Origin of the sequence: Desemzia sp. FAM 23990 (genome assembly GCF_045528485.1) — a bacterium.
GTDB lineage: Bacteria > Bacillota > Bacilli > Lactobacillales > Carnobacteriaceae > Desemzia.
In genome coordinates this window covers 1-57671 of sequence record NZ_JBGQQW010000020.1, presented here as the reverse complement: position 1 = coordinate 57671, position 57671 = coordinate 1, and the positions used below count along the sequence as shown (strand labels likewise).

The following is a 57671-nucleotide window of genomic DNA, read 5'->3' as shown; positions in this document are numbered from 1 at the left end:
TATGAATATTCTCGTTATACTGCCTTTTAAGAGACGCGCAGAAAATTCAACCATTACCTCGATCCATGAATTAGAGGGGAAAGAAGCGAAAGTATCCGTTCCGATTACACTAAATGGAACAGGGGAAGTCATCGTCTCTACTGGTTTTACGAGAGTCAATAAAATGGCTAAAATCTATGATAATGCTGACGGCATAACCGACATTCCAAAAAATAAAAACGTATTGATTATGGACGTCAAAGACAACATTCTTTATGTAATACCCTATACAAACAGCATTAAAACCATTGGTAAACCAACACCAACATGGAATGAGAAACAAAAAAAATAACCGCTCCATCAAAAACTGATACGAGAAAGTAGGAATTTACACATGGATTCAACCTTATTCGGAACCATTGGCGCAGTTGTCATTGCAGTCATTTTATTAGTAGCATTAGTCAGTCGTTACCGTACAGCTTCTCCAGCAGAAGCCTTAATTATCAGTGGTACAGCATTAGGCAGTAAGAACGTGTATGTTGACCCAAATACGGGCAATAAAATGAAAATCGTTAGCGGAGGCGGAACTTTCGTTTGGCCAATCATTCAATCCGTTCATAAATTATCATTGCTGTCGTCTAAATTAGACGTTCGTACACCGGAAGTGTATACCGAAGAAGGTGTTCCAGTCGCAGTTGACGGAACCGTTATTATTAAAATCGGATCCACATCAGAAGATATCGCAACCGCTGCGGAACAATATCTGGGTAAATCAACCGAGCAATTGGAAAGCGAAGCAAGAGAAGTCCTAGAAGGACATTTACGCTCGATTTTAGGACGTATGACTGTGGAAGATATTTATCAAAACCGGGATAAATTCAACCAAAATGTCCAAGATGAAGCCTCTGGCGATTTAGCTAAAATGGGATTGGTTATCTTATCGTTTACGGTAAAAGAAGTAACGGACAAAAACGGTTACCTAGACTCATTAGGTCAAGGACGTATTGCCGAAGTTAAACGAGATGCAGATATCAAAACAGCAAATGCGGATAAAGAAACACGTATTCAACGCGCATTAGCTGAACAATTGTCTCAAGAAGCTGAATTGCAACGCCAAACAGAGATTGCACAAGCTGAAAAAGTGAAAAGTCTGCGCATATCTGAGTATGGAAGAGAACAAAATATCGCTAAAGCCGAAGCTGAAAGTGCATATGACTTAAAGAAAGCTGAATTAAGAAAACAAGTTATCATTGAAGAGGGTAACGCTCAAATTATTGAACGTGAAAAGCAAATCGAATTGCAAGAAAAAGAGACCATTAAACAAGAACGCGAATACGATGCAACTGTCCGTAAAAAAGCCGATGCTGAACGTTACTCTGTTGAGCAACGTGCGGAAGCTGACAAAAACAGAGCCATCGCTGAATCTGAAGCGAGAGCCAAAGAAATCGAATTAAACGGTATGGCTCAAGCGGAAAGTATTCGTTTAATCGGTAAAGCTGAAGCCGATAGCAAGACAGCATGGGCCGAAGCCTTGAAACAATATGGTGATGAAGCCATTGCAACCTTGCTAATTGAAGCTTATCCTGCAATTGTTCGGGCTGCAGCTGAACCATTAAGCAACATTGACAAGATCACAGTGGTAGACAGCGGAAACGGAAATGGAGCATCAGCTATTACCAAAACAGCCTTAAACACATTAACCGCTTCTCAAGAAGCTTTTAAAGATGCAACAGGCTTAGACATCAACAATCTAATAAACTCATTTGCTGGAACAAAGAATGTGGGTCGTCAAATCAACAATCTAAACGACACATTAAGTCAAACAAGTCCCGCGGCTGAAGAACCGATCATCACAGATAGTGTAGAATAAAAACCTAACGTTCGGAGCTCAATATGTTTATTGGCTGGTTTTTACTGAGACATTGACTTGATAAAATTTTCCTGCAGTCTCCAACCAAACTTTGAATCATTTTTTTAAAGTTTGGTTGGTTATTTTTGTTCGATAAAAAATTACGCGTATGATAACGTAAACTAAAAGGAGTTGATTATTTGTCGAAGATAACTAGAAGTATTGTGACTGGAATTGCAGTTTTTATTGTTGTATTTATTCAGGACGTATTTTTCAATCCAATAAGTTCCAATGCTATGTTAAATTTTCTTATTAGCTTTGTGGTTATATTCATAACTATTTTACTTGTTGATATTATAGGCGGAAATATAAGCAATAAAAAAGCTAATGAACAGCATAATAAAAAACTATAGAAATCCAGTTCAAACATTCGTTTGTTCATTGTGTGAAAAATCACTTCATTTTAAAAAATTGGCGCCTCATTTACAAAGGAGCAAAAATTTTTTGAAGAAATTACTAACTATATATATCTTAAAAAATTCATATTTAGAGGGATTACCCATTTCTAGATATGACAAGGAGAATCCACATGCAGTTTCCATTGAATATTGTCGTTGCAGTCGTAATCTCTGCAATATACGTTTTAATCTCTTTTGCCATTAAATTATCGAGTAAATACAAAAAGCAGTTTCGTATTTACTCTGTTGTAGTCAATTTAATCTTTATCGCATTCCTATTGGGCTTTTCTATATTTTTCAAAACATCTTTGCCTAATCAAGGAATAAACATTTACTATAACGGTTTAGCTACATTATATTTTTTGTTATTTATCCCATTGGGAGTAGTTTTGATACTGCTGTTTAGAAAATTAATAATGAACGCAGATATCTATTTAGTTTTTTTAAAATATGTGATAATCATTGGAGCTATCGTTATATTGACAGGAATAATTGCTCTAGGATATCCCCTTTTTATCTTAACTTTTTACGGTTTCTCTCCTTAATCTGCATTTGTCTTCAAGTTGCATGTAGTTATTTGACGCTTTTTATAATTTAGCTTTAGTATTTCATTTGTCAATCTATGAAATGTTAACTATAGTTGTGGAAAATTTAGAGTAGAAACAAATCGCTTAATATTAGATATGAGAGTGCTCCCGGATTTTATGGTGCTAGGAATAGTGAATGATATCTAAGTTGATGAACCAGTTATAAATATGATGAAGATGGTTCAGTTGCAGTATGCAGTAGCTTATAAAAAAATATTAAAATAGCAAGAGTAGCACGCCTAATTTTTTATAGATGGTGAGTTTCGGAGTATACTTATAGTTGTTGCTACATGTGTTCTAACTGGTGCCATTAACATTGGTCTTTACAAAGCGAATGCTTATATAACTGGGACGATTGGACTCAGTGTAGAAATGAATGGGTAGGAGTTTATGTAAGACCAGGATACGATGCAACAAGAAAAGTGGTTATACCTAAACACAAAATTAATTAATTGTATAGATTAGGAGGAATTTATGCTTAATCATTATAAAGAATTTTCCAATAAACACCCTTATGCTCATGTCATACTAGTAATGGTATTTTCTAGCTGTATTGGTATATCAATAGAATATCTCGTAAATAAAAGCTTTATCGGTGGAGGATTATATACCGCTATAGCACTAACTTTAATTGAACTTTTTAGAGTCAGAGGAAGAAATAAAGAAAAAAATTAGTTTTTTAATTGTGATTTAACGTATTAGTCAGCATAGTCTCAAACAATGCAAATAGCTCCTCCACAATAAAAGTGGCGGAGCTATTTGGATTACTTATTTAGAAGAATGCTACTAAAAGGTCATTTTCATGATTCTTGTACCGATTTATTTTTAAAAAAATCATATATAATTAGACCTACTCCAATGATTAGACTTAAGAAAAACCAAGAACTCACTAAAGTAATGATGAAAAGCGGTATCCCAACTGTTTTATCTTGACTCATTTCCTGGAAAAGACTAACTACATTATTGTGGTCAAAAATCATGTTTTTTATAGCATTAAATCCCATGAATAATAGTGCATATAAAGATCCTTCTTTTATACGTTTAAGTTTTAAATGTTCCATTATAGGTAACTCCTTAGTTTGAATAAAGGACTAAATTGTTTAGTCCTTTGTAGCGCTGAGAATGCTATCTTCAATATAACATAATTAAGTGAAATTTGGTCGGGAAGTATGTATTTATCCAACTAAATATAAAGGAGGATAAAAAAATAGTTACTATGTATCTCGATATTTTTGTATGTTATAATTAACTTAATGTAAAATATAGTTGTCATAAAAGGAGCAATCATATGGCTAAAAATATTCGGTTAAAGGTGGCGCGTACACAAATGGATTTGTCCCAGGAGCAGTTAGCAGATGCTGTTGATGTAACCAGGCAAACTATCAGTGCTATTGAAAGAGGAGACTATAACCCCACAATCAACTTATGTATTAATATTTGTAAAGTACTTGGGGTAACGTTAAATGATTTATTTTGGGAGGAATAGAGATGAAAAAGTATGATGAATATCAAAAGTTGATGAGATATAAATATGGGTATTATTCGTTTATTTTATTAGTTAGTTTGCTGGTGCTAAATAACATACTGGATATATTTTTTAATCTTCAATGGGGCGAAACAAAAGAAGTTGAAACACTGTTTATAATGTTTTCAGTAATGTTATTTTTTATTATTTTGAGTGTGTATCATAACGCTTATTTTAAAAAAAATGATGACGTGAAAGCATATATATGGATATTTTTGATAACTGGAATCATTAATTTATATTCTTCTTTTGACTTAGAGAACTTTGAGCCAGGTAATACATTTAATGGTAAAATAAGTACTGACGCTGTTTATACATTTGGAGGACTAATCTGGTTAGCTATTCCCATTACATACTTTATACGAAATGAAATTGATAAAAGAAGAGAAGACAAAAATTTATACTAAAATAGAACAATAAAAAAGATCTCCTAATGTAGAATATACTTTAGGAGATCTTTTTTAGAAAGTAGGTAAGAATGGTGAAATAAACGTAAGCAACATAAGAAATATATTTATTCCTAGATAAACAATTCCTAACCAAATCAATATTCTAAGAGCTCTCTGTGTTTTTTCATTCATTTAAGTCATCAATCTCCTTATTTATAGTTCAGCTATTGAATTTGTATCACAAAGGCAATTTTCAAGCTATTCTACTTTCATCAACTCACTCTTTTAAACTAGGATTTATTTTTGACCAGATCCAAGACTCGCTAAGCAGACCTATAATCTCCAAAAGCAGTACCAGTACTAACATAGCCCATCCCCCTGTAAGCGTTATTTATTCTATTTCTATTTTAACACATTTTATAAAAAAAGTTATTTTATTTCTTAATGGGCCTAGGTTATAATAAATATGTAAACGCTGTAATCGAATTGGAAGTTTTCTACAACAAAAATTTAAAAAGCCAATGGATTGGAGTCCCGCAATGAAAAAATTATTAAATCGTTTCTGGAATCATATGACCAAACTCAGCACAGTCATCTGGAGTTTTCTTTATTCTGTTTTAACTTATTTTACTAGTCCGCCTAATATTAAATATTTGAGTTTCATTTTCCTAATTCTATCAGTAATCTTTCTTATTGGTTTGATGCATAAACAAAATACGAAAGAACAAGCTTAATTAAAATATCTAACTCTGACTTGATTGTTGATGAAGTTATACCAATTTCTGAAGTTACTGAAAAAAGGGGGAATTATAATTGGAGTGTTTAGGTTGTAATCTAGCAAATAAGAAAGAAGCAGTGTATGTGGTATTTGAAGACGAATTTGTTTGCTGCATCTTGGATCACGCTCCTTATAATGAAGGACATGTGTTGATTTTACCTAAGAAACATGTGCGATATTTTGATGAACTGGATGAGAATACAGCAAAGTCCTTAACTGAAGCAGCGGCAACTATATCTAAAGCAATAAAAATATTATTTGCTCCTGATGGTATTTCTATCATTCAAAACGGAGGAGATTTTGACGAGTTGACTCATTTCCATTTGCATCTCGTTCCAAGATACAAAGGTCAGAACTTCGCAGATTTTTATTTAGAAGATAATAAAAATTATACTGAAGATAAGTCTAATTTAGAAAAAACAAAAAGAAGATTTCGTAATAGTATAAAAGATTTAAATTACGGAGGATAAAATATTGCCTGAAAAAAAGTGGAGCAAAGTAAAAAAGAAGATAGAAAGTTTTATCTGCGATTCTTTAAAAGACAAAGTCCAGTTTAGGGTAACCAATTACCGTAAAGCTCATGATCAAACAGGAAGAGTTTTTATTACAGTGGATAAAAAAGAAGTCTTCAGTATGAGTACTTTAGCTGCTGACAATGCAATGTATGAAGTTGAACAAGAGATAATGACTCAGCAAAATATTGATTATGATGTCTACAATGGACCACAAAATGTTGATATTCAATCACAAGCTCATGAAATGATTATGGCTGAAGGTGTTTTTTCTCAATCTGATTTTTTTGACGCTGTTGAAGAATATCTTAGTTCTTCTATTGAAGTGTCCTTAAAGTCCAATCATATAATCATTAAAATTCTTTCTTTGATTGATCGAAGAGTTGGGAAGAGAAGTTTAAAAAAGATGGCTAAGTCTATTGAACAAGAAAAAGAAATCGTCCAATATTTTTATCATTTACGTTGTGAAGCAGAAGGGTTAGAGAATATGTGCAAAAAAATCTAAATAGAAATATAAAAGGAAACAAATATAAGCAATTAAAAGACCATATTAGTAAGTCTTCGACCATCTTTTCTTTTGCGACAATAGAAGATGTCGGTATCAGCGACAATTTCATTAGATTAATAGAACGATCAGTAGAGTTTCTCGTGGACTCTTATCCAACAAATTACTTAAAAGAATAATAAGTGCAAGTCATCGTATTCAATGATTTTTATCAAGAATTTTCGCTGCTATGGGTAATAATTTTTCGACTTTATACGAAGTCAGTAATCTCTTAATGATACTTTCATGGAATTCTCTATCTATTGCCTTTTTATATCATTGGCTATTTTGTCTAATAATGGAATTTCATTGTTCAAACTATAGCCAACAAGTATTCTATTGATTATCCTTAATAAATCAAATAGGGGGGAAGTTATGAAGAAAAACTACACTAAGAAAAAGTATAAAAAAGTGTTTGGTTTTATTTTTTGTATATTAGTGAGTTTTGTACTTGGAAGCATCATTACATATTTTTTAATGTCATTGGATACAACCGAAAGTCCCGAACAGCATGAGATAACAGTAGAAGATAAAGTTTCAGTAAGTGAATCTAATAGCGCGGACACAGACATTGTTGCCAATACTGCATCTCAAGAAAAAGTTACTTTAATTACTGAACCGGGTTTTGATGCCTGGGTTCGCCAAATTTCAAAAATTCAAATACCAGACTATCAATTAGATCCAGATTTGAGTAATTTAGGAGACTCGGTTACAGTTATAGATAAAGAATTATCATTTAATAAAAGAGAATTCTTGACTTCTGATGGTGAACTCTCAGATAAATCAACTCAAAAAACTATTACTTATGTAAATGGCACTAAATATTTCACTATTTCTTTTATGCGTAATGAAGAAAATATCACCAATGATTTTCAAGGATCAGATTGGTTATATTTCAGTCAAGATGACGTTTATTGTGTTCCACTTATTATGACTTACAAAAATATAATTATATTAACAACTCTTCAAGATACAGCTGTACCCGTTGATTACAGGGAAGCTATTGATCTAAGTATATTGATAGTAGAAAAACTTGAAAATATAGAACAGTTTTAAATCGACGATTAGTAACATATAACTAAGGGAGGTAGTGAAATGTTTTATTATATCTTGCTGGTTATTTTCATAATAGATTTTTCGTGTAGAATCATGAGTTTGATACGCGTACTTCAGGGGAACTTTTCTTCTTGGTTTGTGAAAGGGTGGACGCCCTTAAGTGAAAACTATAATTTAGTTAACATTCCTGATCAGAAAATGATAAAAATAAAAGTTGTGCTGAGCGCAGGTATAGTTCTAAGTACAATTGCTGTTTCACTGTTGATGATCTCTTTGCCCACTTCTGCATTAGGTTATACCATTGTCCTTACTTTAATCCATTTAGTACCTGGAAGGTTAATTAAAAACATCCTAAATAAATTGCACGCTCAATAATGTTTAGGCTTTGACAAATTGGTGGAATACAATCCAATTAAAAAGGAGAGACAATGATGGAAGAAGAACTGATTGAGGTTTCCATAGTATACAAAGACAATTTTAGGGAGACGTACAAAATAAATCGTGAAGAATTTAGAATTGCTAATAAAGAAGTTAGAGATGAGAAGCTTCTTGAGTTTCACATAGGGGAAAGAATTTTTGTCAAAAATGAGGTTGCTCTGGTCGGAACTGATAACTGCACGATTCAATTTTTTTGATGCAACAGACCTAATTATTAGTAATGGAGTCATCAACTTTCAACGTCAAATACATGTATTCAAGAGGCTGAGCTTAAATATATAGCAAGAAAGGTCGTTATATGAATGAACAACGGTGAGAAGTATCATCAACATTTTGGAGTCTACGGAGTGAATTTAAAAGAAGATAAACTCTTATGTATTCAAAAAAATGCAGGACCATATCAGAATCGATACGACTTGCCAGGAGGAAGTCAAGAGGATGGTGAAGGATTAACGGAGACCTTGATCAGAGAAGTCCTAGAAGAAACTGGCCATCGAGTGTCTGAATATAAAAACTGCAGAGTCTATGATAGTTTTGTAAAAAGTGAAGCTGACCATACAGTCCATCATATTTTTATTCTTTATGATGTTGAATTGTTTGAGGATGAAGAAGCTATTCCTGAAACAGTAGCAGATGGAAAAAATGATTCTGATGGTATCGACTGGGTCGCGGTGAAAGAATTGAACATCAATAATCCGTCACCTCTAATATTAAAAATATTAGAAGAGATGAATAAAAGCAAAAATGTGTTAGAAAAAACGTCCTTTTTATCATGGGAAGTAAAAGAAGCTTTGTATACAAAAGGAGAAAAATAATATAAAAACGTTTTCTAAATCATTTATGTTACGATAAAAAGGAGCCTAAAGAGTAAGGAGGTATTGGATGAGTAGAAGAGTATTTTGGATGATAGCTATCGGATATTCCGCAGTTGTTTTTGTCCTCCATAATGTACTAGAAACAACCATTGGCGCATTTTTGATGCAAATCAGTTCCTTTGCTTTATTTTTTGGAATCTTTTGGTTTTTGTACCGTATCATAAAGTTTTCAATCCAACAATTTATGTACAATCGTAAATAAAAAAGGTTGTTTTTAAAATCATCGGAGGCTGTTTATGGCAAATTACATAGTAACTATAGTTCTTAGCGTTGTTATTGCAACTAAAATAATGGCACTTATTCAATTTTTAATGAAAAAAAGATCTTCAAAGATTCTGCATTTTTGGATTCCTACAGATAAACTTGAAGTTTTACGGGATGTTTCAAAAGAAAACCAGCAAAAAATGACAATAATAATCTGTCTAAGTCTTATGCTAGATATCGGAATTGTAACAGTAATGATAATCACCTTACCCAAAGATGAATCTACCCTAACTTTACTTTTATCTATAGGTTTCTATTTAAATAGCGTATTTCTTGAAAAATATACTCAATCTATTGCAGAAAGCGGTAGAGTTTAAACTTATGGATTTTAAAACTGTTCTGCAAATACACTAGCAATAAAGAGCACTCAAACACAAAAAGTCAAGCTTGCCATATGCCTGTACAAGTAAACAAAAGGAAATCAACAACGGACGATTAGGATTTAAATATAATTACGCCAGGTTTTAAACTAAAATATAGGAATGAGGATGTATATGAAAAAAACGACTTTTTATGGTTTATTTATGTTTGTTCCAGCAATTTTTATGATCGGTTACCGATACTTTTTAACTGTGGCAGAGCAAGCTTTTTTACGAGGTGAGCTTATTTCAGAAATATGGGCTCAGGTGCTTTATATATTGTTGCCGACATTCCTAATCATGCTGTTGGTGTCTATGGCTTTATATTCAACAAAGTTTATGAAAGAAATGAATTTTCGTTTGATTGCTTTAATTTGCTTTGCAATCTATTTGGCATTGTCTGTTTCTCATCTATTTACAACTGTCCTTATAAGCAATGTTCCTAGAATAACTTATCTGTTACAAGATTTCCCTAAATATGCAGGGTTTTATGGTGGAATTCTCGTATATTCTATATTTCACAAAAAATAAGGTTGACTAGAGATACTTAATTTATTTTCAACAATTTACTATTTAAATGGAGGGATTAATTTGACAAAAGAAGTAACGTATTTTGAAGTATGGAACGAGGAAGATTTACTGGAAGGATTTCAACGTAAAGAGGAATACATATTGATTCAGGGTGAATACAATCATGAAGTGAAAAAACTAACGGAGACCAAGTTATCTGATGAGGAATTATTGGGAATTGAACTAGGTTCTTCTGGGCTGGTTTATGTATTTTCAGAACTGGTTTATAAACTGTTGAATACGTTCAGTGATGAACCAAAATCAAAGAAAAAATTAGAAGACGCTATAAGACAGTACAATGTAAAATTAGATAAAGAGAAAAGAATCGTTCTGTACTTGAGACAGCTTGACTACTAAAAATCCGCTTTCTAATGGGGTTGGAACTTTCTCACTGACCAAATCTTTCATTTACTCAGCCCTATATGGTAAGTGAGAATGGTTTATGAACTATATCTGTTCTCTTTGTCGGTAAATATGGTAGTTGAGAGTCATTTTACTACCATATCTACTTGGCGCGGAATGGGATATGTCAGGTGACACCTTTGTTAAGTTTGTCTAAAGCTAATATCGTCAGGTATTTTTTTTATTCATCATGAGAATGCAGAAACTATCCGTTGAAACAAAAATTATAAAAAAACGTATTGACTTTAGGCCACATCTACTTTATATTCAATTAAAGACAAAATGAATCTGTAATTAAAAGGAAGAGCAGTATGAAATATTCAAAAGCGACAAATTATGCTTTACATTCTATGGTTCATTTGGCAATGGAATCTACCAACGAAGCAGTCAGGGTAGAAGACTTAGCTAAACGCCAAAAATTATCGCCTACTTATTTGTCAAAAATACTGACAAAATTATCAAAAGCTGGTTTGATTACATCAACTCCCGGAGTAAAAGGCGGCTATCGTCTATTGCGTTCGCCAGAAGAATGTACGTTTCTTGATATCATTCAAGCGATAGAAGGATATGAATCATTACTGAACTGTACGATGTCTCATGATGGTAAGTGGAATAGAGAATGTTTGATCGAGTGTGCAGTAGCCGATGCAGAAGATAAGCTGAAAGATGAACTTGCACGTAAGACAATCGCGGATATTTTGAATCAAAGGCAATAAAAAAATTAGTGATTAGCTAATTTTTATTTTAATTATAGATATTAAAGGTCTGTAATAGAATTTATAGGAGGAGAAAAGATGATGGATGTTGTTGTAATCGGTGGAGGACCAGCAGGCATGAGTGCTGCTTTAGTAGCCGGAAGAGGGAAAAAACAAGTGCTTCTGATTGATGAAGAAAAACCAAGAAATGCTGTAACGCATGAAACCCATGCTTTTTTAACGAGAGATAATATTAAGCCAGAAGATTTCAGAGCAAAAGGAAGAAGAGATTTACTGCAATATCCAACCATTTCGATCAAAAAAGGCAAAATTCTATCCATTAAAAAAACGCTGAAAGACTCTTTTGAATTGACTACCGAGTCAGGAGAAACCTTCCACACTAAAAATATCGTTTTAGCTACAGGCGTAAAAGAGACGCTTCCAAATGTGAAAGGAATTGAAAACTATTATGGAAGCAGTATTTTCTCTTGCCCTTTCTGTGATGGTTGGGAAATGAAAGACAAACCTCTGGTACTCATAGCAGAATCCATTCAGGCTCTCCATGTTACTAAATTATTGAAAAATTGGACAGATGATTTGATTGTGGCGACTAACGGAAAGACCGTTTTTGATGCTGAGCAGAAGAAAGTTCTGGAAATAAATCATATTCGTCTGATAGAAGAAAGAATTGTTGAACTAATAGGTACAAGTGGGGAACTTCAGGGCGTTGTTTTCGAAAGCGGAGAAGAAATCAATAGATCAGGTGGCTTCTGTACTACAGTATTGGATAATAAACTTCCATTCATTGAACAATTAGGCATCGAGGTCAATGAAGCAGGGTTTATTATGACGGATATCATGGGTCATACGAACATAAAAGGCATCTATGCCGCAGGAGAAATAACCGGTCCTTCTCAATTGATTGTTTCTGCCAGTCAAGGTCATATGGCAGGTGCAGGGATCATAGCCGACTCTAGTGAGGCCGCATTTCAAGGAATATAAAAGGATTCAAAAAAAGAACGGAGTGAAAGTAATCGGACATATAAATCAATTCAATCAGTTAGCAGCAAAATACGACACAACAAAAAATAAGGATATGGCAAAACGTTCTACTGAAGCTATACGCAATTTGTTAGACAAAAACCACACAAAGACAGCGATAGATTTTGGTTGCGGTACAGGAAATGTGGGTCTAGACTTGTTAGAAGATTTTGAATCTATGTTGTTTGTAGATGCATCTCCAGCAATGATCGAACAGGTCGAGAAGAAATTAGCAGATATAGACACTAAAAAAGCATCTGTACTTTGTCTGGATATTGAAAAAGATGATCAACTTCTCTATAAGGCGGATACCATCATACTTTCTCTAGTATTGCATCATATTTCAGACAGCCATAAACTACTCTCTAAACTTTATGAGGCCTTAAACAAAGATGGACAATTGCTGATTATTGAAATGGAAAAACCAAAAAAAGTTTCAAGCGGCCATGGACATGGAATGGACAGCTCAGCATTAACAGCTGCTTTATCAGAAATAGGCTACCAGCATATCCAGTCAAACATTTTCTATGATGCAAAAAAAGAGAACGCTGGACAAGAAGCATCCAGATTTATTCTAAGTGCTAGAAAAAAATAATATAGAATCCATTATTAAATAGAATAGTCTAAAACATGTTTCCTAAAAGAATTGATTCTTTAGAAAACATGTTTTTTTGTTAATATAATTTTTAAAAGTAATCGGGCTAAACTAGAAGTATTAAGCTATAGATGTAATCAGAAAGGAACTCACTATTTAAGTGTTAAAATTTAACTGCATTCAGATTGAACTTGCCAATATACTTACAGGCTCCAATAATTTCGTTTCCTGTTTTTTACTTTGAACTGTCTTTGTTCTTTATTGTTTAGCGAACTAAAAAAATGCTTTCTAATTGGACAGTAACTCTCTCAATTCACCTCTCACTGACCAAAACTTTCAATTACTCTGCCCTATATGGTAGTTGAGAATGGTTTATGAACTATATCTGTTCTCTTTGTCGGTAGATATGGTGGTTGAGAGTCATTTTACTACCATATCTACTTGGTTTGGAATGGGATATGTCAGGTGACACCTCTGTTAAGTTTGTATAAAGCTAATATTGTTAGGTATTACTTTTTATTCACTATGAGAATGCAGAAACTATCCGTTGAAACAAAAAAATAATAAAAAAAGAGTCGGTTTTTCTACTGTTGTTAGTGGAAAACTCGACTCTTTATTGTTTAATGCTCGTTTTCTTTAAAATGCATCACTATAACATAAACTCCTAATAAGAATAAAATGATAGCATACAAGTAAAATGAAGCTTTAAATCCTAAAGAAAAAGTTGCTTCCAAACCATAAAGATAAATGTGCATCCAAAAAGCACTACAAATAACGTTTTCACCACTTAAAAATTTCATCTGCTGCCTCCTTAGTGAAATGTTATTACATTTGTTTTTTTATACCTTGTGTTATTATTGAAAAATAGAGTTTTAGAAAAATAATCTATACTGAGACAAGTCTTTTTATGTACAAATCTAATAATAGAATGCGTATCAATAGTTTTTTCATGATTATCTTGTTATCCTTAATATTGTAATCAATAAACCTAATAGGAGATGACTTTTGATGGAAAACTCACATTTAACAGATCCACGTAAGAAGTATTATGCAGAGAAGTTTCCGGAACAAGAACAAAATACTCCGGCATTACAAAGCAAAATGGAACCTAGACCCGATTGCGGTGAAGAATCGTATAAAGGTTATAACCGTCTGGAAGGGCGTAACGCTTTAATTACAGGTGGCGACTCAGGTATGGGACGAGCAGCTGCGATAGCCTATGCGCGAGAAGGTGCTAATGTAGCTATTCATTTTTTCCCAGGTGAAGAAGAGGACGCTAACGAAGTAAAAGAATTGATTGAAAAAGAAGGAAAAAAAGCATTGTTATTACCTTATGATTTGCGTGAAGATGGTGCAGCAACTGAAATTGTTGAAAAAGCCATTGAAGCTTTTGGTGCATTAGATATTCTAGTATTAAATGCTGCGCAGCAAATTGCTCGGCCTTCTTTAAGTGATTTGTCTATGAAACAAGTGCACGATACTTTCAAAGTAAACATCATCAGTATGTTCGAAACAGTTAAAGCTGCAGAAAAACATTTGAAACCAGGCAGTGCGATTATAACCACAACATCTGTTCAGTCTTTTAATCCAAGCGAACCGTTAATGGATTATGCAGCTACAAAAGGAGCAATAAGCAACTTTACAGTTTCTTTATCTTCATATTTTGCTTCTAAAGGCGTTCGCGTCAATGGTGTAGCGCCAGGTCCTATTTGGACACCACTTCAATTAGACAATGGTAAATTGGAAGGGCAAGTTCCTGAATTTGGACAAAATAGTCCATTGGGACGTGCTGGACAACCTGTTGAATTAGCTCCAGTTTATGTTTTGCTAGCATCAGATGAAGGAAGTTATATCACCGGGCAGATTTATGGTGTCACAGGCGGACAACCAATCGATTTATAAATTAGAATAGTATTATTAGAAGTCCGAAATTTAAATGTTTCGGGTTTTTTTTTGTGTGCGAAAAAATAGATAATGTGGCGTTAAGCGTTAGCTGAAAACTTAAATTCATTTTATAGATAAGTATAGAAAATGGTCTTCAATAAGAGTAAAATAAAGGTAGATATTTTTTAGAACAAAACGGATGATAGTTGATAAATGGAAACTTCAAAAATGACTATAAAACAACCATTCAAACAGTGCTAAATTTCTTTGCACTCAATATTCTTTTTAATCCTAATGCAAATACGGTTACGCTTTTATTGAGTAAATGAACTTGTTCATTTCTACATGAAATCATATTTATTTGCTTTAAGAACACTCCTTTTACATAACTTTTTTGTGCAAAAACTACTGAAGAGAGAAGAGGATTTTAGTGGAAAACAAGGTAACCAGTTTCGTATTACGTGTATTGTTAATGGCAGTTTTTTATTTTTTAGCGTATGAATATTGGCTGGATAAATCTTTGGAAGACACTACTCACATTATTATAACTTCTACAATAGCGGTGCTGCTTATAAGAGCGTGGGAGTTTTTCAAAAAAAGACGTTCTGTTTCTAACTCAACCCAAAAAAGGAGGTCTAAGTCTAGATGAAATCTACTAAACGATATGTTAGTCTACGAATTGCAATAGTTGTTGCAGTTTTATTCTTAATTGCTCTTTATTTTATGAACATGATAACTTTTGCCACTTGCCAAGTTTCAGTCTATGTATTGTTAGCAGGAAACTTTGCTTTGATTGCTTTGCGATACCGGAATAGTTCGGTTCAAGGAGCTAAAATAGCTGTTTGGCTCAATAGTGTAATGTCCGTTGTTCTATTGGGAACTGCTTTCTACTGGGCTTTTTTTGTTTTCTAAAATAATACTTAGAATACTATACTTACTTTAAGTAGGTTTTTAGTGATATACTCGAACAGAAAATAAAGCATAGGAGGCTATAAACAGTATGAATAAAAAGTACGAAAAATTATTTGAACCATTTACATTTTCTTCAGGAGCAACGATTGATAATCGTATCATCTTGCCGCCGATGACAACAAATTCAGCATTTGAGAATGGGATGGTCACTACTGATGAACACCTCTATTACAAGCGCCGATCAGCTGGTCTGGGAGCTGTTATTACATCTTGCGCACAGGTAAGAGAAGACGGTAAGTTTGCTGGATCATTAAGCGCGGCGTCAGATAATCGCATTGAAAGTTTGTCCAAATTAGCCAAAACGATTCAAAGTACCGGTACAAAAGCAATCTTGCAAATTTTCCACGTCGGCAGAATGGGATCTGCAGATACTCTTAGGGGAATTCAACCGGTAAGCGCCAGTGCTGTTCCAGCTCTTCGAGATAACGCAGAAATACCAAGAGAATTACCTGATTACGAAGTGCGTGAGCTTATTGAAGCTTTTGGTGAAGCAACAAGAAGAGCCATTCAAGCCGGATTTGACGGAGTAGAGATTCATGGCGCCAATACGTACTTGATTCAACAATTTTTCTCTCCTCATTCCAATAGAAGAGACGATCATTGGGGCAGCACGCTTGAGAAACGAATGAACTTTCCGTTGGCTGTTGTCAAAGCTGCTAAAGATGCGATTGACAAATACGCAGACAAACCATTCATTTTTGGTTACCGCATTTCTCCGGAAGAAATGGAAGAACCAGGGATCACTTTGGATGACACGTTAGCTTTGATGAATCAATTGAAAACAACTGGTCTGGATTACATTCATATCTCTTTAGGAAGTGTCGCTCAAACGTCTATGCGCGATAAAGAAAACAGCACACCTATAATTGACATCATCACTGAAAAATTCGGCACTGATATTCCGCTTATCGGTGTAGGACAAGTAGTCACACCGGATGATGCAGTCAAAGCTATGGAAGAGCATCATCTTCCATTCGTAGCGATTGGTCGAGAGTTGATTGTAGAACCTGATTGGGTCGAGAAAGTAAAAACTGGAAAAGAAGATACCATCCGTACAGAGATTCATTCGGAAGATAGAGCAGACCTAGCTTTACCGGATGCTATGTGGGAATATGTAGCGTCAAGACCAGGTTGGTTGCCGATTGTAAAATAGACTAATGATTTGAATTGACAGGTTTGAGGTTGGTATTTTACCAAATTTAAACCTGTCGTTTTTTTGTTTTGTGAGATGGCAAAACTTTTTAGCAGTTTCCGTTAAAAAGTTTTGATAAAAGTTCTATATTAAGATTTGAATAAAGTGCTTTTTTTGGTATAATATATTTAAACTAAACGATATAAGAAATGGGGCAATTTGAATGTTAAAAACTTTAGATGTGAAAACAAAGTCCATTACAGAAGCCAAAAAAGAATTCTCAAAAATTGTGAAAGAAACAAATGAATCAGGAGAACCAACTTTTATTTTCAACCATAACAAACCTGAAGCAGTAATTCTAAGTAATGATGTATATGAAAAACTAGTTAGAAATTATAGAGAATTGGAAAATAAATTGTTCTATAGTCAGTTGCAAGAACGAGTTTACAAAGGACCGGGTAACCTTATCTCTGCTGAAAAGGTTCTTGAGACAGAGCAGGAATTAAACGCTTTTGCTTCTCTATCTGATGAGGAGTTATTTGACTAATGGCTCAAGTATACTTTTGGGAAGAGGCAGAAAAAGACTATAAGAAATTAGATGGTATGTTAAAACAATGGGTAAATGAAGCTGTAGAACGTTTAGAAGATAGAGGTTCAGAGATTGGCAAAGTACTTGGAAATATAAACTATGCAAAATTAGCAGGGTTTAAAGAATTAAAAAATCAAAAATTAGGCATTCGCCTTATTTTTAAACCTTCAGTAAATGGACAAATAGAAATTATTGAGATTGTCACGATTGGAAAAAGAGATGAAGAAAAAGTTTTTGTTATTGCTGAGAAGAGAAGGATAAAAAGACAATAATTTTAACTAAAAACTGACTTTAAAATACTACAAACCCTCACGCTTATTTAAGATAAGAGTGAGGGTTTGTAGATTGTACAAGTATGTTTTCACTTATTGTAACACTATTTAAAAATCATAACTTTTTTGGGTTATCCAACGCACAAGGAAATTGTTTTATTTTTAAATTTTAAATTAAAAAGTTTATTTAGCAAGATCTTTTTTGTTTAAAAAGCTGCACTTATCTAAGTAATTTCACTAAAAAACTGCTATACTAAAAAAGAACGTAAGTCTGAATGAGGAGCAATTACATGTTAACATTTGAAGAAAAAAAGGCTATTTTTGATAGCTACCCTGAATTGACAGCAACACCCGTATCAATGAATCGTGTGAATTACCATTACGAAGAAAGTGCTGTTGCTAAAACAATGGTGGTTCGTTTCTTGCATCCGAATGGAAATGCCTTGATTTATGCAGGTTATTTGCCTAAAGAAGAAATCGCCAAAGAAGGCTATATTTCTGTTTTAGAAGCTTCTGAAGAAGAAATTAGAGACTTAATAGACAAAGCCCTTGAATATTTGAACAAAAAAGAAAATGGTTATGCAGTTGGCTACCAAGAACTTTGGATGGATCAGTACGGTGAAAAACTGATTTTACAATATGATCATCCAATGTGGGCTGTGTTAGTGGAAAATGGCCAAATTGAAGGAGTATTCAAGTCTAAAGAAGCTGCTGAAGGCTATTTGATGGACGAAGGATTCTTAGAAGATTAATTATAGAAATGTACGTGGAGGAAAGTTGTTAATATGGATGAAAAAAATTTGTCGCTTCGCTTAGAACGAGTAGCAAACTATATCAGAAAAAATGACCGCTTAGCAGATATTGGATCGGATCACGCTTATTTGCCAAGTGCTTTAGTATTAAACGGTATGATTGAATACGCGATTGCTGGAGAAGTAGTGGATGGTCCTTATCAATCTGCTAAATCACATGTAGCTGAATTAGGTTTTGAAAAACAAATCGACGTTCGTTTTGGAGATGGCCTTGATGTAGTGGATTTGAAAGATAACATCTCAGCGATTTCTATTTGCGGAATGGGCGGCAGTTTGATTGCGTCTATTTTAGATAAAGGTTTTAACGCCGATAAGTTGAGCGGTCAAGAACGGTTGTTGCTGCAGCCGAATGTTGGAGAATACACGTTGCGCAAATGGCTGGTCGAGCACGATTACCAAATCGTTGCTGAAGACCTATTGGAAGAAAACCATAAAATGTATGAAATCATGATTGCAGAAAAAAGCGATCAACCTGTTGAAGCCACTGAAGCTGATTTGCAATATGGTTTCTTGTTGAAAAATGATCCTACGCCAATGTTTAGAAAAAAATGGCAAGTGGAGCTGAAGAAATACAAGTACATCCATGCCAGCTTAGAACAATCAAAATCAGACCAAACAGAAAAACTCAAAACTGTGAAAGAGACAATTCAACAAATAGAGGAGTTGTTAGAGAAATGAGTATAACTGGAAGAGAACTGGTACAAAAATTTGAAGCTTTCGCGCCGCCGTTTTTAGCAGAGGAAGGCGACCCAATTGGGTTAGCTGTAGGGACATTAGACAGACCCATTTCTAAAATCATGACCACACTGGATGTGCGTCCGGAAGTCGTCCAAGAAGCGATTGAAAAACACGTCGATTTTATTTTTGCGCATCATCCGCCAATTTTTCGACCGTTGAAAAACTTGGCCAGTGACAGTCCGCAAAACCAAATGTTCCATGATTTGATTAAACACGACATTACCGTTTATGCTGCTCATACGAATCTGGACATTACAGAAAACGGCATGAACGATTGGTTGGCTGAAGCTGTGGGAATCGAAGACACAGAAATCCTGACTGAAACCCAACGCATTTATTACAAAAAACTAGCTGTTATGGTGCCGCCTGAAAATGCGTCTGAAGTCAGAGAAGCCTTAACTTCAGTTGGCGCAGGACAAATTGGAACCAATTATGTGAAGTGTAGTTACACTCTTGCAGGGACAGGTCGTTTTACACCGGTCAAAGGAGCAGACCCGGCCATTGGTGAAGTAGGCGAAGAAGAGCAGCTGACAGAAGTCAAAGTGGAAGTGGTCGTACCAAACCGCCTTGTAGATAAAGTAATCCAAGCTTTGATTAAAGCTCATCCTTATGAAGAACCGGCTTTTGATGTGTATACCATTGAAAGTCTGCACGATAACTATGGTTTGGGCCGAGTAGGAAACTTAGTTCAGCCGATGACCGTAAAAGAGTTTGCTCAAAAAGTCAAAGAGGTTTTTAACGTTTCTGGCTTGCGCTACATTACACCGGATGACACTAAACTCGTGAAACGAGTGGCGATTTGCGGTGGCGATGGGGGCAAGTTTTACTCAGATGCGCTTAAAAAGCAAGCCGATGTGTACATTACTGGAGATGTTTACTATCATGTTGGACACGATATGTTGGCAGATGGTCTTTCAGTAATCGATCCAGGCCACCACATCGAAGAAATTTGTAAAACGAAACTAGAAGAGTTATTTACGGATTGGAAAGGGGAAGAAAATTGGGAAGTCGAAATTATTTCTTCCACATTAAATACGGATCCTTATCAATTTTTGTAAATTCGCTCTTGCGTAATCCTTATAAGTTGCGAGATAATTAAATACAAGAAACAACTCACCATTTTAAAATCGGAAGGAAGTTTAAGCCACATGTATGAAAATTTAATCCCGCGTTTTATTCGCTATGTCAAAATAGAAACACGTTCAGATGAAAACAGCACGACGATTCCAAGTACACAAACACAAGTAGAGTTTGCTAAAACTTTGATGGAAGAATTGAAAGGAATTGGATTGGCTGATGTGTCTTACAATACCAATAATGGCTTTGTAACGGCGACAGTACCAAGTAATATCGACAAAGAAGTCCCAACGATTGGGTTTATTGCACACATGGATACTGCTGATTTTAATGCTGAAAACGTTGCTCCTCAATTCCATGAAAACTATAATGGAGAAGCTATTGTCTTGAACGAAGCGGAGAACATCATTCTTTCTCCAGAAGACTTTCCAAATTTAAAAAATTACGTTGGTCAAACTTTGATTACAACTGATGGAACGACTTTGCTAGGCTCTGATGACAAATCAGGTATTGCTGAGATCGTGACAGCGATGGAAATTTTAGTCAATGATGATTCAATCAAACATGGGAAAATCCGTGTTGGTTTTGGTCCAGATGAAGAAATCGGGATCGGTGCAGATCGATTTGATGTAGAAGAATTTGCTGCTGATTATGCTTATACATTGGATGGGGGACCTGTTGGTGAATTGGAATATGAAAGTTTCAATGCGGCTTCTGCTATTGTTACTATCCAAGGAAAAAACGTGCACCCAGGAACGGCTAAAGGGAAAATGGTCAATGCCATTAAATTAGCCATGACTTTTGATGCTCAATTGCCTCAAGATGAAGTACCTGAAAAAACGGAAGGCAGAGAAGGCTTTTATCACTTATCTGGCATTGCCGGAACAGAAGAAAATGCTCAATTGTCTTACATCATCCGTGATCACGACAAAGAAAAATTTGAAGCGCGCAAAGCTGCTGTTCAAACAGTGGCGGACGATATGAATGCTTCTTTAGATAGTGATCGTGTACAAGTTGTCTTGAAAGATCAATATTACAATATGGGTGAAATCATTGAAAAGGATATGCGACCGATTGACATTGCTCAAGAAGCCATGGAATCGTTAGGCATCAAACCAATCATTGAACCAATCCGTGGTGGTACAGATGGGTCGAAAATTTCTTTCATGGGTCTTCCAACACCGAACATTTTTGCTGGTGGAGAAAACTTTCATGGCCGTTATGAATTTGTTGCCGTTGAAAGTATGCAAAAAGCGACAGATGTCATTGTTGCTATCGCTAAATTGAACGCTTCTAAAGGAGAATAGAGCATGTGGTTGATGCTTTATTTTCTCTTGGTCAATATTCTGTTGTTCATTATGATGGGTGTAGATAAGAAAAAGGCTGTTCAGCACAAATGGCGCATTCCAGAGAAGAATTTGCTGTTTCTTGGGTTGGTTGGTGGAGGGATCGGTGGTCTCTTGGGTATGAAAATATACCGTCATAAAACCAGAGAATTCAAATTCAAAGTGGTGTATGCTTTGGGAACGTGTGTGTTGATAGCAGGATTAGCAGCAGCGAACTTAATGTAACCGGAAAAAGCAGACGAGTTCTGCTTTTTTTGTCTTTAAATGAGAGAAGTTAGGAGGTGTATGTTAAAATAGGTAACAGAATAGTCTAGCAAAAGGCGGTGACGTAAGTGAGTTTACAGTTTATTTTAGGAAGAGCCAATACAGATAAAAGAGATATCATGTTGAATGAAATCTCAGACATTTTACAAGAAAACAGAAAGACACCAGTGTTTTATTTGGTGCCGGAACACATCAAGTTCGATGCCGAAATGACGGTATTGAAAGAACTGGGTGAAAGAGAACCGTTCAACCAGCAAGAACTTCTTGGTATGATGCACGTTCAAGTCTTCAGTTTCAGTCGTTTAGCATGGTACTTTTTACAAGACACGGATTTATATGTCAAGCCACAGTTGACTCAAACCGGTCTATCTATGTTGATTCGGAAGTTGTTATTGCAATATGAGGATGAACTCACTATTTATCGTGGTGAAGTTCGTAAAAATGGATTTGTGCAAAAATTGAGTGATCTCTTTTTTGAATTGCGCAGCGGTCGTATTGCTGAACAAGACTTAGTGCAAATGATTCAGAATTTAGGCGACACACCTAAGGAAGCCGATTTTAAATTAAAACTGCAAGATATCTCGCTCATCTATAGAGCATTTGGGGAAGCAGTGAAAGGGAAGTACATCGAAACCGAAGATGTGATCACTGCTTTAATCGAAAAGATTCAAGGTATGGATCTATCAGATGCTTATATTTATGTCGAGGGATTTTATCAGTTTACTGCTCAAGAGCAGGACTTGATTCTGACATTGATGCAGCATACGAAAAAAGTAACTTTGGCGTTGACGTTGGATAAAGCCTATCCTACTGAAAAGCCTGATTTAACGAATTTATTCCGAGTAACTGGGACTACCTACTACAAGCTGTATCAATTGGCACGTCTCAATCAAGTAAAAGTCCAACTCGATCAAGTGATCACTGAGAAAGACAGTCATTACTGTGAAGAATTGAATCAGTTGGAACAGTACTGGGTGGAGAGCAACGAGCTGTCTCCGACAAACTTGCATTTGAAACAAGAGCGGATCCCGATGGACGATTGCATCGAGATTTGGGGAGCTGAAAACAAACAAGCAGAAGTCAATCATGTAGCCACAGAAATTTTGAAACTGATTGCTACTGAAAAATACCGCTACAAAGACATTTTAGTATTGGCTCGGAACCCGGAAGATTACCGAACATCGCTGCAGCCGACATTTGATAAACATCACATTGAAACGTTCTTTGATAGTGCGGAAGTGATGTCTCATCATCCGTTGAGTGAGTTGCTGGATGCACTATTTGCGATCAAAAAGAACAACTGGCGTTATGCAGATGTGATGCGTTTATTGAGAACAGAATTATTTATGCCGCCTGTTACGATGGAACTATCTGCCGATCGCATGATGCGCGTCAAACAATATATGAATCATGCAGCCAAATTTAGAGATGCCGTCGATATCACAGAAAATGTGGTCTTAGCGTATGGGTATGAAGGCTACCATTGGACGAAAAAAGATCCGTGGAAGTACACGCGATTCCAATACGACGATGCCGATTTTCAGTCTGATGCCGATGTGGTTTTTGAACAGACAGCGAATCAGGTAAAAGATTTTCTCAACCATACATTGTCGCCCTTCTTTAAACGCTTGGATAAAGCCGAAACTAGTATGGATGCTGCAAAAATCGTTTATCAGTTTTTAGAAGCCAATGGCGTTCCGGATCAATTGCTGTTTTGGCGTGATGAATTGATTCAGCAAAATGATTTGGAAATGGCTAGAAGACATGAACAGATCTGGCAGGTATTTATTCAGTTATTGGATGAGTACGTTGAAGTGTTAGGCGAAGAGGCATTTGATGAAGAAAGCTTCCGGATGATTCTGATTACTGGATTTGAGAATGCTTCTTACAGCATTGTACCGCCAAGTATCGATCAAGTGATTTTTTCTGGTTTAGCAGGAGCACGGATCGGCACAGCCAAAGTGACCTTTATTTTAGGATTGACCAATACCAATCTGCCGGTTAAAACAGAGAACAAAACGATTTTGACTGAAGAAGACCGAACGTTGATCGGCGACTTTTTAGCGACAGAAGAAAAATTCTTAAAACCTTCAGTCGAATCGCAAATGGCTGCTGAACCGTTTATTGCGTACCAAGCCTTTTTAGATTCTTCAGAAAAATTGTATTTGATGTATCCAGCCAGCAATGATTCAAAAGAAAGTCCTAAATTATCGCCCTATGTCCAGCGAATAGCCGATTATTTCGACATTTCTGTACAAGCCAAACCGGCAGATGTGACCTCCCTGATTGAATTGAAGAAAGAAGATGTATTAGCTTTTATCGGCTCGAGGGAAGCAACTATGGGGCAATTGCTGATGATTTTACGCAAAGCCCAAGATCAGCAAGCGGACTTGCATCCTTTCTGGCAAATGCTGTATCAGTATTTCAAATTGAACGAAAAGACTTCTTTGATGTTCAATCGTCTGCTGGCAAGTTTGCGCCGGAAAAACATTCCGCTACCGTTAACCGAAGAATTAGCTGAACAGTTATATGGAAAAGATTTATACATGTCGGTTTCACAACTGGAGTCGTATTATGCAGATCCATTCACGCATTTCTTGACCTATGGCTTGAAGCTTAGAGAACGAGACGTGTTTGAATTATCAGCAGCCGGCACGGGTGAATATTTCCATGAAGCATTAGATTTATTATTCAAGACATTAATCAATCGTGATCTTTCTTTTGACCAATTAGATAAAGAGGCTCTAGAAAAAATCACCAATGAAGTCCTGGAATCTTTGATCAGCAAAGGCAAATACCAAATCTTATCTGCTTCAAACCGAATGATGTACATTCGTGAGCAGCTGGCCAATACGATTCAGCGTGTGGCGTGGGCTATCGGCAACCAAAGCAGACGGACAAATATGGCCAATGCTCAAACAGAAGTTTTATTTGGACGGATCGCGGCTCAAAAAGGAATCGAAGGACATACTTTTGCGCTAGCTAATGGCGGAGAATTGCATTTAAGAGGGAAAATAGACCGGGTCGATGCTATGGAGATCAATGACAAGCATTACTTATCTGTAGTCGATTACAAATCCAGTAAACATTCCTTTAGTTTTATTGATGCTTATTATGGATTAGCGATGCAGATGTTGACGTATTTAGATATCGCTTTAGCTCATTCGGATGAATTGATTGGGAAAAAAGCTTTACCGGCTGGGGCATTTTACTTGCAAGTGCAAAATCCGTTTCTTAAAGAAGGAACATTTGTCGATGAGGACCAATATCGGGAAACGTTGTTAAAAATGTACAAAATGGATGGTTTCTTGTTGGATGACGAGGATATGTTGGATGCTCTAGATTTAACGGTTGAACCGAAGAAGAAATCATTGGTGTACCCATTTGAACAATTGGCTAAAGGGACGATGAAATCCAATAAGTTCGTCACGTTGGATGATATCGAAACCTTATTGCGTTTCAATAAAAAGAAAATCATTACTGCCGGAAACAATATCATTAAAGGCGATACCCGTTTGAGTCCGATCAAAGAGAAAAGTGCGTTTATTTCTTCGGTAAACGGACCGCTAAAAGCTGTATCGTTTTTCGATGCTGCATTGTACACCGAAAACAAATACCGTCGAATGGAAAAATTGGGTATTCCAGATATTCTGGACAGAATGAAACGTGAAGGAGATGCAGAAGAGTGAAACCATTACCATTAAAACCTGAAAACAGCCGTTTTACAGATGATCAGTGGCAGGCCGTATACGATTCAGGAACCAATTTGCTGGTGTCCGCTTCTGCAGGGTCAGGAAAAACCACCGTACTTGTAGAACGAGTGATCGAAAAAATCAAAGCCGGGACCAATGTGGATGAATTGCTGATCGTTACCTATACGGATGCTGCTGCCAGAGAAATGAAAGAACGGATCCAGTCCGCTTTACAAGAAGCTGTCACTGGCGAAAGTCTGACGGATCAAAAAAGGCATCTGGTAAAGCAGATTCCGTTGCTTTCTCAAGCGTCGATCAGTACGATCCACTCATTTTGTTTGCAAGTCATTCGCCGTTATTACTATTTGATCGATTTAGATCCAGTGTTCCGCCTGCTGACAGATGCAACTGAAATCGTTTTGCTGCAAGAAGATGTCTGGGACGACGTGAGGGAAGAATTGTATGGGGAAGAAGACAGCATGTTTAAAACATTGACGGCAACTTATTCTAATGACCGTACCGATAACGGGCTGCAAGACTTGATCTTCTCTTTGTTTGAATTCTCACGAGCTAATCCGAATCCTGAATTGTGGTTGGAACATTTAGGCGATCTGTACAAAGTAGAACAGAACTCTTTTACAGAAAGCACATTGTATCAGGATCTGCTGAAACCGCAAGTGAAAGAAATCTTAGTCGGATTGGAAGAGCAATACCGCTATGCGAACAGCATGGGAGAAAATAGTGATGAATTAATGGCTGGTAAAAAACTGGTGGAAAATGAATGCAGCCATATCACTGAATTGCTGCGCTTATTGGATGAAGGAAACGTAGATGCTGTTTACAATACCATCCAAGCTTTTGAATTTGCCAGATGGAAAGGTCCGAAAAAGAATGCGGACGATGAGGTAAAAGAAGTTGGGCAAGATATGAAAGCCATTCGTGACCAGAATAAGAAACGGTACACGACCATGAAAGAAGATTATTTTGCTGCGCCTCTAGAAAAACAGCTTAGCTTGATGCAGCAAACCGTACCGTTGATTCAAGAGATGGCTCGGGTGACACAACTATTTTCTGAAGCTTATACAGCGAAAAAAAGAGAACGCAACTTATTGGATTTCAATGACTTGGAACATTTAACACTGAATATTCTGGCTCACTTTGAAGAGGGTAAATGGACGCCAAGTGAAGCCAGCACTCATTACCGGGATAAATTCAGTGAAGTCATGGTCGATGAGTACCAAGATGTCAACCAGTTGCAAGAGAATATTCTGCATTGGCTGACGAAAGATGATGCAGAAAACGGCAATTTCTTTATGGTGGGAGATGTGAAGCAGTCTATTTATTCTTTCCGTTTAGCAGATCCAGGCTTATTTTTAAAAAAATACGAAACGTATGGGAAGTTGCAAGATGGCGAACGGATTATCTTAGCCGATAATTTCCGTTCCCGAGGAGAAGTACTGCAATTTATCAATCTCTTGTTCATACAATTGATGGATAAATCAGTGGGACAAATGGAATATGATGAAGCCGCTAAACTGGTTCAAGGGTTTAAAGACTTCCCAGTTTCTACTGTTCATCAGCCGGAGATTCTGATCTATGAAAAAGAAACAGATGAGGATGAGGATGAGACGGAACTGGATGAATTCTCCATTGAAACTAAAACAGAAGGCGAATTGACGATGGTGGGGCAAAAAATCAAAGATTTGGTCGATGAAGAGTTTCCTATCTACGATAAGAAGAAGAAAGCATATCGTCCGATTCGCTATTCGGATATCGTGCTGTTAACACCGACGAAGAAAAATAATGCGACCATTCAGACCTTGTTTAAGCAACTGAATATTCCTTTATTAGTCAATGATACGCAAAATTATTTTCAGACAACAGAAGTCACGATCATGATGTCTTTATTGAAAATCATTGATAATCCCTATCAAGATATTCCATTGGCGAGTGTCTTGCGTTCTCCGTTAGTTGGCTTGAATGAACGAGAGTTGGCATACATTCGCATCACGAAAAAAACGGGTGATTACTACGATGCTGTGTCAAGTTTTTATCGGGAGTATCCAGGGAACAATAAAGAGACTCGTTTTACAGGCAACTTATATGAAAAAATCCGTCTATTTTTAGAACGGTTAACGAGTTGGAGAGAAATTGCGCGCAGAGAATCGATCGTCACTTTGATTTGGAGTATCTATCAAGAGACAAACTTCTTGGATTATGTAGGGGGAATGGCTTCTGGCCGTCAACGAAAAGCTAATTTGCATGCGTTGTATGAACGAGCAGCGAATTATGAGCAAACTAGTTTCAAAGGGCTGTTTCAATTTGTCCGCTTCATTGAAAAAATGCAGCAAAAAGACAAAGACTTAGCAGAGCCGACTGCTTTATCGGAAGACGAGAATGCGGTCCGGATCATGACGATTCATGCCAGTAAAGGATTGGAATTCCCCGTCGTCTTTGTATTGGACTTGACCAAGCGATTTAACTTGCAAGACACGATGAACAGTTATGTCTTCAATGAACACTTGGGTGTCGGGACAGAATTCAAAGATTTAGACAAGAGAATCCGATACACTACGTTGCCTGAAACTGCGTTGAAAGTAGAAAAGAAACGAAAACTATTGGCGGAAGAGATGCGGAAGTTGTACGTGGCTTTGACGCGAGCAGAAGAAAAACTATTCTTAGTCGGCTCGTATAAAAATGAAGAAGCCGCTTGGAAAGATTGGGGCGTGGTGAGTTCTCATCAGCAAACAGTTCTGCCGAGTGACTTGCGTTTAACAGCGAGCAGCTTGATGAAATGGATTGGCTTAGCCATTGTCCGTCATCCAGACAGTCAAAATGACCATCTGCACATTACTGCCAAGAATGGCGAAGTACAGCAACATACTGCGTCATTTAGTGTTCACTTTGTAACGGAAAAAGAACTGTTGGAACAAAATGAAGAATTGGAAATTGATTTTGATGCCATAAAATGGTTAGACAAAATCGAGCAAGCTCCAAGTGTTGAGCTGGAAGGGCACTTGCAGCAAGATTTTAAAGAAGTGAAACGCTTGTTGGAGCATCGTTATTCTCACCAAGCCGCGACACATACGACCAGCTATCAATCAGTTTCTGAAATCAAACGGATGTTTGAAGAACCGCATGAAGGCCAGTTGGTCAAAATCGATGTCAATGAACCGCGAAATCAAAACCGATACACAGAAGACAAGTTGAAACGACCTGCATTCTTAACCGAGACGATTGCACCGACCAGTGTTGAGATTGGTACAGGAACCCACCTGGTGATGCAATCGATTGATTTGCATGAACAACCGACCATTGAGTCGTTGAGTCGATTGGTAGAAGAACTGGTTGAAAAAGGCTTGTTGCAAACAGAAACAGCCAAACAAATTGAAATAGAAAAAATCGCCGCTTTCTTTGAAACTTCGTTAGGGGAGCAGCTGATTAATGATGTTGCATTGGTGGAAAGAGAAAGACCATTTTCCTTGTTGATGAATGCTGCAGCTATTTTTACAGACATGGACGGCAGTGCTGAGGATAAAATCTTGATTCACGGAATCATGGACGGATATATAGAATATCCAGATAAAGTGGTGCTATTTGATTACAAAACTGATCGATTGATCCGGTTTAAAGAACGTGCTCATGAAGAGATGATCCAGAAATACAAGGGACAATTGCTATTGTATAAAGCAGCTTTGCAGTCTATTTTGAATAAACCTGTTACAGAGACCTATCTATGCTTGTTGGATAGTGGGGAAGTTTTGGCAGTGAATTAATAGAATAATTGTATGGAAATGCAAAAAACGAGCTGGTGATTTACTTCCAGCTCGTTTTTTGTTTGTCATTTTATTAAGTGAATAGGGGATGGCGCCTTGTAAACGCGCTGCGAAAGTCAGCTCACACGCTTTTCTCCACGTTCTTGGCTTAAGCGTCTTTTTTTCGCTCTATTCTAAGTCATAATTAACGCCTTCCGTATAAGTATTCCCAGCGTCCCATAGCAGGAATTCATTGACTCCGGCTTCTTTTAGGGCTCTGATTTGGGCTTCGACTTCGGCTGGTCCGTATTGCAGATAATTTCCCGAACCTAGGTAAGAAGCAGTGAAGTCTTGTAACCATGGACGAGATCGCGGCGGTGTTTCCAGGCTGCCTAGTACGTCATTTTCTACTTTCATGTATTCTGAAATAATGTTGTAAGGTTCTAAGTCAGGCTTGGCGATCCCAAAGTAAGGTCCCCAGTGGCTTGGATAGATCATAGAAGAAATCACATCGACATTTTCAGAAATTTTAGAGAAGTTTTGACCGATTCCAGGAGCTTCCGGAACAGTAGCAGAATACCCGAAGATATCTACGGAAACGTCGACTCCATAAGGTTCCAATTCTTTCTTAGCGTATTTCACGAAATCTGTTACCGATTCAACACGTTGTTGAACATCATCCAGATCCATTTCATCGTATCCGCCACGGGTGTATTGAAGTTCGTCTGAACGAGTTTCGAATCCTTCAGGGAATCTAACATAATCAAACTGAATTTCTTTAAAACCCATTTTAGCAGCTTGCTTGGCGATCTCCACATTATACTCCCAAACTTCTTGAGAAAATGGATTGACAAAACTTTCTCCACGGTTGTTTTTCCATACGGATCCATCTGAATGTGTAAAGCTCAATTCTGGACGAGCTTCCGCTAAACGTGTGTCTTTAAAGACAACGATACGAGCGATAGGGTAAATCTCATTTTCTTCAAAGTGAGTCATTAATGCGGATGGATCGTCAACATAATTTTGAGTATTTTCTTGAACGATTGGGTTATCAGATTGCAGGTCCAGCGTCATATCTCCGAAATCATCCTTGATATCGACGACCATGGCATTTAATTCAGTATCATTTAACAACTGAGTCAATTCTGCTAAACGAGAACCACCAGCTGAGTGTCCTGTAACGTAAACTCCTTTTACACCATCTTCAGGATAAGCAATTTCCACGCCGCTATCAAAAGTAAATTGAGTAGGATAATTTTCTGGAATGGATAAAAGGTCGGCACTGTGAATGGTCAATACTTGAGTCTCAGCATTCTCTTCTGCATGTACATTTTGTGAATAGGCAGCAAATAAGAGAGTTGCGGATAGGGGAATGGACCATTTAAATGTATTTTTTTTCATACTATTCTTCCTCGCTTTCAGGTGAAACAATTAATTTTGGATCGATCAGTGTAAACTCTTGTTCTCTCAATCCCTCAGCAATGGGCACAATGGCTTGATTGGTCCATTCACGGTCATGCATCAAAATGTTTGCGCCGTTATAAAGCAGTTCTGTATTCATCGTGATATCCAATAAGGCATCGGCATCTTGATAGTCCGGTTGAAAGTCATAGCCGAACGTCCAGTTCATTAAGGTCATATCTTCGTCAGCCACTAATTGTCTAGAAACATCGGTATTAGCCCCATGAGGTGCTCGGAAAAAGCGTGGTTTTTCACCAATGACTTCTTCGATCAATGCATTGGTTTCTAAAATTTCAGCTTTTTGTTCTTCAGTTGAGATAGTTTGTAAATTAGGGTGAGTCTGAGTATGGTTCCCAATCTCAAAACCTAAATCATGAATTTCTTTTAATGCTTCTTTTCCTTCATCTGATTCTATGTACATCCCATTTACAAAGAATATAGCAGGAGCATCAATTTCTTTTAATTTGTGGGCCATTTCTACACTGTATTTATCAGGGGCATCATCAATAGTCAATAAAGCGATCTTTTCTTCAGAGGTTTCATCCTCGATTGGTTCAATAGCATAATTTGAGGGGTTCACTTGATATTGATACGCTACAGCTGTTTCTTCAGCGGCTTCATCGTTAGATTCCTCTGATTCAGTACTAGACTCAGTTTGACTTTCCTCAGTTGTGGATTCGGATTCAACAATAGAAGAGGAAGACTCTTCAGTCGTTTCTTCCGTAGTTCCGGTGGCACATCCTGCTAGAAGTACCGTACTAAATAAAGCAAGTGCCGTGATTCTTTTTTTCATAAAATCATCCTCCTATTTATTATTTTCAAGGGAATCTAATGCAGCAGCAGCTTCAGTACGTGAAGTTTGTAATTGAGCTAAGTTGCTGTCTAATTGAATGAAAAGATCATTTGTTGCGGTATGTTGTTCATTAAGCTGCTCGATCCCTGTCTGAAGCGTTTCATATGTAGCATCTTCTTCAACGAGAGATTGGAAATAACTTTCTTGTTCCGTCAATGTGGCGCCATATAGTTCTGTAAACTGGTCTAGTGAACCGTTTAAAGTAGTTAATGCGTCTGTAACGTTGGTAATTTCTTCTGAAGGCAAATCTTCGCTATCTAAATCCGCCAACTCATCAGATTGTCCCTTAAGATTTTCAGCAGCCTCTTTTAAGCTGTCTAGATCTGTTTGGCGTGTTTCAATGTTTTCAAAGACTGCCGCGGATCCGTCTTTTAAAGTACTTAACTCTGCATCCTCCGCTAAAGTTGTTTCAAATTCAGCTTGCAAGTCCGCTTCTTGTGAAGCAATGGCATTCAATTTTTCAATAAGGGTATTTTCTACCGTTTCAATTTCTGTGGTCACATCTACAGCTTGTGCAACCCCTGTATCACAACCAGTAAGAACGGTACTTAATCCAAGGAAACTTACGGCACCTATTATCTTTTTCATGTTTTAACTCCCTTTTTACTTGTCCTGTATGTTCACAAAAAATGAACATAATGTAATTATAACAAAACCGTTCCCATTACCCAATGAAAAAGCCTGTTTTTTAACTATTTGTACTATTTACTACTAAATAAATGGATTCACCTCCACAGTCTTTTAAAAATAAACCTGTTGCTTAACTGAAGAATCATGTAAAATAGGAATGTGTTATGATTAGAGGATAAAGTGAGGTTTAGAAATGTTTATTTATTATATCATTGCAGCCGTAATGGTCGGAGTAGACCAATGGACCAAATATTTAACTGTAGCAAATATTGATTTATACGAAACAATCGAATTTATACCTGGTTTATTATCTTGGACCTATATTCAAAATGATGGAGCGGCTTGGAGTATCTTAGAAGGCCAAATGTGGTTCTTTTATATCATTACTGCAGTTGTACTTGTAGTATTAGTGTACAATATGCAGAAATATGGAAAAGGAGACCGTTTGTTTTCTTGGTCGTTAACCTTTATTCTAGCCGGTACGATTGGAAATTTTATTGACCGTTTAAGACTGCAATACGTTGTGGATATGGTCAAATTAGAATTCATTGATTTCCCCATCTTCAACCTAGCAGACAGCTTGCTGTCGGTCGGTGTCGTCTTACTAGTCATTTACGTATTTGCAGACGAAAGAAAAGAGAAAAAGAAAAACAAACAGGTGAAATAAGAAGGAGTTTGAATGCATGACAAATGAATACGAAGTAACCATTAAAGAACAAAAGGGAAGAATCGATAAAGTATTGGCAGAGATGATTCCCAACAAAACACGTTCTGCTATCCAATTATGGATCAAAGAGGGCTATGTATTAGTGAATGACGAACCGGTCAAGACCAACTATAAAGTCCAATCAGGGGATGAAGTTAAAATCACAGAACCTGAACTGCAAGAGTTGGACGTAGTCGCACAAAATCTCCCTTTAGAGATCGTGTACCAAGATGAAGATGTGGTTGTCATCAATAAAGAGCAAGGAATGGTCGTTCACCCATCAGCTGGACATCCTGATGGAACACTAGTAAATGCCTTGCTGTATCATATCAAAGATTTATCTGGTATCAATGGCAAGATTCGTCCAGGAATCGTCCATCGCATTGATAAAGACACTTCAGGATTGCTGATGGTCGCTAAAAATGACGTAGCGCACGAAAAATTAGCCGCTCAATTGAAAGATAAAACCAGTATTCGTGAATACGTAGCCTTAGTTCATGGTGTTATCCCGCATGAAAAAGGAACGATTGATGCTCCTCTGGGACGTTCAAAAATCGATCGGAAAAAACAAGATATCGTAGATGGCGGAAGACCAGCTGTGACTCATTTTAGAGTATTGGAACGGTTTAAAGACTTTACATTAGTTTCATTGCAACTCGAAACAGGTCGTACGCACCAAATTCGTGTACACATGAAATACATTGGTTATCCGCTTGCTGGAGATCCAATCTATGGACCCAGAAAAACGTTAGAAGGAAAAGGTCAGTTTCTACACGCTAAAAAATTAGGTTTCAAACACCCTAAAACAGATGAAATGATGGTATTCGAATCTGAATTGCCAGAATTGTTCAAAGAGACACTAGACAAATTACGCAGCGTATCAGAATAATCTCCGAAACGAATCGTTGAAGAGTTATTTGATGACAGAATGGAGGAAAAGAATGAGCATTCATTCAGAAGTTGAAGTGGTAGACGAAGCAGCTATGAGACGTGCTTTGACCCGTATTTCTTATGAAATTATTGAACGCAACAAAGGTATCGATAATCTGGTTTTAGTCGGCATCAAAACAAGAGGAATCTTTGTGGCTCAACGGGTCGCTGATAAGTTGAAGCAACTGGAAGGCGTCGATGTACCTGCTGGAGAGTTGGATATTTCATTGTACCGTGATGACGTTCATACAAGCAGAGACACCGATCCGGAAGTGAAAGGTTCTTCTATGCCGGTTTCGATTGAAGGCAAACAAGTGATTTTAGTAGATGATGTTCTGTATACAGGCCGAACAGTCAGAGCTGCTTTGGATGCTTTAATGGATCTAGGACGTCCAAAAAAGATCTTATTAGCTGTACTGATCGATAGAGGCCACAGAGAATTACCGATTCGTGCAGATTTTGTTGGAAAAAACATTCCTACCTCTCTAGATGAGCAAATTAAAGTTGCTGTAGAAGAAGTAGACGGTAAAGATCAGGTGTTGATCCAAAAACTCAACGCATAAGAATAGTTCACCGTGCAAAATTGCTGCACTTTCTTAAAAAGCAACGACCCCCAAATCTTAGAGGAACATCTAAGGTTTGGGGGTCGTTTGTTTATGGAAAAGTAGTCAAAGAATGCATCTAAGACCGCTAATGGAACATTTGTATCATACTTTTAGCTGATTGACCAACTCTTCATCGGGTGTGACGAATATCGTTTGTTGACCTTCATAAATCACAAAACCAGGTTTGGCACCATTTGGTTTGCGTATTTTTTTCACTTCTACATAATCGACAGGCACGGAAGCCGATAATCTGGATTTGGAAAAATAGGCCGCAATATTGGCCGCTTCCAATAAAGTTGTTTCAGAAGGAGCGCTGTCTTGGATAATTACGTGCGAGCCAGGGATATCTTTAGTGTGCAGCCATATTTCTGATTTACGAGCGGTTTTTAGCGTTAGCTGATCATTTTGCAAATTATTTTTCCCTACTAAAATCGTTGTGCCGTCAGAAGATTGGTATTGATCTGGTTTACTGGTTTTGAGTTTTTTCTGTTTCTTTTTCGTTTTTTTCTTCAAATAGCCTTCTTGGATCAATTCTTCTTTGATTTCAGTAACATCTTTAGGGGTAGCCAATTCCAATTGAGTCATGATGGAATCTAAATAATCGATTTCTTCATGAGTCTGTTTCATTTGTTCATTGACATAGATAATGGCATTTTTTAATTTTTGGTATTTCGAAAAGTATTTTTGTGCATTTTGAGACGGTGTTTTTCTTGGGTCTAATAGAATGGTTATAGGGTTATTATCATCATAAAAATTTTGTAATTCAACAGATTCTTGGCCTTTTGTCAGTTCATGCAAATAGGCTGTTAAAATTTCCCCTTTCACACGATAGTCATCGGCGTGTTCTGTTTCATCTAATGTCTGCTGTAGTTTAGTCAATTTTTTCTTGTTCCGTGATAGTTCCGTTTGCAATACGTGGAATAAGTTAGCTGCTTGCTGCTTGACCCGATCTTTTTCAGCTTTATCCCGGTAAATGTCATCCAACAATTGGCTTAATGAAGTATAAATAGTTTGTACGCCATCTAGTGAGACATATGGAACAGGTGTAAATGTTTCTTTATTGTTGACTTGAGTTTTTGTAGGTTCGATATTTTTTTCTTGAATACGACTGAAAAAAGTTTGAAAAACATGCGGCAACTGAATTTCATCTTCTTTACTACGTTGCAGTAATTCGTTTACAGTATCTGATCCTAACCCTTGGAAACTGGATTGCAGTTTTGTCCCTGAAGGAAGATCGCTCTCAGTTTGAATAATTTCCAATACTTGGTCTTTGGATACGGTAAAAGGATTTATTTTATCTTGATGAGGAGGCGTTTTATAGGTTGCCCCCGGCATAATTAGACGATAAGAGTTTTGACTGCTGGGTATGTGTTTAATGCTGTCTAAAATACGCATCGTGTCTTGTTCGATCAAGAAAATATTGCTGTGGCGACCCATTAATTCTACTACCAGCATGACATTTTGGATATCTCCGATTTCGTCGCGACTTTTAAACAAGAATTTAATGATTCGGTCATTTTCAACTTGTTCTATATTTTCGAGAATTGCTCCTTCTAAATGTTTGCGCATCATCATACAAAATTGTGGAGGAGAATCAGGGTTCTCGTAAGGTATATCTGTTACTTGGATACGAGCGTAACTCGAATGAGCAGAAAGCAATACTTTTTGATTCTTTCCATTTGCTCTCATCACAAGAATGATTTCGTTTTGATAAGGCTGATGTATTTTTGAAACTCTGCCATTGGCAAGAAGATCTGCTAATTCATCGACCATTGCATGGGTAAAGACACCATCAAATGACATATGTGTATCCCTTCTTTCATTGCTATTCATATACTTGTACTCAACACAGTACATTAGTTGCCTATTGGTCATTATAGCATTTTTTACTTGCCAAAAGTAGCAGAGTAGTTTTAGTCTTTCAAAAAACAAGAGAGAATACTTGAAATCTGTTTTATTTATTGTGTAAAATAGATACTGTTGCAAATATAGAAGAGGTGTTAAACATGGAATGGAGTTACAGTGGAGAAGCAGGGCCAGAATTTTGGAGCGGTTTATGCCCTGATTTTCAAACAGCGGAAGCAGAAACAACCTGGCAATCTCCAATACCACTATCGCAAACTGCTGCAAAAAAAATGGTTGCGAGCGATGAAGAATTGATCTTTATTGGAGATCCAAAGAAATTTAAAACAGACTTTTTTAATCATACGATCCATTTATCTCCAGCAGCGGATCAAGAGACAGCCAGTGTCGAGTTTAGACAAACACGTTATGTGCTGGAAGATATCCATGCTCATTTACCCAGTGAACATGTGATTGACGAAAAGTCGTTTGATTTAGAAGTACATTTTGTCCATCGTTCGGCTGACGATGAAGTGTTAGTGGTCGGAGTGATGGGTAAATCTCGTAATGAAGACATTCAAGAGTATTTATTAAATGGTTTTGAGGAATTGTTGACCGAGGAAGAATTAAAACAGCACCATATTTTAGAATTGGATTTGGAGCAATTAAAGCCAAAAAACAGATCCTTTTTTTATTACTCGGGCTCGTTGACCACACCTCCGACTGTAGGACCAGTGCAGTGGATCGTGATGAAAAATGCTGTTTCTTTACCCCTGGAGCTCATACAGGCTTTCAAAACAACCATCGGAAAAACCAATCGACCATTACAAGCTGTTCATGATCGCGAAATTACACTGTATGAATCCTAAGGACATCCGCAAAATGCTTAAAAGCTCCTAGGATAGTTAAATTTGAACCAGCTTTTTAACTAGCTTATGTTTTATGGAGCAGATTAGGCTTGACAGACTTTAATGGAAAGCGTACTATGATTCTAATATCTTTTATACGAAAAGGAGACTCCTTATGGACCAACTGCATTCTATTCAACAGCTACAATTACATATGGATTGGCAAAGCCGCAATAGATAGGTTGGTTTATGAAGAATTTCATAGATGCAACCTTCAGGAAACTGAACTTGTATCTATGTTGGTTTATTTGAGTCTACAATCAAAATCAGACCGCATAGAATACTACTTATTCTATGCGGTTTTTGTTTGTAAAGAACAGTTACCGCGTTTACGCGAGGTAACTGTTCTTTTTTTTATGAAATGGGAGAGGAACTAGTTATGAAGAAAAAAGAAACTAAACGATGGCATACCTAGTAGAAAAAATAACTCAGCAATATTTCAAGGAGGAATAGGAATATGAAAAAAATGATTGGTTTTATCGCTATTTTAACCATTATACTCACGGTTGCTTTTTTCTCGGATACCGATACAACAGCTCAACCATCCGAAAACGAATTACCGGTTGTAGGTGTTTTACAATTAACGAGTCACCCTGCATTAGACTTAATTTATGAAGGTATTGTTGACGCCTTGAACGAAGCAGGTTATGTAGATGGAGAAACAATGATACTGGATTTCCAAAATGCTCAAGGTGACCAAAGTAACCTCAATTCAATGAGTACACGTTTTGTCAGTAGAGATGCGGACGTGATGGTAGGCATCGCTACTCCATCTGCACAATCTTTAGCAAATGCTTCTTCTCAGATTCCGATCGTTTTAGGAGCTGTTACAGACCCTGAAGCCTCTAATTTAGTGGCCAGTAATGAAGAACCTGGCGGCAACATCACCGGAGTGAGTGATGAAACACCGATTCAAGAACAATTCGATCTGATTCAAGAAATTTTACCTGAGGCAAAGAGTATTGGAATCCTTTATTCTTCCAGTGAAGACAATTCGATCGTTCAGGGGGAAAAAGCCGCTGAAATTGCGAAAGAAATGGGATTTGAAACAATTACTATGACGGTTTCATCCACGAATGATGTGTCCCAGATTGGTTCAGCACTGGCTTCTCAAGTAGATGCTATCTGGGTGCCAACAGACAATACTGTTGCCAGCGCGATGAATACCTTAGTCGAAGCAGCAGATGCTGAAGGAATCCCTATTATTCCAGCAGTGGATACAATGGTGGAACAAGGCGGATTAGCGACAGTTGGCTTGAATCAATATGAATTAGGAAAACTGACTGGAGAAATGACTGCTGCTATTTTAGATGGAAAAATAGATCCAGCAACGACACCGATTCAATATTTGGAACAAGGAGATATTTTTGTCAATCCTGAAAAAGCAGAAGAGTTGGGCATTATCTTACCGCAACAAATGATGGAACAAGCAACAATCATTGATTAACAGGAGAAATGAGGGAGAATAGAGATGGATTTAATCGTTACTGCGACATCACAAGGTCTTTTATGGGGAACCATGGCTTTAGGAATCTTTATCACGTATCGGATATTAAATTTACCGGATATGACAGCAGAGGGCTCTTTTCCGTTAGGAGCAGCAGTTACTACACAATTGATCATTAATGGTATGAATCCTTTTTTAGCAACAGCTATTAGTTTTGTATCAGGAATGTTAGCAGGAGCCATTACCGGAATTTTAATCACCAAAGGAAAAGTTCCAGGTTTATTGGCCGGTATTTTGACGATGACAGGATTGTATTCAATTAATTTACGCATCATGAATCGTGCCAACCTCAGTTTGTTGGGGGAATCTCGTGTAACTGATATCTTCCAGTCAGTCGAATTGCCGAATCAATTCGATTCGATCTTTCTAGGTTTGATTATCGTCGCTGTAGTCATTTTAGTGTTGGCTCTTTTCTTTAAAACTGAACTGGGGCAAGCTGTTATCGCCACAGGGGACAATGAGAAAATGGCACGCGCCATGGGAATCATTACAAACCGGACGAAGATTTTAGGATTGATGTTGTCAAATGGTATTATAGCGATGTCAGGGGGACTAGTAGCCCAAGATAATGGTTATGCAGATATCAGCATGGGTATCGGAGTAATTGTTATCGGTCTGGCTGCCGTTATTATAGGGGAAGTGGTCTTCGGGAACTTATCTTTCGTCAACCGATTGATTTGTGTGATTCTAGGAGCGATCATTTACCGATTGATTATTCTTTTAGTCATTCTGCTTGGCTTGAATCCAAATGATCTGAAATTGATATCAGCCATTTTATTGGCAATTTGCCTAGCTTTACCAAGTCTGAGAAATGCTTTGCACTTGAATTTCTTCACTAGAAAGGAGCGGATGGACTAATGAAACCTGCATCTGTATTGTCCTTACAACATATCTCAAAAACGTTTCAACGAGGAACAGCCAATGAAAATCCAGTCTTAAAAGATCTTTCATTAGAAGTTGAAAATGGAGACTTTATTACGATCATTGGCGGAAATGGATCTGGAAAATCAACTTTACTCAATAGTATAGCTGGCAATGTACTAGTCGATAGTGGACACATTAAAATCAATGAAGAGGATGTCACTAAGTTAAAAGAGGAACGTAGAGCTGGAAGAGTCGGACGAGTCTTCCAAGATCCACTGATGGGAACAGCTCCTCGAATGACAGTTGGAGAAAATTTGGCCATCGCTTTACGCAGAGGTCAAAAAAGAACCTTCAAATTCGGTACCAACGCAAAAGAACAGGCTTACTTCAAATCATTATTGGAACCCTTAAACTTAGGACTTGAAAACCGGTTAAATGCTGAAATGGGGTTATTGTCCGGTGGTCAAAGACAATCGATCACCTTATTGATGGCAACGATGAAACGTCCTGAATTACTGTTGCTGGATGAGCATACAGCAGCTTTAGATCCAAAAACAGCTGAAACTGTACTGGATTTGACTCAGCAATTGGTTGAAAAAAAGCAGTTATCTACACTGATGATCACACACAATATGCAAGATGCCTTAACTTATGGGAATCGAATGATTATGATGAACAGAGGAAAAGTTGTCGTGGATGTGAGTGGAGAAGAAAAATCACGACTAACGGTTCCAGATGTAATGGCACTTTTCCAAAAAGCTACGGCGGGATCTCAACTATCCAATGAAACGCTATTTAGCTAAGATAAATCAACTGTAAACTTATTTCATTTGGTTATACAACTAATTCATTTATTGTAAAAGGAACTTGGTCAATCGACTAAGTTCTTTTTATCTTGTAAAAAATAGAGACTTTAAAAAAATTTTTTTAAATGGATTTCTCTTTTGATATCCATTGCATTTGCAAGCTTTTTACTATATAGTTGCTACATACAAACATTAGGAGTTGACATATATTATAGGGGGAGCGAGAACAGTGGATTACGAAGTTTCAAGTCACGACTTATTGGTCAAAATGGAAGAGTTCCAAAATCATTACCGTAAATTGTTGAGCACGATATTAGCTGATCATAATGTTACTCAATCAGCATTTACGATCATGAAGACGATTAAAGATGAGCACAAAACATTAAAAGAGTTAACCATTATTACAGCCTTGGATAAATCAACATTAAGCCGCCAAGTCAATACATTGAGTAAAAAAGGTTGGATAGTAAAAGAAGCCGGTACAGACAAACGGTACGCTTATTTATACCTTACGGAAGAAGCTTTGACGTTAACGAATACTTTACTCTTTGAAATTGAACAACAATTAGGGTTCATTTTAAGAGGATGGCCTATTGACGAAAAGCAGCTTTTACTTGTGTTATTGGGTAGAGCAAATCGAAGCATAGCTCATTTTGAAGCACAAAATAAAAAAGAAGCACTGAGGGGATAAAGAATGGATTTTAAAACATTGAATAGTTTATCAAAAGAAGAATTAGTGCAGCTGGTAATAGATCAGTCTGAAGAAACTAAAAGACTGGAAAATCAACTAGATGCGGAAGTAGAAGAAAATCGATTTATTAAAAGTCTGGGTTTTGTAGATGGGTTCCAGAATTATCAATCCTATTTTATTCGTTTTTTTGAAGATGAAAGTGAAGGAACCGCAAAAAAAGGCAGTATATTTTTAGGTTTGTTCAATGACTTTATTCAAGATTATGGGAGAGAGTCGGTCATAGAATTATTGGATCAATACATGGATGGCCACATTTAATTTGTCTCAGATCAGTTTGGACTATTTTAATGTAATTGTTTCTCACATCAGGTAAAATAAGGAAGAAAAACACCATTTGGAAAGAAGGGTAATAAAGAAATGAAAAACTCAAACAACAAAGCGTATCGTACGGCTATTTTAGGTATTTTTACAGCCATTATATTATTGCAAAGCTTTGTTCCTTTTCTTGGATATATTCCGATTCCTCCACTGAATCCTACCATTATCCATATTACGGTTATTGTCGCTTCATTGGTTTTAGGTACTAAAGAAGGAATGATCGTTGGAGGGGTTTGGGGCATTATTCGCCTAGTCCGTGCATTTGCGGCACCTCAGACACCATTAGACCCGCTGATTTTTACCAACCCGTTGATCTCAGTGTTGCCACGTATTCTAGTCGGGTTTGTTGCTGGTCTGGTTTTCTATACGTTTAGAAAAAAAACAAAGAATCAAACTTTTGGAATGGCCTTAGCAGCTGTTTTAGCTTCTCTTACGAATACAATCTTGGTACTAGGTTTTATTTATCTTTTTTACAAGGATGATTACGCGACAGCTATTAATGTGGACAGTTCAAATCTGATGTATGTCTTAGGTGGAGTTGTTTTGACAAACGGAATCGCAGAAGCATTAGCTGCAGGTATTTTAGGGCCGATTATTGCCAAACCGTTGTTGAAAATCTCGCCAACTAAGAAAAATAAATCCTTTTAGTCATCTAATAGTAATCATTTCGAAATGATTTGTCATCGACTTCAATGTTATACTAGTTTTTGTGGGAGAGGACATTTTTTTCCTAAACAGTGTGATAGAAATGGAGAGGTATTTACATGAAAGATCCTAAGAAACCAACACGAACGAATAATCGTTCTACAAACAATAAAGAGCAGAGCTTAACTCGAAAGATTACCATTGGTTTAGTGATCATTCTTATTTTGAGTTTGCTGTTCCTTGCATATACTATATTTGGCGGTGGTGGAGAAGAGGATGAAAATTCATTCTTAGATACTTCTAGTGAATCCAGCTCAATGCTTTCTGAAAGCAGCGAAGAAGAAACAAATAGTGAGAACAGTTCAGAAAGTGAGAGCTCACAATCTTCTGAATCAAGTTCTTCAGCATCAGAAAGCAGTGAAGAAGAATCATCAGATTCAGAATCTGAAGAACCTGATGACGAAGCAGCTTCTGGAGATTGGGATCCGGTTGGGACAGAACAATCTGGAGAACACACAACCAATTACTCTGAAGGTTCGCAAGACCGTATTGAAATCAAACGTGCTTCCTCTGTTGCCACAGGTATCAGTGAGGGCGACATGATTGAATGGTGGGTAGGAAATGCTGGAGATCAACAGGTCGAAACAGTTATTTCCAATAATGCTCAAACGGAAACGTACCAAGTTCTTTTACGTTGGGTAGACAATCAAGGATGGCAACCGGTTCAAGTAGAACCCTTAGCGGATAATCCATACAACTAAATCAGTCATAGCAAATAACCCCTCAGTTTGGAGTCCATAAACTTCATCTGAGGGTTTATTTTTATCCTTCCCCCAAAACTGACAGCAAAATCTGAGAGATTCTTCCCGCACTAATGAATGCTTGATTTCTTCCGATTAAAACTACAGTGTGATAAACTTGTTCTAAACAAACCAATTACAAACGTAAAAATAGAGTTGCTTGGAGGCTGGAAAAATGAAAAAGCAAACTGATTTTAGTGTAGTGGAAGAAATACTCCACAAAACAAAAGAAGAAGTCGCCAATATGCATCCGATCAACATCCTTTTAGCAGGAAAGACCGGTGTTGGAAAAAGTACGTTGATCAACAACGTCTTTAGAGAACGCCTAGCTGCTACAGGAGTTGGAAAACCGGTAACTCAACATTTGAGAAGAATTTCCAAAGAACATATTCCTATCGTATTGTATGATACCAAAGGACTCGAACTCAAAGAAGATACTCAGCAGACAGTCAAAAAAGAAATCTTTGACACTATCAAAAAAAGGAAAGAGTTGGGCGTTAAAGAAGCGATCCATGTAGCTTATTACTGCATCAATGCCAATTCTTCAAGGATTGAACAAATGGAGATCGACATGATTCGAGAACTAAGTGCTCATGTGCCTGTTATTATTGTTCTGACACAATCTATGGGAGAACCTGCAAAAGAGTTCAAATCATATATTGAAAACCTGAATTTGAACGTAGTCAGTGTGATCAATGTGATGGCTGAAGACTTTCGCATCACAGATGAATTGTCCATTCCTGCTTTCGGGCTAAATGAATTGATTCAAACGACTTTTGAAATCATACCGGAAGAAACTAAGGAAGCTTTTAATAATGCCCAGCAAGTTGACATTGCGTTGAAAGCCAAGTCAGCTCGCAATTGGGCAGTGAAGTATATTGTTTCGTCATTCGGTATCGGCTTTGTACCTATTCCTTTTTCAGATGCCTCTTTACTCGTTCCGATGCAAATAGGATTGCTGGCTCATATCACAGCTATATTTGGTATTTCCATGGATAAAGCCACGATCACTAGTTTAGTTGCTGCAATTGGCGGAACAGGCGGCGCTACATTTGCTGGTCGATACATCGTATCCAATATCGTCAAATTCATTCCTGGTGCAGGAACGATTGCTGGTGGAATCATCAGCGGGACCACAGCTTCAATGATGACTACTGCTCTAGCTATGAGCTATATTGAAGTATTGGCGGTCATCGCTAAAGGGGAAAAAGATGGCAAATATCCAGACTTGAAGAACATTGAAACGTTGATGCGAGAAAAATTTGAAGAACGACTGAAAAAAGGCGGTAAAGAAAAATCCATTGATTCTCTTTCCGACATTCAAACCGAAGATCCTCAACCAAAATCAAAGAAAAAATGGTGGCAACGAAAGAAATAATAGAAGGGTGACCCACATTATGCGGATATTTATCGGTATTGAATTAAGTTGTCCTGTCAAAGAAAAGTTGTTCGAATTGCAGCAGCAGATTCGTCCATATGTTGTCAAAGGTCATTTCACTTCTCTAATGAACTTCCATTTGACGCTGCAGTTCATTGGAGAAACACCCCATAGCGATATCTTAAGGTCAATTGTTTCGTCTGTAGCAGGAGATTCAAAACCTTTTGACCTTTCCTTAGATCATCTAGGTCAATTTCTCAAAAAGAATAAATCCATCTTATGGGCTGGTCCTGATTCTGATCAACAGTTAAATGAATTGTACGAAAAACTCCATCAACATTTTTTGCACCACCATTTAGAGATGGAAAAGAGGTCATATGCTCCTCACGTTACATTTGGCAGGAATATCGTACTCCTTGATTCTTTTGAGCAAATGAGACAAGAATTGAATTGGAAAGCTGTTCCTGTAACGATCGACAACATCACTTTATTTGAAAGTACTCGTATCCATGACCAGTTGGTCTATCGTCCAATTGCAAGATATCAAATAGGTCTCTAGGTGCGGGTGCGAAAAGACAGAAAAGAGGGGAGAATCATTTGTTAGAAAACATCCAACATTTTTTTTCAGAATATCAACCAAAAGCATTACACGTCAAAAGAGAATATGCTGTCCTGATCCCGATCATCATGGTGAAAGGATTTCCGCATATCTTATATGAGGTCCGCAGTCAGCATATTTCTCAACCAGGAGATACGTCTTTTCCAGGAGGTAAAGTAGAACTAGGAGAAAGCTATCAAGAGGCTGCCGTACGAGAAACGATAGAAGAATTGCAGATCCCAGGTGAATCCATCCAAGTTATCGGAGAAATGGATTTTATCGTCCAAAACAATTCTATTATCCATTCTTTTATAGGAGAAATTAAAGGGATCGATATCAAAGACATCGTTTGGAACGAAGAAGTGGCTGAAGTGTATACAGTTCCACTACGGTACTTCATGAAAAATGAGCCTGATTACTATTCGGTGGACATGATGATGAATTACCCTAAAGATTTCCCTTATGATCGTATTCCAAATGGGAAAAACTACAAATTCCGTCATGCGCGAAATCAGATTGCTTTTTACAATTTGGATGATCATTACTTATGGGGGTTCACCGCTTCATTGACACAACGATTGATCAGTTTAGTGAAAGAACACCATTTACTAGACAACTAAAGACACAAAAAAGTGAGGCGCACGATGCAGCCTCACTTTTTTTGTGTCTTCAGTTGATTAAAAAGGACCATATTGAATAGCGTTTGCGATCAATAAGAAAATCAGTCCGATAGTCAGCCAGATTCCCATCAATTTACCGATAAATTTCAACCAAGTATCATAAGAAACTTTAGCAATCGATAATTGTGCCATTAATACACCAGATGTCGGAATGATTGAATCCATAAAGCCATCTCCGAATTGGAAGGCCAGTACAGCCGTTTGTCTAGTGATACCAAGAGTATCAGCTAACGGAATCATAACTGGCATTGTAGCAGCTGCTTGTCCGCTGCCTGAAGGAATGAAGAAGTTAACGACGATTTGTGTAAGGTACATCCCCACAACAGCTAATGAGTCTGGTAACGAACTGATTACATTAGACAAACCATTGATTAACGTATCAATGATCAACCCATTTTCCATGACCACTAAAATAGAGCGAGCAACACCAACAACTAGGCCGGCAAAGACCATTTCTTTTGCTCCCACAACAAAAGACTCCGCAATTTCACTGGGTCTCATTCTGGAGATGAAACCCGTTAAAATTCCCATTCCTAAGAAGACTGAACCAATCTCTACAATAAACCAGCCATATTGGAATACACCGTAACCGATGATGGCAAATCCGCCGACAAATACAAGCAACGTTGCTAAATGGCGCTTAGTGAATGGAGGAAGGTCGTCGAAATTGATGGTCCCTTCCGTCACATGAGTGCCTTTTTTACGGTTGTACAACAAACTATTTTCTGGATTTTTTTTCACTTTTTCTGCATAACGCATCAAGTAAGCAGAAGTAACGATCCACAAGATCGCTAAAATAATTAACCGGAAACCGACTCCCGAGAATAAAGGCAATTCGGCAATTTCCTGAGCGACTCCGACAGAAAACGGGTTCATAAAACCAGCGAAGAAACCAATGGCTGCTCCCAGTGAAATCATCCCCAAACCAACTAAGGCATCGTACCCTAATGCTAAAGCAAGTGCGACTCCAATGGGAATAAATACAATCGTTTCTTCAGAAAGCCCCATTGTAGATCCTAAAATACCAAACACTAAAATCAAAATAGGGATGACCCATTTTTCTTTTCCTTGTAATTTTTTAACCAGCAAGCTGATCCCCGAACTGATCATTCCTGAATCGGTAATCAGTTGAAAAGCACCACCTACAATAAATAAGAAAAAGATAATGTCAGCTGTCTCTGTCATTCCCGTTGGAATAGACTTTAATACATCAAATAAACCTTGTGGGTTAGAATCCACTACTGTATAGGAATTCGGAATAACAACTGTCCGTCCATTCACCTCAGTTCGTTCAAATTGCCCTGCAGGCAACACATACGTTAGAATCGCCATCACAATTGTAAAAGCTATCAGCGTTACAAATGTGTGAGGGATTCTAGACCTTTTTTGTTTCTCCATGGTAAATCCTCCTAATCATTTCTTGAAACGAAATACTACTAAATAAAATGTATTCCCTTGAGTACAGAAGCAGAGTAAGCTCTTAAAAAACGCAAAAAGACTATGAGCAAAAGGGCCCATAGTCTTTTCCGTTATACTATACCTTCTGCCCGCAATATGAAGAGCTCTCCTAAAAACAAATTTGGGCAATTTGTTCAGGCAGTGTTACGCTTATTTAGCGTAACCCCAGTACATCTGCACTTCGGCGATAATTCCTTTCAGAAAACCCTACTCTTAATTACCGCAGCCTCTACATCACATTGAATAATATTCAGTTTCTTAACCGCTACAAACTATACAGGATTCACTTTATAATTGCAATATTTTAGGGGAAATTCTAAGAAAAAGGGCATTTTTTAATTCAATGCAAAAAATTATTTGAATAAAATCTCACTATTTTGAAAAGATTAGTGTAGACTAAGAATAAATGAATAGGAGGCGTGAAAGGTGTTTTCATTATTTATTCTCATGCTTGAAAGAGGCGGTCTAATTATTATTCTGGCTTATTTGCTGATCAATATTCCTTATTTTAAAAATATTTTGACAAATCGCTCTCGGATGAGTTCGAAGCTCAAATTAATTGTGATGTTTAGTGTATTTGCTTTTATTTCTAATTACACGGGTGTGGAGATCAATCAAGACGAAATGATCGTCAATCAATTTGTCACACAATTATCTGCAAATTCTGCTCTAGCTAATACACGTGTATTAACGATTGGTGTATCTGGATTGATCGGCGGCTCATCCGTCGGTATTATTGTCGGTCTTGTTTCAGCTGTCGTCCGCTTCTTCCAAGGTGGAGGCGATGTTCACATTTATATCTTGTCTTCAGTACTGATTGGATTGTTTTCCGGTTATTTCGGTAGCCGATCCATCCAAAAGAACACTTACCCAACTGCTTATGAAGGCTTGGTGTTAGGATTTATGATGGAACTGATCCAAATGGGGTGTATTTTCTTATTGGGAAGCGATTACGCCGAATCGTGGAGCTTGATTCGGTTCATTGCTTTGCCCATGATGCTGACGAACAGTATCGGTACAGGTATTTTTCTCTCCATTATTGAAACGACTCTTCACCAAGAAGAACAGACAAAAGCCGTCCAGACTCATGATGTGCTGCAGCTGGCAAATCAAACGATGCCTTACTTTCGTTCCGGATTGAATGAAGAATCGTGTGAAAAAGCTGCTCGAACGATCCAACAATTTATGAAAGTGGACGCTGTGAGCATTACCAATCAAGAAAGGATTTTGGCCCATGTAGGAGCAGCTAGCGACCATCACATTCCTTCTCTTGAGATATTGACCGACTTGTCGAAAAAAGTTTTGCATACCGGAAAGGTCAGTGAAGCCCATTCTCAAGAAGAGATCGGGTGCAATCATATGGGCTGTCCATTAGAAGCAGCAATCGTGATCCCGTTAAAATCCAAACAGAAAACCATCGGGACCTTAAAAATGTACTTTACAGATAAAACACAACTTACCTTTGTCGAGCGTCAATTGGCAGAGGGATTAGGCAATATTTTCTCCCAACAAATCGAATTGGGAGAAGTTGAATGGCAAAGCAAATTATTGCAAGATGCTGAGATCAAATCGCTTCAATCACAAGTCAATCCGCATTTTTTCTTTAACACGATCAATACTATATCCGCGTTGATCCGTATAGACAGCGAAAAAGCCCGCTCGCTGCTGCTTCAGTTGAGTCAATTTTTCCGTTCTAATTTAACGGGAGCTCGAACCAATTTGATTCCTTTGACGAAAGAACTGCAACAAGTAGAAGCCTTCCAACGCTTAGAAGAAGCCCGCTTTCCTGAACGCTATCAACTAGAGGTCCATTACGATAATGGATTGGAACAAGTCTTGCTGCCGCCTTTTTTGATTCAAGTATTAGTAGAAAACGCCTATCGACATGCTTTTAAAGGGCGAAAAAAAGGAAATCAAGTGGTAGTGGCTATCCGCAATCAAGGAGATGCCATTCAAATCAGTGTGCAAGACAATGGAGTGGGCATCGATCCAGAGGTTTTGGACAAATTAGGCAACGAAATCGTATCTTCAAATAAAGGTTCGGGTTCAGCCATCGAGAATCTGAATAAGCGATTGATCAGTTTATTTGGAGAAAATGCTCACTTACGTTTTGATTCTACTGAGACTGGGACGACTGTATCTTGTATTATACGTCGAAATGACTTAGAGGAGGAAAAGAATGCATACCTTAATCGTTGATGATGAGCCTTTAGCCAGAAATGAGCTGGCTTATTTATTAAAACCGCTTCCTGAAATCTCGTCTATCAAAGAAGCGGATTCTATAGAAGAAGCGATCAGTGTTTTGATCGATCAGCGGATTGACTTGATATTTTTGGACATCCATTTAACAGAAGAGAGCGGATTGACGTTAGCTAATAAATTAAACCTGCTTCAACATCCGCCGATCATTATTTTTGCGACGGCTTATGATGAATATGCCTTGCAAGCCTTTGAGTTGAATGCGAGGGATTATGTTCTTAAACCTTTTTCATTGGACCGGATCCAAAAAGCCGTCCAAAAAGCGCATCAAAGTTTTTTAGCAACTACTGCTCAAATTTCATCTAATACTCCAGAAGCAGCAAGAGAAGATACGATACCTGTCCAGATAGAAGAACGGATCATCTTAGTGAAAGTTCAATTGATCATCGCGATCAGTATCAACAACAGGGAATTAAATCTTCATACAGAAGAAGGAACCTATACTCTACATGGAACATTGAATGCCTGGGAAGAAAAGTTATCTTCTGATTCATCTTTTATCCGAGTACATCGTTCGTTTATTGTAAATCAATCGAAAATAAAAGAGATCCAACCTTGGTTTAACCATACGTATCAATTGACAATGGAGAATCAGTTAAAAGTTCCCGTAAGTCGTTCGTATATGAAACCCTTTAAGGAAAAAATCGGATTATAAATATGAAATTCAGAACTGCAGGCGTGCATCTCAGCCTGCAGTTCTGTCATTTCAGTAAAAAACAGACCAATTTCCGTAAAATACAAGTAAAATAATCTTGTAAATTGAAAGGGTATTCATAAAAGGAGGAGAACAAATGGTTACGTTAATTGGCGGGATCATCTTATTAGTTTTAGGGTATTTTACGTATGGGAAATACATTGAGAAAAATTTCTCGATCGATCCGGATCGTAAAACACCGGCAGAGGTGCTAAAAGACGGGTATGACTTTGTACCGATGTCAAAAGGGAAAAACGCTATTATTGAATTATTGAACATCGCAGGAACCGGACCGATATTTGGACCGATCATGGGAGCATTATACGGACCCGTAGCTTATATCTGGATCATTGTGGGGTGTATTTTTGCTGGAGCTGTACATGATTATATGTTAGGGATGATCTCTCTAAGAAATAACGGGGCTCATTTGCCGGAATTGGCCAGCAAATACTTAGGTAAACCCGTTAAACATGTGGTCAATATTTTTACTATGTTGTTATTGATGCTGGTAGGGACCGTTTTTGTCACTTCGCCAGCCAACTTGATTGATAGCATCACACCAAGCTGGCTAGGTCTAAGTGTGATTGTTATACTGATCTTCGTCTATTACATTATTTCAACTGTCTTACCGATCGATAAAGCCTTAGGGAAAGTTTATCCTTGGTTTGGCGCTATTTTGATCATCAGTACAATCGCGATTGGAATCAGCTTATTGTTTAGCGGTTATTCCATTCCAAATCTGACTCCAAGTACCTTACAAAACTTCCATCCAGGCGGTTTAGCTATTTTTCCAGCTATTTTCTTTACGATCTCATGCGGAGCATTATCTGGTTTCCATGCTACACAAGCTCCTATGGTTTCTAGAACCAGCACAAATGAAAGAGAAGGGCGCTTTACGTTTTACGGAATGATGATTGCTGAAGGAGTCATTGCTATGATCTGGGCAGCAGCCTCTATGAGTTTATTTGACGGTCAGACTTTGAGCCAAATGATTGATGCCGGTACAGCTTCACTAGTCGTTAATGAAGTGTCTATTATGCTGCTTGGAAATCTCTTTGGGACCATTGCGATCATTGGTGTTATCGTATTACCGATATCATCCGGTCTGTCAGCATTTAGAAGTTTGCGTACGATATTAGCTGATTACCTCAATATTAAACAAGATACCATTAAAAAAATATTGATGGTCACTATCCCGTTGTATCTCATTTCTTTTATCTTGACAAATGTCGATTTTAATATGTTGTGGAGATACTTTAACTGGGCAAACCAAGTGACAGCTGTTATTTCCTTATTGGTTTCTACACGTTATTTATATTTAAAAGGAAAAAATTATTTTGTCACCTTGGTGCCAGGAACTTTTATGTTATATGCAGTAGTCGTTTATATCTTAAGCGAACCGATTGGATTCCGAATGGGGCTGACTACTATGACTTTCATTGTTGCTTTAGTGGTCTCTATAGGAATTTTAGTGTTATTCTGGACCTCAGGTAAAAAACAAAAAGTTACTGTTGATCCAGATGGAGAACTGATCAATGATCAATTGCCCATTGGAACGTTTTCTTCAGAAAGTGTTTAACGAGTAAAAAGAGAAGGACTGTAAAAGAAGTTAGAGGACTAAGACCTTTAACTTCTTTTTTTCTGCCTTTACTGTTACCATCATTGTAGTATCATCAATTGATAAATCGATTAATTAATTTATTCACTAACTTTCGGGTGTATGTGATAAAATGTTGCTAAAATATTCTAAAAATGGTATAATAAAATTGTGAAACGATGAACTATATAAAAATGAAAATTTAGAGGAGTGTTGAACATGCAAAAAGAAATGACTGCTTTACAATTGTTTTTCCGTAACGGAGATATTTTAGTTGTCAATCGTGAAGTGATTGGGGATTTATGGATCAAACAGGTAACGACTTCTTATGGCAGAATCAACGGCAGTGATTTTCAAGAAATTCATCCTTGTCAGTCGTTTAAAATTGAATTGTTGCCGGAAGCTGACCGTGTAGATGCTGAAAATATCAACTATGGCGGCTTGGAATCAGGAATGTTTGAACGCATTAAAAAATACTCAGACATTGAAACAATGGATATTTTGTATATAGATCCAACCGATACGTCTTCAGAGGTCATTCAGTCAGAACGCATTTATTTCCCTTACGAAGCACAAGATCCAGATGGCTTAGACAACAAACATCAGTCAACGCAAATGGGTGCAGACGGTCACTTGTATGTCTTAATCGATCCCGAAAAAACAGTCACAGAAGTTTTCTCCCAACTCCCTTAAAACTAAAAACTTTGCTCAAGAACAAAAACTGTTCTTGAGTTTTTTTGCTCTCTGTCATAAGATTCAACTTAAAGGGCATCTTAGCAAATGATGCCTTTTAAGTTGAATCTTATGATATAATCAATTAAAGAGGTGAACAGATGACAAAACAATTGGAAAAAAATCCGTATGCAGCCATCATAGGCGACATCAAAGACTCCCGCAATATTGCCGATCGAAAAGAAGTTCAAGAAAAGTTTCGGTCTACTTTGCAACATATCAATCAGAAATATGCGGATGACATTGCTTCTCAGTTTATGATTACTTTAGGAGACAGCTTTCAAGGCCTGCTAAAAAACAAACAGACGATTATGAGTATTGTTTTTGAAATTGAATTGGCCATGTCTCCTATTGAATTGCGCTTCGGCATCGGTCTTGGAGACATCAGCACCACGATCCAACGAGAAAATTCAATGGAGATGGACGGTCCAGCTTATCATCGGGCACGGCAAATGATTGAAACGATCGAAGCCAATGAAAATAAATATACCCGAAGTGAAACCAACATGATGATTTGTTCTGGTACTGATTCTTTACAAACAGATCAATTGTTGAATACTATTCTATCTCTGGCCACAGCTTTAAAATCAAAGTGGTCAGATCGTCAAAAAGAAGTGATGTATACTTATTTCACACATAGTGAGAATCAATATAAAACAGCTGAAGCATTAGGTATTGGTCAATCCAGCGTCAACAAAGCGCTGAATACAGCAAAATATTATACTTATAAAACAGCATTGACGGATACCAGTCTGTTTCTAAGCCAAAATACTCGGGAGGATGATTAGTTGAATCAGGAAGTTTTGTTAACTTTATTTATTGGACATGTTCTGGGCGACTTTTACTTTCAATCATCTACGTTGGCCAGAGACAAAGAATATTCAGGTAAAAAATTATGGCTACATTGTTTAGGATATTTGATCACTATGGTAGGCGTAACGCTTCCGTTTTTTGGATGGTCTTTAGTTAAAATCGCCTTATGGGTCTCCACGCTGCATTTTTTGATTGATGGATCGAAATTTTTGGCTCATCGCAAATATCCAATTGAAAAAGGTAAAGATACATTCGTTTATCTGATAGACCAAGGCTTACATATTCTGGTCTTGTTGACGGTCGGTGTCTATCTTAGCCTTTCTTCCATAACGATCCTTCCTTTTTCAGTAGTAGAGTCTGTAATAGCAGAGCTAGGGTGGACCTTGGAAAGTCTGTTGTCTTGGGTGTTGATTCTATTAGTCTTGATGCAGCCATGCAGTATCACCATCAAGAAAGTATTGAATTACTACCGGCCGACGAGTGAAGAGCATGTGGATGAAGGTATCCCTAATGCTGGTGCACTGATAGGGGTTTTTGAACGGGTCTTTATCCTATTGATGTTGTATGCCAACCAGTTTACTGCTATAGGATTTGTTTTGACCGCGAAGTCGATTGCACGATACAATAAAATTTCAGAGAATCCTCAATTTGCCGAGTATTATTTATTGGGAACGTTATTGAGTACCTTATTGATCATCATCAGCTATTTTTTCATTTTCTAAAGATGTGCATATTAATGAATCATTATCTAAGATTCGCTTTTTAGCGAATCTTTTTTAGTTAGATAGGATAAAATACTGAGCAAGAAAAATTTAAATGGTATACTATTCATACAGAACAAAAACACCTATTGTGGGAAAAGGAGAATTTTATGGCATTCAAAAAAATCGATACACAAGAGTTACCGGATATTCAGTCTGTAGGAACAATTTATGAACATGCAGAAACAGGAGCAAAAGTTCTTTATTTAGCCAATGACGATCCCAACAAGGCTTTTACAATCGGATTCAAAACACCTCCATACAACGATAACGGAATTGCGCACATTATCGAACATTCCGTATTGAATGGATCTAAAAAGTACCCTTCAAAAGAACCGTTTGTTGAGTTGATAAAGGGGTCACTAAATACATTTGTCAATGCTATGACTTTTTCAGATAAGACAATCTATCCAGTGGCATCGACCAACCAAAAAGATTACATGCATTTAATAAGCGTTTACTTAGATGCGGTCTTTAAACCAAACTTTTACGAAAATGCACAAATATTAGCGCAAGAAGGTTGGCATTACCATTTAGAAGCTGCTGATGATGAGTTGATCTATAAAGGTGTGGTGTACAATGAAATGAAAGGAGCGACTGCTTCTCCGGAAAGACAAGTACAGCATCATTTAACGCGACAATTGTATCCAAACAGTGTGTACCGTCATGAATCTGGTGGAGACCCCAAAGCGATACCTAGTTTGACACAAGAGGAATTTACCGCTTTCCATCAACAGTATTATCATCCCAGCAATTCTCTTACCGTGTTATATGGAGACATTGATGAAGTAGAGGTCTTTGGTGCACTGGAAGAGTATTTCAGTGGGTTAGAGAAACAAACAAAAGCCGTTGATTTGTCTTTTGAAGTGATTGTTCCTGATGAAGATGTATTTAAAGCTACTTATTCCATAACGGCAGGAGATGATCCGGAAGGAAAAGATTATCTGGCTTTAGGGTGGCATGTGGCTGAACCGAGTGATGTATTGGATATGTATGGATTAGAGGTAGTAGAAGAGATTTTATTGGGCAGTAATCAATCGCCATTAAAAAAAGCGTTATTAGATGCGGATATTGGTGGAGACATTGTAGGCGGATTAGCGGATTTTGGTTATCCGACAGCATTTATGATCACGGCTAAGTATTCAGATACTGCTAAAATGAATCAGTTCAAACAAGTAGTACAAGAAACATTAGAGTCACTGACAACTGAAGGAATTGATGTAGAGCTGATTGATGCAGCATTAAACAAAATTGCCTTTCAGACTAAAGAAGCGGCTATTTCAGAAGACAGCCCGCGCGGTGTTATTTACGCTATCAACGCCTATCGTTCGTGGTTATATGATAAGAGCCCTTATGTGAACTTACAATTTTCAGACTATTTGAAAGAATTGGGAGAATTAGCCGGCAAAGGGTATTTTGAACAATTGATCAAAGATAAATTGTTGAACAATCCGTTAAAGACAGCGGTAATGTTAGAAGCTGAGCCTGGGAAGAGTGATCGATTAGAAGCAGAAGCTCATGCACAGTTGCAAGCGTATAAAGCAGAGTTGTCGGATGAAGAAGTTTCTGCTCTCATTGAACAGACTCAAGCGTTGATTGAACGTCAAGAAACACCAGATAAACCGGAAGAGTTGACTAAAATTCCAACGTTGATGAAGGAAGATCTCAGTACACATGTAGAAAAATATCCACTGACGGAAACGTCCTTTGACAAAGAAACCCGTTTTTATCATGCGGAACAATTTACCTCAGGGATCGATTATGTGAGTTTGTATATCGATTTGAAGGATGTTTCTGCTGATGAATATCGATGGTTGAGTTTAGTGAGCCATTTGGTAGGTAAACTAGCGACTAAAACATACAATGCAGCAACATTGCAACGTCAAATAGACTTGCATACAGGTGGTATTTACGGAACTATCGCGGTATTTGAAGATCAAACAGGAGAATTAAAGCCTTACTTTATTTTGCGTGGAAAAGCGTTAGAGTCATCCCTGGAAGAGCTGGTCTTATTGATGCAAGAGATCATGTGCCATACGCAGACTGAAGATAACGGCGAAATATTAAAAACTACACAGCAATTGATTTCTCAATTTGAACGCCGGATCAATTCCAGTTCTCACGTATTGGCAGCAAACCGTGCGTTGAGTCAACTAAAACCATCAGCTAAATTAAATGAATTGATCAGTGGAATAGACCAATTTCAGTTCTTAAAAGAGATTCGTGCTGATTTGCAATCGGATAAAGCGAAAGATGTAAAAGAACGCATCACTCAAACCTTTAGTCGCCTGCTGAATAAAAATCGGTTGAATATTCTATGTGTCGGGGAACAAGACCGCGAAAACCTAGTTAAAGAAAAACTGCAAACAGCTTTCTCTGGGCTGCCAAGTGCTGAATTAGGTGAACCGGCAGACATTACACCAGGGGCCAAACAAAATGAAGCCTATGTCACAGCTCAAGATGTGAACTATGTGGCTATAGCATCAAATGCTGGTGATGTATTGGATTACAGCGGTGCTGCAAAAGTTTTGGCTACGACGATTCGTTACAGTTATTTGTGGAATGAGATTCGGGTGAAAGGCGGGGCATATGGATCGCTGTACAACCACCAAAGAAATGGTCAATTTGCCTTGAGTTCTTACCGTGATCCGAATATTCGTAAAACGATAGAGGCTTATAAAGGCCTGCCAGATTATGTGGCGCGAATAGACTTGTCTGACAGCGAGTTGTTGAAATACATTATCGGAACGATCAGCCCAATGGAACAACCGAAATCTGCTTTCACTAAAGGATTAACTGCCTTTAATCGCTTAAAATCGGGGGTTACTCGCGAAGAATTGATGCATTTGAAAGAAGCGATCTTAGAGGTTGACTCAAAAGCACTCGCAGGTCTTCACAAAGATGTAGCGAGTGTACTGGACGATAGCACGATGGTCGTAATCGGTAATAAAGCGCAAATTGAAACTGAAAATGACTTATTTGATAAAATGTATGAGCTGTATTAAACTGCTGAAAACATACACAATCACTCATAATGAGAAAAGCTAAGATGTATGGGTGAAAGGAGGACATAGAATGAACGTTATCACACCAAAAGAAGTAGCCTCGTTAATGGAAGACGAAAAAGAAGTATCTATCATAGATGTACGTGAAGCTGATGAAGTAGCTTCAGGAGCTATCCCAGGAATCAAACACATTCCTTTAGGAGAATTAGACGAACGCAAAGAAGAACTCGATAAAACAAAAGAACACATTCTTGTTTGCCGGTCTGGAAAACGTAGTGCCGCAGCTTGTAATCAATTAGCAGCTGAAGGGTACACGGTTAAAAATATGACTGGCGGAATGAACGAGTGGGGCGGAAGAGTAGAATAGAAGAGGGTTTTAAAAGGTCCGTGAAGCAGAGTACTGAATCAACTATTCAGTACTCTTTTTCTATTTAAAAGCGTGCATGTACAATAAATCTCGCTTAAAAATGCAGCAATATTAAAAAGAATAAAATGTATGTGTAAAATAGTTCTCGAGAGCCAATAATTTTACTGGAAAAAAGAAAGAAGGCACTTTATCATAAATGTATGCTTTGCAGGGCAAATACATAAATGAAAGAGGCCTTCTTATGGATAAGATTA

The 57671-nt window shown here is 37.4% G+C and carries 60 protein-coding genes and 1 riboswitch (1 of these 61 running past the window's edge); of the genes, 53 read left to right on the top strand and 7 right to left on the bottom strand.

Features of this window, described 5'->3' with window-relative positions; genetic code table 11:
- From ACEN4I_RS09005 to ACEN4I_RS08990, 4 genes are all read left to right on the top strand, one after another.
- Positions 1-331, top strand: partial view of a hypothetical protein gene (locus tag ACEN4I_RS09005; protein ID WP_407096829.1) — the 3' portion only. Its footprint begins 248 nt before the window's first position; the window shows 331 of its 579 coding nt (coding positions 249-579); the start codon falls outside the window, past its left edge; the stop codon is at positions 329-331.
- A 42-nt stretch (positions 332-373) separates the two neighbouring features.
- Positions 374-1849, top strand: a complete 1476-nt coding sequence (locus ACEN4I_RS09000) for a flotillin family protein (RefSeq protein ID WP_407096830.1) — start codon at positions 374-376, stop codon at positions 1847-1849.
- 568 nt (positions 1850-2417) lie between these two features.
- The gene (locus tag ACEN4I_RS08995) at positions 2418-2831 is read left to right on the top strand and encodes a hypothetical protein (protein WP_407096832.1); all 414 of its coding nucleotides are present in this window, start codon (positions 2418-2420) and stop codon (positions 2829-2831) included.
- Positions 2832-3347: 516 nt separating this feature from the next.
- Positions 3348-3548, top strand: a complete 201-nt coding sequence (locus ACEN4I_RS08990; protein ID WP_407096833.1) for a hypothetical protein — start codon at positions 3348-3350, stop codon at positions 3546-3548.
- Between the two features lie 125 nt (positions 3549-3673).
- On the opposite strand, the gene ACEN4I_RS08985 is transcribed toward ACEN4I_RS08990, so the two are convergent.
- Entirely contained in the window at positions 3674-3934 is a 261-nt protein-coding gene (locus ACEN4I_RS08985; protein ID WP_407102764.1) for a hypothetical protein, read from the bottom strand.
- Between the two features lie 227 nt (positions 3935-4161).
- Between ACEN4I_RS08985 and ACEN4I_RS08980 the strand changes: the two genes are divergently transcribed.
- The 15 genes from ACEN4I_RS08980 (at position 4162) to ACEN4I_RS08910 (ending at position 12916) form a co-directional block, all read left to right on the top strand.
- Positions 4162-4359, top strand: a complete 198-nt coding sequence (locus ACEN4I_RS08980) for a helix-turn-helix transcriptional regulator (protein WP_407097710.1) — start codon at positions 4162-4164, stop codon at positions 4357-4359.
- Positions 4360-4361: 2 nt separating this feature from the next.
- A complete protein-coding gene (locus tag ACEN4I_RS08975) occupies positions 4362-4805 on the top strand; it encodes a hypothetical protein (protein ID WP_407097711.1) in 444 nt (147 codons plus the stop codon).
- Positions 4806-5600: 795 nt separating this feature from the next.
- Positions 5601-6035: an HIT family protein gene (locus tag ACEN4I_RS08970; RefSeq protein ID WP_407097712.1), complete on the top strand. Its 435-nt coding sequence runs from the start codon at positions 5601-5603 to the stop codon at positions 6033-6035.
- Positions 6036-6039: 4 nt separating this feature from the next.
- On the top strand, positions 6040-6582 hold the full coding sequence (locus tag ACEN4I_RS08965; RefSeq protein WP_407097713.1) for a hypothetical protein: 543 nt from the start codon (positions 6040-6042) through the stop codon (positions 6580-6582).
- A 414-nt stretch (positions 6583-6996) separates the two neighbouring features.
- Complete coding sequence (locus tag ACEN4I_RS08960) at positions 6997-7677, top strand: hypothetical protein (RefSeq protein WP_407102763.1); 681 nt, start codon at positions 6997-6999, stop codon at positions 7675-7677.
- A 39-nt stretch (positions 7678-7716) separates the two neighbouring features.
- Complete coding sequence (locus ACEN4I_RS08955; RefSeq protein WP_407097051.1) at positions 7717-8052, top strand: hypothetical protein; 336 nt, start codon at positions 7717-7719, stop codon at positions 8050-8052.
- Between the two features lie 53 nt (positions 8053-8105).
- Positions 8106-8312, top strand: coding sequence for a hypothetical protein (locus ACEN4I_RS08950; RefSeq protein ID WP_407127719.1), 207 nt, complete (start codon positions 8106-8108; stop codon positions 8310-8312).
- 105 nt (positions 8313-8417) lie between these two features.
- Positions 8418-8930, top strand: a complete 513-nt coding sequence (locus ACEN4I_RS08945; RefSeq protein ID WP_407097053.1) for an NUDIX hydrolase — start codon at positions 8418-8420, stop codon at positions 8928-8930.
- A gap of 67 nt (positions 8931-8997) precedes the next feature.
- Positions 8998-9192, top strand: coding sequence for a hypothetical protein (locus tag ACEN4I_RS08940; RefSeq protein WP_407097054.1), 195 nt, complete (start codon positions 8998-9000; stop codon positions 9190-9192).
- 34 nt (positions 9193-9226) lie between these two features.
- Positions 9227-9571 carry a hypothetical protein gene (locus tag ACEN4I_RS08935; RefSeq protein ID WP_407097055.1) on the top strand — a complete coding sequence of 115 codons (345 nt, stop codon included), beginning with the start codon at positions 9227-9229 and terminating at the stop codon, positions 9569-9571.
- A gap of 177 nt (positions 9572-9748) precedes the next feature.
- Positions 9749-10144, top strand: coding sequence for a hypothetical protein (locus ACEN4I_RS08930; protein WP_407102762.1), 396 nt, complete (start codon positions 9749-9751; stop codon positions 10142-10144).
- Between the two features lie 60 nt (positions 10145-10204).
- Positions 10205-10540 (top strand): hypothetical protein, encoded by a 336-nt coding sequence (locus ACEN4I_RS08925; protein ID WP_407102761.1) that lies wholly within the window; start codon positions 10205-10207, stop codon positions 10538-10540.
- A 356-nt stretch (positions 10541-10896) separates the two neighbouring features.
- Complete coding sequence (locus tag ACEN4I_RS08920; RefSeq protein WP_407102760.1) at positions 10897-11301, top strand: RrF2 family transcriptional regulator; 405 nt, start codon at positions 10897-10899, stop codon at positions 11299-11301.
- A gap of 78 nt (positions 11302-11379) precedes the next feature.
- Complete coding sequence (locus ACEN4I_RS08915; protein WP_407102759.1) at positions 11380-12282, top strand: NAD(P)/FAD-dependent oxidoreductase; 903 nt, start codon at positions 11380-11382, stop codon at positions 12280-12282.
- A gap of 22 nt (positions 12283-12304) precedes the next feature.
- Positions 12305-12916, top strand: coding sequence for a class I SAM-dependent methyltransferase (locus ACEN4I_RS08910; RefSeq protein ID WP_407097060.1), 612 nt, complete (start codon positions 12305-12307; stop codon positions 12914-12916).
- 620 nt (positions 12917-13536) lie between these two features.
- On the opposite strand, the gene ACEN4I_RS08905 is transcribed toward ACEN4I_RS08910, so the two are convergent.
- Positions 13537-13716, bottom strand: coding sequence for a hypothetical protein (locus ACEN4I_RS08905; protein ID WP_407097061.1), 180 nt, complete (start codon positions 13714-13716; stop codon positions 13537-13539).
- A gap of 208 nt (positions 13717-13924) precedes the next feature.
- On the opposite strand from ACEN4I_RS08905, the gene ACEN4I_RS08900 reads away from it, so the two are divergent.
- From ACEN4I_RS08900 to addA, 12 genes are all read left to right on the top strand, one after another.
- Entirely contained in the window at positions 13925-14818 is an 894-nt protein-coding gene (locus ACEN4I_RS08900) for an SDR family oxidoreductase (protein ID WP_407102758.1), read from the top strand.
- Positions 14819-15445: 627 nt separating this feature from the next.
- Positions 15446-15712: a hypothetical protein gene (locus ACEN4I_RS08895; protein ID WP_407102757.1), complete on the top strand. Its 267-nt coding sequence runs from the start codon at positions 15446-15448 to the stop codon at positions 15710-15712.
- 88 nt (positions 15713-15800) lie between these two features.
- A complete protein-coding gene (locus ACEN4I_RS08890; protein ID WP_407097064.1) occupies positions 15801-16925 on the top strand; it encodes an NADH-dependent flavin oxidoreductase in 1125 nt (374 codons plus the stop codon).
- 202 nt (positions 16926-17127) lie between these two features.
- Complete coding sequence (locus tag ACEN4I_RS08885; RefSeq protein ID WP_407097065.1) at positions 17128-17451, top strand: type II toxin-antitoxin system Phd/YefM family antitoxin; 324 nt, start codon at positions 17128-17130, stop codon at positions 17449-17451.
- Positions 17451-17765: a type II toxin-antitoxin system RelE family toxin gene (locus ACEN4I_RS08880; RefSeq protein WP_407097066.1), complete on the top strand. Its 315-nt coding sequence runs from the start codon at positions 17451-17453 to the stop codon at positions 17763-17765. The genes ACEN4I_RS08885 and ACEN4I_RS08880 overlap by 1 nt, the downstream gene beginning before the upstream one ends.
- A 290-nt stretch (positions 17766-18055) precedes the next feature.
- Positions 18056-18517, top strand: coding sequence for a hypothetical protein (locus ACEN4I_RS08875; RefSeq protein ID WP_407102756.1), 462 nt, complete (start codon positions 18056-18058; stop codon positions 18515-18517).
- A 33-nt stretch (positions 18518-18550) separates the two neighbouring features.
- On the top strand, positions 18551-19255 hold the full coding sequence (locus ACEN4I_RS08870) for a tRNA (adenine(22)-N(1))-methyltransferase (protein ID WP_407102755.1): 705 nt from the start codon (positions 18551-18553) through the stop codon (positions 19253-19255).
- A complete protein-coding gene (locus ACEN4I_RS08865) occupies positions 19252-20373 on the top strand; it encodes a Nif3-like dinuclear metal center hexameric protein (protein ID WP_407102754.1) in 1122 nt (373 codons plus the stop codon). The genes ACEN4I_RS08870 and ACEN4I_RS08865 overlap by 4 nt, the downstream gene beginning before the upstream one ends.
- 90 nt (positions 20374-20463) lie before the next feature.
- The gene (gene pepT / locus ACEN4I_RS08860; protein WP_407102753.1) at positions 20464-21699 is read left to right on the top strand and encodes a peptidase T; all 1236 of its coding nucleotides are present in this window, start codon (positions 20464-20466) and stop codon (positions 21697-21699) included.
- Between the two features lie 3 nt (positions 21700-21702).
- Complete coding sequence (locus ACEN4I_RS08855) at positions 21703-21963, top strand: DUF1294 domain-containing protein (RefSeq protein ID WP_407097071.1); 261 nt, start codon at positions 21703-21705, stop codon at positions 21961-21963.
- Between the two features lie 107 nt (positions 21964-22070).
- Positions 22071-25691, top strand: a complete 3621-nt coding sequence (locus ACEN4I_RS08850) for a PD-(D/E)XK nuclease family protein (RefSeq protein ID WP_407102752.1) — start codon at positions 22071-22073, stop codon at positions 25689-25691.
- Positions 25688-29470 (top strand): helicase-exonuclease AddAB subunit AddA, encoded by a 3783-nt coding sequence (gene addA / locus ACEN4I_RS08845; RefSeq protein WP_407102751.1) that lies wholly within the window; start codon positions 25688-25690, stop codon positions 29468-29470. Before ACEN4I_RS08850 ends, addA begins: the two co-directional genes overlap by 4 nt.
- A 168-nt stretch (positions 29471-29638) precedes the next feature.
- On the opposite strand, the gene ACEN4I_RS08840 is transcribed toward addA, so the two are convergent.
- The 3 genes from ACEN4I_RS08840 to ACEN4I_RS08830 are packed head-to-tail and all read right to left on the bottom strand — an operon-like array spanning position 29639 to position 32351.
- A complete protein-coding gene (locus ACEN4I_RS08840) occupies positions 29639-30850 on the bottom strand; it encodes a putative glycoside hydrolase (protein WP_407102750.1) in 1212 nt (403 codons plus the stop codon).
- Between the two features lies 1 nt (position 30851).
- Entirely contained in the window at positions 30852-31703 is an 852-nt protein-coding gene (locus tag ACEN4I_RS08835; RefSeq protein WP_407102749.1) for a polysaccharide deacetylase family protein, read from the bottom strand.
- 12 nt (positions 31704-31715) lie between these two features.
- Positions 31716-32351, bottom strand: coding sequence for a YkyA family protein (locus ACEN4I_RS08830; RefSeq protein ID WP_407102748.1), 636 nt, complete (start codon positions 32349-32351; stop codon positions 31716-31718).
- A 235-nt stretch (positions 32352-32586) separates the two neighbouring features.
- Between ACEN4I_RS08830 and lspA the strand changes: the two genes are divergently transcribed.
- From lspA to pyrR, 3 genes are read left to right on the top strand one after another with little or no spacing between them, the layout of a single operon-like run.
- Positions 32587-33060, top strand: a complete 474-nt coding sequence (lspA, locus tag ACEN4I_RS08825) for a signal peptidase II (RefSeq protein ID WP_407097077.1) — start codon at positions 32587-32589, stop codon at positions 33058-33060.
- Between the two features lie 16 nt (positions 33061-33076).
- Positions 33077-33988, top strand: coding sequence for an RluA family pseudouridine synthase (locus ACEN4I_RS08820; protein ID WP_407102747.1), 912 nt, complete (start codon positions 33077-33079; stop codon positions 33986-33988).
- A gap of 52 nt (positions 33989-34040) precedes the next feature.
- Positions 34041-34592, top strand: a complete 552-nt coding sequence (pyrR, locus tag ACEN4I_RS08815) for a bifunctional pyr operon transcriptional regulator/uracil phosphoribosyltransferase PyrR (protein ID WP_407097079.1) — start codon at positions 34041-34043, stop codon at positions 34590-34592.
- Positions 34593-34736: 144 nt separating this feature from the next.
- On the opposite strand, the gene ACEN4I_RS08810 is transcribed toward pyrR, so the two are convergent.
- The gene (locus tag ACEN4I_RS08810; RefSeq protein ID WP_407127717.1) at positions 34737-36437 is read right to left on the bottom strand and encodes an NFACT RNA binding domain-containing protein; all 1701 of its coding nucleotides are present in this window, start codon (positions 36435-36437) and stop codon (positions 34737-34739) included.
- A 203-nt stretch (positions 36438-36640) separates the two neighbouring features.
- Between ACEN4I_RS08810 and ACEN4I_RS08805 the strand changes: the two genes are divergently transcribed.
- The 11 genes from ACEN4I_RS08805 (at position 36641) to ACEN4I_RS08755 (ending at position 45671) form a co-directional block, all read left to right on the top strand.
- On the top strand, positions 36641-37345 hold the full coding sequence (locus tag ACEN4I_RS08805; protein ID WP_407097081.1) for a carbonic anhydrase family protein: 705 nt from the start codon (positions 36641-36643) through the stop codon (positions 37343-37345).
- 496 nt (positions 37346-37841) lie between these two features.
- Positions 37842-38831, top strand: a complete 990-nt coding sequence (gene trpX, locus ACEN4I_RS08800; protein WP_407097082.1) for a tryptophan ABC transporter substrate-binding protein — start codon at positions 37842-37844, stop codon at positions 38829-38831.
- Between the two features lie 24 nt (positions 38832-38855).
- Positions 38856-39749, top strand: coding sequence for an ABC transporter permease (locus ACEN4I_RS08795; RefSeq protein ID WP_407097083.1), 894 nt, complete (start codon positions 38856-38858; stop codon positions 39747-39749).
- Positions 39749-40558, top strand: a complete 810-nt coding sequence (locus ACEN4I_RS08790; protein WP_407097084.1) for an ABC transporter ATP-binding protein — start codon at positions 39749-39751, stop codon at positions 40556-40558. The genes ACEN4I_RS08795 and ACEN4I_RS08790 overlap by 1 nt, the downstream gene beginning before the upstream one ends.
- A 232-nt stretch (positions 40559-40790) precedes the next feature.
- Positions 40791-41252, top strand: coding sequence for a MarR family winged helix-turn-helix transcriptional regulator (locus ACEN4I_RS08785; RefSeq protein ID WP_407097085.1), 462 nt, complete (start codon positions 40791-40793; stop codon positions 41250-41252).
- Between the two features lie 3 nt (positions 41253-41255).
- Positions 41256-41570 (top strand): hypothetical protein, encoded by a 315-nt coding sequence (locus ACEN4I_RS08780; protein ID WP_407102745.1) that lies wholly within the window; start codon positions 41256-41258, stop codon positions 41568-41570.
- Between the two features lie 99 nt (positions 41571-41669).
- Complete coding sequence (locus tag ACEN4I_RS08775) at positions 41670-42278, top strand: ECF transporter S component (protein WP_407102744.1); 609 nt, start codon at positions 41670-41672, stop codon at positions 42276-42278.
- 116 nt (positions 42279-42394) lie between these two features.
- The gene (locus ACEN4I_RS08770; protein WP_407097088.1) at positions 42395-43036 is read left to right on the top strand and encodes a YrrS family protein; all 642 of its coding nucleotides are present in this window, start codon (positions 42395-42397) and stop codon (positions 43034-43036) included.
- 214 nt (positions 43037-43250) lie between these two features.
- The gene (locus tag ACEN4I_RS08765) at positions 43251-44453 is read left to right on the top strand and encodes a YcjF family protein (RefSeq protein ID WP_407102743.1); all 1203 of its coding nucleotides are present in this window, start codon (positions 43251-43253) and stop codon (positions 44451-44453) included.
- A 19-nt stretch (positions 44454-44472) separates the two neighbouring features.
- On the top strand, positions 44473-45012 hold the full coding sequence (gene thpR, locus ACEN4I_RS08760) for an RNA 2',3'-cyclic phosphodiesterase (protein WP_407097090.1): 540 nt from the start codon (positions 44473-44475) through the stop codon (positions 45010-45012).
- A 38-nt stretch (positions 45013-45050) separates the two neighbouring features.
- Positions 45051-45671, top strand: a complete 621-nt coding sequence (locus ACEN4I_RS08755) for an NUDIX hydrolase (protein ID WP_407097091.1) — start codon at positions 45051-45053, stop codon at positions 45669-45671.
- 57 nt (positions 45672-45728) lie between these two features.
- Here the strand turns inward: ACEN4I_RS08755 and ACEN4I_RS08750 are convergent, their stop codons facing one another.
- A complete protein-coding gene (locus tag ACEN4I_RS08750; RefSeq protein WP_407097092.1) occupies positions 45729-47129 on the bottom strand; it encodes a YfcC family protein in 1401 nt (466 codons plus the stop codon).
- A 153-nt stretch (positions 47130-47282) separates the two neighbouring features.
- Positions 47283-47429: riboswitch (Lysine riboswitch) on the bottom strand.
- Between the two features lie 186 nt (positions 47430-47615).
- Here ACEN4I_RS08750 and ACEN4I_RS08745 point away from each other — a divergent pair.
- From ACEN4I_RS08745 to ACEN4I_RS08710, 8 genes are all read left to right on the top strand, one after another.
- Positions 47616-49388, top strand: a complete 1773-nt coding sequence (locus tag ACEN4I_RS08745) for a LytS/YhcK type 5TM receptor domain-containing protein (protein ID WP_407102742.1) — start codon at positions 47616-47618, stop codon at positions 49386-49388.
- Complete coding sequence (locus ACEN4I_RS08740; protein WP_407097094.1) at positions 49369-50103, top strand: LytTR family transcriptional regulator DNA-binding domain-containing protein; 735 nt, start codon at positions 49369-49371, stop codon at positions 50101-50103. Before ACEN4I_RS08745 ends, ACEN4I_RS08740 begins: the two co-directional genes overlap by 20 nt.
- 136 nt (positions 50104-50239) lie before the next feature.
- On the top strand, positions 50240-51721 hold the full coding sequence (locus ACEN4I_RS08735; protein WP_407097095.1) for a carbon starvation protein A: 1482 nt from the start codon (positions 50240-50242) through the stop codon (positions 51719-51721).
- Positions 51722-51958: 237 nt separating this feature from the next.
- Positions 51959-52432 (top strand): hypothetical protein, encoded by a 474-nt coding sequence (locus ACEN4I_RS08730; RefSeq protein WP_407097096.1) that lies wholly within the window; start codon positions 51959-51961, stop codon positions 52430-52432.
- Between the two features lie 140 nt (positions 52433-52572).
- Positions 52573-53259, top strand: a complete 687-nt coding sequence (locus ACEN4I_RS08725; RefSeq protein ID WP_407097097.1) for a SatD family protein — start codon at positions 52573-52575, stop codon at positions 53257-53259.
- Positions 53260-54006, top strand: a complete 747-nt coding sequence (locus tag ACEN4I_RS08720) for a DUF3307 domain-containing protein (protein ID WP_407102741.1) — start codon at positions 53260-53262, stop codon at positions 54004-54006.
- Between the two features lie 149 nt (positions 54007-54155).
- Positions 54156-57050: an insulinase family protein gene (locus ACEN4I_RS08715; RefSeq protein WP_407102740.1), complete on the top strand. Its 2895-nt coding sequence runs from the start codon at positions 54156-54158 to the stop codon at positions 57048-57050.
- 70 nt (positions 57051-57120) lie between these two features.
- Positions 57121-57417 (top strand): rhodanese-like domain-containing protein, encoded by a 297-nt coding sequence (locus ACEN4I_RS08710; RefSeq protein WP_407097100.1) that lies wholly within the window; start codon positions 57121-57123, stop codon positions 57415-57417.
- Positions 57418-57671 lie beyond the last annotated feature (254 nt).

What these genes read in the sequence shown, in the direction of transcription:
- ACEN4I_RS08750 (WP_407097092.1), bottom strand. Translation starts at nt 47,129, where the DNA reads ATGGAGAAACAAAAAAGGTCTAGAATCCCTCACACATTTGTAACGCTG.
- trpX (WP_407097082.1), top strand. Translation starts at nt 37,842, where the DNA reads ATGAAAAAAATGATTGGTTTTATCGCTATTTTAACCATTATACTCACG.
- ACEN4I_RS08835 (WP_407102749.1), bottom strand. Translation starts at nt 31,703, where the DNA reads ATGAAAAAAAGAATCACGGCACTTGCTTTATTTAGTACGGTACTTCTA.
- ACEN4I_RS08995 (WP_407096832.1), top strand. Translation starts at nt 2,418, where the DNA reads ATGCAGTTTCCATTGAATATTGTCGTTGCAGTCGTAATCTCTGCAATA.
- ACEN4I_RS08790 (WP_407097084.1), top strand. Translation starts at nt 39,749, where the DNA reads ATGAAACCTGCATCTGTATTGTCCTTACAACATATCTCAAAAACGTTT.
- ACEN4I_RS08890 (WP_407097064.1), top strand. Translation starts at nt 15,801, where the DNA reads ATGAATAAAAAGTACGAAAAATTATTTGAACCATTTACATTTTCTTCA.
- ACEN4I_RS08880 (WP_407097066.1), top strand. Translation starts at nt 17,451, where the DNA reads ATGGCTCAAGTATACTTTTGGGAAGAGGCAGAAAAAGACTATAAGAAA.
- ACEN4I_RS08980 (WP_407097710.1), top strand. Translation starts at nt 4,162, where the DNA reads ATGGCTAAAAATATTCGGTTAAAGGTGGCGCGTACACAAATGGATTTG.
- ACEN4I_RS08735 (WP_407097095.1), top strand. Translation starts at nt 50,240, where the DNA reads ATGGTTACGTTAATTGGCGGGATCATCTTATTAGTTTTAGGGTATTTT.
- ACEN4I_RS08960 (WP_407102763.1), top strand. Translation starts at nt 6,997, where the DNA reads ATGAAGAAAAACTACACTAAGAAAAAGTATAAAAAAGTGTTTGGTTTT.
- ACEN4I_RS08915 (WP_407102759.1), top strand. Translation starts at nt 11,380, where the DNA reads ATGATGGATGTTGTTGTAATCGGTGGAGGACCAGCAGGCATGAGTGCT.
- ACEN4I_RS08715 (WP_407102740.1), top strand. Translation starts at nt 54,156, where the DNA reads ATGGCATTCAAAAAAATCGATACACAAGAGTTACCGGATATTCAGTCT.
- ACEN4I_RS08940 (WP_407097054.1), top strand. Translation starts at nt 8,998, where the DNA reads ATGAGTAGAAGAGTATTTTGGATGATAGCTATCGGATATTCCGCAGTT.
- ACEN4I_RS08710 (WP_407097100.1), top strand. Translation starts at nt 57,121, where the DNA reads ATGAACGTTATCACACCAAAAGAAGTAGCCTCGTTAATGGAAGACGAA.
- ACEN4I_RS08740 (WP_407097094.1), top strand. Translation starts at nt 49,369, where the DNA reads ATGCATACCTTAATCGTTGATGATGAGCCTTTAGCCAGAAATGAGCTG.
- pyrR (WP_407097079.1), top strand. Translation starts at nt 34,041, where the DNA reads ATGAGCATTCATTCAGAAGTTGAAGTGGTAGACGAAGCAGCTATGAGA.
- ACEN4I_RS08865 (WP_407102754.1), top strand. Translation starts at nt 19,252, where the DNA reads ATGAGTATAACTGGAAGAGAACTGGTACAAAAATTTGAAGCTTTCGCG.
- ACEN4I_RS08870 (WP_407102755.1), top strand. Translation starts at nt 18,551, where the DNA reads ATGGATGAAAAAAATTTGTCGCTTCGCTTAGAACGAGTAGCAAACTAT.
- ACEN4I_RS08930 (WP_407102762.1), top strand. Translation starts at nt 9,749, where the DNA reads ATGAAAAAAACGACTTTTTATGGTTTATTTATGTTTGTTCCAGCAATT.
- ACEN4I_RS08805 (WP_407097081.1), top strand. Translation starts at nt 36,641, where the DNA reads ATGGAATGGAGTTACAGTGGAGAAGCAGGGCCAGAATTTTGGAGCGGT.
- ACEN4I_RS08770 (WP_407097088.1), top strand. Translation starts at nt 42,395, where the DNA reads ATGAAAGATCCTAAGAAACCAACACGAACGAATAATCGTTCTACAAAC.
- ACEN4I_RS08875 (WP_407102756.1), top strand. Translation starts at nt 18,056, where the DNA reads ATGTTAACATTTGAAGAAAAAAAGGCTATTTTTGATAGCTACCCTGAA.
- ACEN4I_RS08975 (WP_407097711.1), top strand. Translation starts at nt 4,362, where the DNA reads ATGAAAAAGTATGATGAATATCAAAAGTTGATGAGATATAAATATGGG.
- ACEN4I_RS08765 (WP_407102743.1), top strand. Translation starts at nt 43,251, where the DNA reads ATGAAAAAGCAAACTGATTTTAGTGTAGTGGAAGAAATACTCCACAAA.
- ACEN4I_RS08935 (WP_407097055.1), top strand. Translation starts at nt 9,227, where the DNA reads ATGGCAAATTACATAGTAACTATAGTTCTTAGCGTTGTTATTGCAACT.
- ACEN4I_RS08780 (WP_407102745.1), top strand. Translation starts at nt 41,256, where the DNA reads ATGGATTTTAAAACATTGAATAGTTTATCAAAAGAAGAATTAGTGCAG.
- ACEN4I_RS08950 (WP_407127719.1), top strand. Translation starts at nt 8,106, where the DNA reads ATGATGGAAGAAGAACTGATTGAGGTTTCCATAGTATACAAAGACAAT.
- ACEN4I_RS08810 (WP_407127717.1), bottom strand. Translation starts at nt 36,437, where the DNA reads ATGTCATTTGATGGTGTCTTTACCCATGCAATGGTCGATGAATTAGCA.
- ACEN4I_RS08920 (WP_407102760.1), top strand. Translation starts at nt 10,897, where the DNA reads ATGAAATATTCAAAAGCGACAAATTATGCTTTACATTCTATGGTTCAT.
- thpR (WP_407097090.1), top strand. Translation starts at nt 44,473, where the DNA reads ATGCGGATATTTATCGGTATTGAATTAAGTTGTCCTGTCAAAGAAAAG.
- lspA (WP_407097077.1), top strand. Translation starts at nt 32,587, where the DNA reads ATGTTTATTTATTATATCATTGCAGCCGTAATGGTCGGAGTAGACCAA.
- ACEN4I_RS08775 (WP_407102744.1), top strand. Translation starts at nt 41,670, where the DNA reads ATGAAAAACTCAAACAACAAAGCGTATCGTACGGCTATTTTAGGTATT.
- ACEN4I_RS08895 (WP_407102757.1), top strand. Translation starts at nt 15,446, where the DNA reads ATGAAATCTACTAAACGATATGTTAGTCTACGAATTGCAATAGTTGTT.
- ACEN4I_RS08905 (WP_407097061.1), bottom strand. Translation starts at nt 13,716, where the DNA reads ATGAAATTTTTAAGTGGTGAAAACGTTATTTGTAGTGCTTTTTGGATG.
- ACEN4I_RS08985 (WP_407102764.1), bottom strand. Translation starts at nt 3,934, where the DNA reads ATGGAACATTTAAAACTTAAACGTATAAAAGAAGGATCTTTATATGCA.
- ACEN4I_RS08900 (WP_407102758.1), top strand. Translation starts at nt 13,925, where the DNA reads ATGGAAAACTCACATTTAACAGATCCACGTAAGAAGTATTATGCAGAG.
- ACEN4I_RS08730 (WP_407097096.1), top strand. Translation starts at nt 51,959, where the DNA reads ATGCAAAAAGAAATGACTGCTTTACAATTGTTTTTCCGTAACGGAGAT.
- ACEN4I_RS08945 (WP_407097053.1), top strand. Translation starts at nt 8,418, where the DNA reads ATGAACAACGGTGAGAAGTATCATCAACATTTTGGAGTCTACGGAGTG.
- ACEN4I_RS08820 (WP_407102747.1), top strand. Translation starts at nt 33,077, where the DNA reads ATGACAAATGAATACGAAGTAACCATTAAAGAACAAAAGGGAAGAATC.
- ACEN4I_RS08795 (WP_407097083.1), top strand. Translation starts at nt 38,856, where the DNA reads ATGGATTTAATCGTTACTGCGACATCACAAGGTCTTTTATGGGGAACC.
- ACEN4I_RS08955 (WP_407097051.1), top strand. Translation starts at nt 7,717, where the DNA reads ATGTTTTATTATATCTTGCTGGTTATTTTCATAATAGATTTTTCGTGT.
- ACEN4I_RS08990 (WP_407096833.1), top strand. Translation starts at nt 3,348, where the DNA reads ATGCTTAATCATTATAAAGAATTTTCCAATAAACACCCTTATGCTCAT.
- ACEN4I_RS08830 (WP_407102748.1), bottom strand. Translation starts at nt 32,351, where the DNA reads ATGAAAAAGATAATAGGTGCCGTAAGTTTCCTTGGATTAAGTACCGTT.
- ACEN4I_RS09000 (WP_407096830.1), top strand. Translation starts at nt 374, where the DNA reads ATGGATTCAACCTTATTCGGAACCATTGGCGCAGTTGTCATTGCAGTC.
- ACEN4I_RS08885 (WP_407097065.1), top strand. Translation starts at nt 17,128, where the DNA reads ATGTTAAAAACTTTAGATGTGAAAACAAAGTCCATTACAGAAGCCAAA.
- ACEN4I_RS08725 (WP_407097097.1), top strand. Translation starts at nt 52,573, where the DNA reads ATGACAAAACAATTGGAAAAAAATCCGTATGCAGCCATCATAGGCGAC.
- ACEN4I_RS08855 (WP_407097071.1), top strand. Translation starts at nt 21,703, where the DNA reads ATGTGGTTGATGCTTTATTTTCTCTTGGTCAATATTCTGTTGTTCATT.
- pepT (WP_407102753.1), top strand. Translation starts at nt 20,464, where the DNA reads ATGTATGAAAATTTAATCCCGCGTTTTATTCGCTATGTCAAAATAGAA.
- ACEN4I_RS08840 (WP_407102750.1), bottom strand. Translation starts at nt 30,850, where the DNA reads ATGAAAAAAAATACATTTAAATGGTCCATTCCCCTATCCGCAACTCTC.